Source organism: Hufsiella arboris (assembly GCF_009834875.1).
In the GTDB taxonomy this organism is placed as follows: Bacteria; Bacteroidota; Bacteroidia; order Sphingobacteriales; family Sphingobacteriaceae; genus Hufsiella_A; species Hufsiella_A arboris.
Window position 1 is genome coordinate 1 of record NZ_WVHT01000015.1, and the last position, 57,671, is coordinate 57,671.

At 45.0% G+C, this 57,671-nt stretch carries 42 protein-coding genes (1 of these 42 running past the window's edge); 26 read left to right on the plus strand and 16 right to left on the minus strand.

The features are described 5' to 3' along the window. Positions 1–133: 133 nt before the first annotated feature. A complete protein-coding gene (locus tag GS399_RS19695; protein ID WP_160846379.1) occupies positions 134–2,446 on the plus strand; it encodes a DUF5703 domain-containing protein in 2,313 nt (770 codons plus the stop codon). A 204-nt stretch (positions 2,447–2,650) separates the two neighbouring features. Here the strand turns inward: GS399_RS19695 and GS399_RS19700 are convergent, their stop codons facing one another. Beyond that, positions 2,651–3,286, minus strand: a complete 636-nt coding sequence (locus tag GS399_RS19700) for a hypothetical protein (RefSeq protein ID WP_160846380.1) — start codon at positions 3,284–3,286, stop codon at positions 2,651–2,653. Positions 3,287–3,296: 10 nt separating this feature from the next. Beyond that, entirely contained in the window at positions 3,297–3,803 is a 507-nt protein-coding gene (locus GS399_RS19705) for an RNA polymerase sigma factor (RefSeq protein ID WP_202409525.1), read from the minus strand. Positions 3,804–3,858: 55 nt separating this feature from the next. On the opposite strand from GS399_RS19705, the gene GS399_RS20735 reads away from it, so the two are divergent. From GS399_RS20735 to GS399_RS19720, 4 genes are all read left to right on the plus strand, one after another. Beyond that, positions 3,859–3,996: a hypothetical protein gene (locus GS399_RS20735; RefSeq protein WP_202409526.1), complete on the plus strand. Its 138-nt coding sequence runs from the start codon at positions 3,859–3,861 to the stop codon at positions 3,994–3,996. A gap of 782 nt (positions 3,997–4,778) precedes the next feature. After that, on the plus strand, positions 4,779–5,636 hold the full coding sequence (locus GS399_RS19710) for a chromate resistance protein ChrB domain-containing protein (RefSeq protein WP_160846381.1): 858 nt from the start codon (positions 4,779–4,781) through the stop codon (positions 5,634–5,636). Positions 5,637–5,837: 201 nt separating this feature from the next. Continuing rightward, the gene (locus tag GS399_RS19715) at positions 5,838–6,923 is read left to right on the plus strand and encodes a chromate transporter (protein WP_237488012.1); all 1,086 of its coding nucleotides are present in this window, start codon (positions 5,838–5,840) and stop codon (positions 6,921–6,923) included. 96 nt (positions 6,924–7,019) lie between these two features. Next, the gene (locus GS399_RS19720) at positions 7,020–7,535 is read left to right on the plus strand and encodes a hypothetical protein (RefSeq protein ID WP_202409527.1); all 516 of its coding nucleotides are present in this window, start codon (positions 7,020–7,022) and stop codon (positions 7,533–7,535) included. Positions 7,536–7,608: 73 nt separating this feature from the next. Here GS399_RS19720 and GS399_RS19725 read toward each other — a convergent pair whose 3' ends face one another. The 3 genes from GS399_RS19725 to GS399_RS19735 form a co-directional block, all read right to left on the minus strand. Beyond that, entirely contained in the window at positions 7,609–8,382 is a 774-nt protein-coding gene (locus GS399_RS19725) for a TIGR04086 family membrane protein (protein WP_160846382.1), read from the minus strand. 107 nt (positions 8,383–8,489) lie between these two features. Then, positions 8,490–8,690 (minus strand): hypothetical protein, encoded by a 201-nt coding sequence (locus tag GS399_RS19730; protein ID WP_160846383.1) that lies wholly within the window; start codon positions 8,688–8,690, stop codon positions 8,490–8,492. 482 nt (positions 8,691–9,172) lie between these two features. Next, positions 9,173–9,994, minus strand: coding sequence for a HEPN domain-containing protein (locus GS399_RS19735; protein ID WP_160846384.1), 822 nt, complete (start codon positions 9,992–9,994; stop codon positions 9,173–9,175). A gap of 322 nt (positions 9,995–10,316) precedes the next feature. On the opposite strand from GS399_RS19735, the gene GS399_RS19740 reads away from it, so the two are divergent. From GS399_RS19740 to GS399_RS19785, 10 genes are all read left to right on the plus strand, one after another. Then, positions 10,317–10,562 (plus strand): helix-turn-helix domain-containing protein, encoded by a 246-nt coding sequence (locus GS399_RS19740; protein ID WP_202409528.1) that lies wholly within the window; start codon positions 10,317–10,319, stop codon positions 10,560–10,562. A 12-nt stretch (positions 10,563–10,574) separates the two neighbouring features. Then, positions 10,575–10,754, plus strand: a complete 180-nt coding sequence (locus tag GS399_RS19745; RefSeq protein WP_160846385.1) for a helix-turn-helix domain-containing protein — start codon at positions 10,575–10,577, stop codon at positions 10,752–10,754. A gap of 384 nt (positions 10,755–11,138) precedes the next feature. Continuing rightward, positions 11,139–13,361, plus strand: a complete 2,223-nt coding sequence (locus GS399_RS19750) for a hypothetical protein (RefSeq protein WP_160846386.1) — start codon at positions 11,139–11,141, stop codon at positions 13,359–13,361. A gap of 866 nt (positions 13,362–14,227) precedes the next feature. Continuing rightward, a complete protein-coding gene (locus GS399_RS19755) occupies positions 14,228–15,709 on the plus strand; it encodes a DUF1254 domain-containing protein (protein ID WP_160846387.1) in 1,482 nt (493 codons plus the stop codon). 46 nt (positions 15,710–15,755) lie between these two features. After that, complete coding sequence (locus GS399_RS19760; protein ID WP_160846388.1) at positions 15,756–16,742, plus strand: SphA family protein; 987 nt, start codon at positions 15,756–15,758, stop codon at positions 16,740–16,742. Between the two features lie 74 nt (positions 16,743–16,816). After that, positions 16,817–18,220, plus strand: coding sequence for an arylsulfatase (locus tag GS399_RS19765; RefSeq protein ID WP_160846389.1), 1,404 nt, complete (start codon positions 16,817–16,819; stop codon positions 18,218–18,220). A gap of 38 nt (positions 18,221–18,258) precedes the next feature. After that, positions 18,259–19,782 carry a DUF1254 domain-containing protein gene (locus GS399_RS19770; protein ID WP_160846390.1) on the plus strand — a complete coding sequence of 508 codons (1,524 nt, stop codon included), beginning with the start codon at positions 18,259–18,261 and terminating at the stop codon, positions 19,780–19,782. A gap of 335 nt (positions 19,783–20,117) precedes the next feature. Continuing rightward, a complete protein-coding gene (locus GS399_RS19775; protein ID WP_160846391.1) occupies positions 20,118–20,690 on the plus strand; it encodes a transposase in 573 nt (190 codons plus the stop codon). A gap of 498 nt (positions 20,691–21,188) precedes the next feature. Next, entirely contained in the window at positions 21,189–22,643 is a 1,455-nt protein-coding gene (locus tag GS399_RS19780) for a DUF1254 domain-containing protein (RefSeq protein WP_202409529.1), read from the plus strand. 23 nt (positions 22,644–22,666) lie between these two features. Continuing rightward, complete coding sequence (locus GS399_RS19785; protein WP_160846392.1) at positions 22,667–24,175, plus strand: DUF1254 domain-containing protein; 1,509 nt, start codon at positions 22,667–22,669, stop codon at positions 24,173–24,175. Positions 24,176–24,355: 180 nt separating this feature from the next. Here GS399_RS19785 and GS399_RS19790 read toward each other — a convergent pair whose 3' ends face one another. From GS399_RS19790 to GS399_RS19800, 3 genes are all read right to left on the minus strand, one after another. Then, positions 24,356–24,838, minus strand: a complete 483-nt coding sequence (locus GS399_RS19790) for a hypothetical protein (RefSeq protein WP_160846393.1) — start codon at positions 24,836–24,838, stop codon at positions 24,356–24,358. Between the two features lie 3 nt (positions 24,839–24,841). After that, the gene (locus tag GS399_RS19795; RefSeq protein ID WP_160846394.1) at positions 24,842–25,996 is read right to left on the minus strand and encodes a zinc-dependent alcohol dehydrogenase; all 1,155 of its coding nucleotides are present in this window, start codon (positions 25,994–25,996) and stop codon (positions 24,842–24,844) included. A gap of 352 nt (positions 25,997–26,348) precedes the next feature. Beyond that, the gene (locus GS399_RS19800) at positions 26,349–26,732 is read right to left on the minus strand and encodes a DoxX family protein (RefSeq protein WP_160846395.1); all 384 of its coding nucleotides are present in this window, start codon (positions 26,730–26,732) and stop codon (positions 26,349–26,351) included. Positions 26,733–26,910: 178 nt separating this feature from the next. On the opposite strand from GS399_RS19800, the gene GS399_RS19805 reads away from it, so the two are divergent. Both GS399_RS19805 and GS399_RS19810 read left to right on the plus strand, forming a co-directional pair. After that, positions 26,911–27,855, plus strand: coding sequence for a manganese catalase family protein (locus GS399_RS19805; protein WP_160846396.1), 945 nt, complete (start codon positions 26,911–26,913; stop codon positions 27,853–27,855). 288 nt (positions 27,856–28,143) lie between these two features. Then, complete coding sequence (locus GS399_RS19810) at positions 28,144–28,698, plus strand: YciE/YciF ferroxidase family protein (RefSeq protein WP_160846397.1); 555 nt, start codon at positions 28,144–28,146, stop codon at positions 28,696–28,698. A gap of 160 nt (positions 28,699–28,858) precedes the next feature. Here GS399_RS19810 and GS399_RS19815 read toward each other — a convergent pair whose 3' ends face one another. Beyond that, entirely contained in the window at positions 28,859–29,353 is a 495-nt protein-coding gene (locus tag GS399_RS19815) for a hypothetical protein (RefSeq protein ID WP_160846398.1), read from the minus strand. 403 nt (positions 29,354–29,756) lie between these two features. Between GS399_RS19815 and GS399_RS19820 the strand changes: the two genes are divergently transcribed. Further along, positions 29,757–30,050: a hypothetical protein gene (locus GS399_RS19820; RefSeq protein ID WP_160846399.1), complete on the plus strand. Its 294-nt coding sequence runs from the start codon at positions 29,757–29,759 to the stop codon at positions 30,048–30,050. A gap of 170 nt (positions 30,051–30,220) precedes the next feature. Here GS399_RS19820 and GS399_RS19825 read toward each other — a convergent pair whose 3' ends face one another. Then, positions 30,221–31,414, minus strand: coding sequence for a neutral zinc metallopeptidase (locus tag GS399_RS19825; RefSeq protein ID WP_160846400.1), 1,194 nt, complete (start codon positions 31,412–31,414; stop codon positions 30,221–30,223). Positions 31,415–31,511: 97 nt separating this feature from the next. After that, a complete protein-coding gene (locus GS399_RS21155) occupies positions 31,512–31,706 on the minus strand; it encodes a phosphoenolpyruvate carboxykinase (ATP) (RefSeq protein WP_160846417.1) in 195 nt (64 codons plus the stop codon). A 977-nt stretch (positions 31,707–32,683) separates the two neighbouring features. Between GS399_RS21155 and GS399_RS19835 the strand changes: the two genes are divergently transcribed. From GS399_RS19835 to GS399_RS19845, 3 genes are all read left to right on the plus strand, one after another. Further along, positions 32,684–33,715 (plus strand): chemotaxis protein CheB, encoded by a 1,032-nt coding sequence (locus GS399_RS19835; protein ID WP_160846401.1) that lies wholly within the window; start codon positions 32,684–32,686, stop codon positions 33,713–33,715. 81 nt (positions 33,716–33,796) lie between these two features. Beyond that, on the plus strand, positions 33,797–39,577 hold the full coding sequence (locus GS399_RS19840) for a CheR family methyltransferase (protein WP_160846402.1): 5,781 nt from the start codon (positions 33,797–33,799) through the stop codon (positions 39,575–39,577). Between the two features lie 681 nt (positions 39,578–40,258). Further along, positions 40,259–40,708 carry a YybH family protein gene (locus GS399_RS19845; protein ID WP_202409530.1) on the plus strand — a complete coding sequence of 150 codons (450 nt, stop codon included), beginning with the start codon at positions 40,259–40,261 and terminating at the stop codon, positions 40,706–40,708. 8 nt (positions 40,709–40,716) lie between these two features. Here GS399_RS19845 and GS399_RS19850 read toward each other — a convergent pair whose 3' ends face one another. Next, positions 40,717–41,535, minus strand: coding sequence for a helix-turn-helix domain-containing protein (locus tag GS399_RS19850; protein ID WP_160846403.1), 819 nt, complete (start codon positions 41,533–41,535; stop codon positions 40,717–40,719). 268 nt (positions 41,536–41,803) lie between these two features. On the opposite strand from GS399_RS19850, the gene GS399_RS19855 reads away from it, so the two are divergent. The 4 genes from GS399_RS19855 (at position 41,804) to GS399_RS19870 (ending at position 46,711) form a co-directional block, all read left to right on the plus strand. After that, entirely contained in the window at positions 41,804–42,634 is an 831-nt protein-coding gene (locus GS399_RS19855) for a hypothetical protein (protein WP_160846404.1), read from the plus strand. Between the two features lie 724 nt (positions 42,635–43,358). After that, the gene (locus tag GS399_RS19860; protein WP_160846405.1) at positions 43,359–44,495 is read left to right on the plus strand and encodes a PAS domain-containing sensor histidine kinase; all 1,137 of its coding nucleotides are present in this window, start codon (positions 43,359–43,361) and stop codon (positions 44,493–44,495) included. Positions 44,496–44,662: 167 nt separating this feature from the next. Beyond that, positions 44,663–45,316, plus strand: coding sequence for a response regulator (locus GS399_RS19865; protein WP_160846406.1), 654 nt, complete (start codon positions 44,663–44,665; stop codon positions 45,314–45,316). Between the two features lie 168 nt (positions 45,317–45,484). Next, complete coding sequence (locus GS399_RS19870; protein WP_160846407.1) at positions 45,485–46,711, plus strand: BamA/TamA family outer membrane protein; 1,227 nt, start codon at positions 45,485–45,487, stop codon at positions 46,709–46,711. A 174-nt stretch (positions 46,712–46,885) separates the two neighbouring features. Here GS399_RS19870 and aqpZ read toward each other — a convergent pair whose 3' ends face one another. The 4 genes from aqpZ to GS399_RS19890 form a co-directional block, all read right to left on the minus strand. After that, positions 46,886–47,602 carry an aquaporin Z gene (aqpZ, locus tag GS399_RS19875; RefSeq protein WP_160846408.1) on the minus strand — a complete coding sequence of 239 codons (717 nt, stop codon included), beginning with the start codon at positions 47,600–47,602 and terminating at the stop codon, positions 46,886–46,888. A gap of 55 nt (positions 47,603–47,657) precedes the next feature. Beyond that, on the minus strand, positions 47,658–48,260 hold the full coding sequence (locus GS399_RS19880; RefSeq protein ID WP_160846409.1) for a hypothetical protein: 603 nt from the start codon (positions 48,258–48,260) through the stop codon (positions 47,658–47,660). Positions 48,261–48,511: 251 nt separating this feature from the next. Beyond that, the gene (locus GS399_RS19885; protein WP_160846410.1) at positions 48,512–49,768 is read right to left on the minus strand and encodes an OprO/OprP family phosphate-selective porin; all 1,257 of its coding nucleotides are present in this window, start codon (positions 49,766–49,768) and stop codon (positions 48,512–48,514) included. 169 nt (positions 49,769–49,937) lie between these two features. After that, on the minus strand, positions 49,938–50,888 hold the full coding sequence (locus tag GS399_RS19890; protein WP_160846411.1) for a hypothetical protein: 951 nt from the start codon (positions 50,886–50,888) through the stop codon (positions 49,938–49,940). A gap of 354 nt (positions 50,889–51,242) precedes the next feature. Between GS399_RS19890 and GS399_RS19895 the strand changes: the two genes are divergently transcribed. After that, a protein-coding gene (locus tag GS399_RS19895) for a T9SS type B sorting domain-containing protein (protein ID WP_160846412.1) crosses the window boundary here: on the plus strand, positions 51,243–57,671 show its 5' portion. 5,082 nt of this gene lie beyond the right edge of the window; only the first 6,429 of its 11,511 coding nucleotides appear in the window; its start codon is at positions 51,243–51,245; its stop codon lies off the right edge, out of view.

A 57,671-nucleotide genomic window follows, 5' to 3' on the forward strand; every position in this document is an offset into this window, starting at 1 on the left:
ATTTCTATGACTTCCTTACGCTAGCAATTTTAATTTTAGAAGCCGATACCTTGCTTCTAACTAATTTAACATACCTTATTAAACCAACCTATTATTAAATTTGAGTACAAATCAGTGTGCCTGACCAACATCTATGAAATCTATTTTAATTTTCCTGCTAGCTGCTTTCAGCGTCAGCCAATCATTTGCACAAAAAAATTATCTCAAACCCTATAATATCACGTGGACCAGTGAAAGTAAAAATTCCGGCGAGTCGATGCCTTGCGGTGGTGGCGATATCGGGTTGAATGTTTGGGTTGAAAAGGGCGATCTTTTATTCTACATCGCCCGAAGCGGAACATACGATGAAAACAACGCGCTTCTCAAAGCCGGAAGAGTAAGAGTTCGTCTGAGTCCAAATCCTTTTGCGAGTGGTGATTTTAAGCAAACGTTGAATCTTTACGATGGTAACGTGCTGATAGAAGCTCAGGGTACAAAAATCAACTTGTGGGTCGACGTGTTTAATCCGCAGGTTCATGTGGAAATAACATCGGCAAAGCCCTTAACTGCCGAAGCCGGCTATGAAACGTGGCGGTACAAAGATCTCCTGAAAGCAGGCAGAGAAAATAATGAAAACGCGTACAAATCCGCGGCCACCAGTCCGGTAAAAAGTTATAAAGACTCAGTAGCATTTCAGCAAAATGCGGTTTTGTTCTTTCATCAAAACAAACACCAGGAATCGGTTTTTGATCTGACCGTTAAACAACAGGGCCTGGAGAAAGTAAAATCTCAACTGGATGATCCGTTGAAAAACCGGGTGTTTGGCGGCTTACTTTCAGGACGAAATTTTCAATCTAATGGCCTGGACAGCGGTCGTTACCTGAATACATCTTTTAAGGCCTGGAAATTAAAAAGCATTCGGCCATCAACGTCGCAGAATTTCACATTAACGCTGTTTACGGAGCAAACTCCATCGCTTACAAGTTGGAAAAACGGATTGCAAAAGCAGGAGCAAAAAGCCGGATCCGACAAGCGGGCTTTGCAGAATACCCAAAACTGGTGGCACCAATTTTGGGAGCGGAGCTTCATATTAATTGACCAGGAAAAGGTCGAGGTGAGTTCAGCGGCCTGGCAATCGGGAAGAAATTATCAGCTATTCAGGTACATGCTTGCCTGCAATGTTTCGGGAAGTTATCCAACGAAGTTTAACGGTGGGTTATTTACATATGATCCTGTTTTAACCGATACGGGTTATAAATATACTCCTGATTTCCGTAACTGGGGAGGGAGCATTTTCACTGCACAAAATCAACGGCTGGTTTATTTCCCGATGCTTAAAAGCGGCGACTTTGACGTGCTGAAACCTCAGCTTGATTTTTACCTGCGTTTACTGAAAAATGCCGAAACAGCTACTCAAACTTACTGGCCGCATCGCGGAGCGCGATTTACAGAGCAGCTTGAAAACTTTGGTTTATCAGACCTGGCAGAGTACGGAAATAATCGTCCGAAGGATCTGGATGCGGGTGTCGACTACAATCCGTGGCTTGAATACCATTGGGAAACGGTACTTGAATTTTGCCTCATGATGCTTGAGACGGAAGATTACGGCGGAAAAGATATTCACGCGTACATTCCATTTATTGAAAGCTGCCTGCGTTTTTTTGATGAGCATTATCAGTACCTGGCCTTACAGCGCGGAAGTAAAGCGCTTGACGGTGACGGACGTTTGGTTCTTTATCCGGGCTCGGCAGCTGAAACGTTCAAGATGGCCTACAACTCTACATCCACCATTTCCGGGCTTAAAGTTGTTTTACAAAAAATACTTAGGTTGCCTACAGGTTACCTGGACGAATCGCAACGTACGTACTTTAACTCGATGTTAAAAAGAATACCTGAAATAAGCTTTCAATACATGAATGGCTATAAGACCATCGCTCCGGCGCGTTCGTGGGAGCGAATCAATAACGAGGAAAGTCCGCAGCTGTATCCTGTTTACCCGTGGGGGATTTTTGGTATCGAAAAACCAAACCTCGATCTGGCCTTAAACACCTGGAACCATGACTCGACAGTAATTAAGTTTCGCAATTACATTGGCTGGAAACAGGACAATATTTTTGCAGCACGTTTGGGGCTAACAAAGGAAGCCGCCGATTTAACGTTCGCGAAACTTAAAGATTCCGGCAGACGATTCCCGGCTTTCTGGGGACCGGGATTTGACTGGACGCCGGATCACAACTGGGGAGGATCGGGAATGATCGGCTTGCAGGAAATGTTACTGCAAGCCGCAGACGGAAAGATTTACCTGTTCCCCGCCTGGCCGAAAAACATCGATGTACATTTCAAGCTTCACACATCAAAACAAACAACCGTTGAATGCGTGCTGAAAAACGGGAAATTTGAATCGCTAAAAGTGATGCCTGAATCTCGCAGCAAAGACGTGATTAATTGCCTGGCTGATAAATTGTAACTAGTTTGAACCTATCAAACACGCTGATAAAAAATTTAAAAACCTTGCTTTATCGTGTCAGTATCAAAACTGTGTTTACGTTTACTTTAAATTCGCTGCTTGAACTGTTACCTCCGAATAGTTTGCCCGAAAGGATAGTTTTCCCGTTTTTCTCGCAAGCGATACATACCGGGCAACGCTATTTACCATGCTTGTTTAATAAAATCATTGTTCGCTATCCACCCTGTACTCATCCAGAATTTGCTGAAGCTGCCTAATTGGTATCCTGAAGCTTGTTTTGTTTTCGGAACGAATCGCCCACATGCACGAAATCAGTGTCAATACAAATGTGATCGCAGCCGCTACGGGGTGCTCTTTTACGCTACCCGGCACAAATATCGTAAAGCTGAGTATCACACCAATCGCCGCGCTAACTGGCACAAGGAATAGTTCATACAACTTTTTAAAGCGATAGAAGTTTCTGAGGAAAGTATATTGCTGAAAAACGTAATTGTAAATTGAAACAGATGGATCTTGTTCCGTTGAAAATTTTGTTGAGGCAATTTTTTTAAAGTTCCGCATCAGGAAAACCATGAAAGGCAGGTATAAAATAATTCCGGCGATGCTCAGGCTAAGAATGAACGGATTGCGCCAGTGAACAATGATCACATGACTGAGCAAGGCATAAACGATTATCTGGAAAACAAAGTATGCCCAGAAATAGCGCATGGAGGCAGCTAAATGCTTGCCGGTTCTGCGTCTGATAATTTTTTTTAATGATTCCGGATCCTGTGCCGGTGCACCTGTAAGCATGCCCTGCTTTTCGACCCATTCATTTTTCAAATCTTCTAATTGTGTCATAGCTGTAGTTTTAAATCTGTTGTTTAACATGCATTTCTAATTCTCTTTTGATCCTCACCAGTCTCACGCTAACATTCGAGCGTGTGAGTCCCGTTACTAAAGCAATTTCATCGTAGCTCATTTCTTCAAGATAAAGAAGTACAATTGCTTTATTCAATTCGGAAAGATGGGCAATGGCATTGCGTAGTAAAGCGATTAATTCTTCCTGGTTCCCGGGCGGATTATCCGCGATCTGGTAATGATTGGGCGATAGTGGTTCGCTTTTCCATGTCGCGCTTTTTCGTTTATAGGTGAGCGCGGTATTCAGGCAAACGCGGTACATCCATGTCGAAAAGCGGGCCCGTCCGTCGAATGTGGGAAAGGCCTTCCATAGCTGGTACATCATTTCCTGCAAGCCATCCGCACGTTCGTCAGCATCATGAAAATAAATCCCGGTTACTTTGTAAGCTATCCCGAGATTTTGATTGATCAGGCAAATGAACTTCTCGCTTAATTGTTCGACCATGATGGAGATCATTTTCTATAATTAGTAACAGCTCTTTCCCGAAAACTACAAAAAGCTAAACTAATTTTTGTTACATCGCATCCACTGGATCGGAATGGACGGCATCCGCTTTATCGACGAGTATGCTCAACCATCCTGTACGGCAGGGCGTGTATCTTTTATTACCGGGCAATATTTATACAATCGTGGCGTGACGGAAGGTTAAGTGAAAAGCAATCAGGCTGTCTGATCTTTTGGAATTATTGTCCGGCCTTGCTTGAAACTTACGCCTGGATTAAGAAAAGTATTAGTTGGATCTTATATATGATCATTTGGAAACCAGCGCTCATCATTCTTCGCATCTGCAGCCCCGCTTTTGTTGCAAGTTTTTTGCCAAAAGTTCGGAATAAATGAATGTTCCGGCAGCAAAAAAGCTTTTCACGGCAATTGGGTTTACGGCCGGTAGGTTTGCTTTTCATCGGACATGAACGGTTCGTCATGCCCGCCCTGACCCGGTATCTGAAGAGATGCTAAGGGCAGGCTTGCTACCCGGAACATTGTTGCACAGCCTCAACGATTTTAAACCCGACATTCGCGTAAATCCTTCAAAGGCGCAAACAGTTTCGGTTTGGGGAATCCATTCATTTTGAAGGATTGCAGCATTGGCGGGACTATCGGAGCCGATTAACACAGGAACCTGCTTTCCAAAAAAGCATTAGTAAGAGAATAGAAATTAGTGGTACGCGTGGACACTCACCATGGCGGGACTATCGGGCCCAATTAACACAGGAACCTGCTTCCCCAAAAAATACCATTACTATTTCAACGTCAATGGTAGCGAAGCCAAAAGGTTCCCTGCGTTCTTTGAAACTCTAACCGAAATCATTTAATTGATCGCTGCCCACACTTCCAATCTGTGTCTCCCAAACTGGAAGTGTAAGGTTGCACATAAACCCGCCATGCGCCGAATGGCGGCGTATACCGTAGTTTATATATTTAGCGAAAAATATGAAATGGATTACTCGTGAGCATCCCAAAATCGACAGGATCGCCTGCCCCTGGCTGATCAAAAGATTTATCGACGCGGATGCTGAAATCATCTATGTTCCGTATGAGCAGGTGCTGCATAAGGCCGAAGAGCTTGGAGCGGTTCCTTTCGATTTGCCCGGCGTTGAGTATTCGCACTATGAGGATCGCTGTACATTTGATTTTTTTATCAGGAAACACCAGTTAAAAGATCCTGCTTTGGACCGTATCGCCGCTATTGTTCGCGGGGCCGATACGGATCGCCATGAGTTCGCGCCGCAGTCAGCCGGGCTCGAAGCGATTTTTTCCGGTTTAGCCTTCAACAGTAAAGATGATTTCGCGCTGCTCGAACTGGGCATGGTTATATACGACGGCCTCTATTCCTGGGCACAGCACCTATATAAAAAAAAGCATACCCAGGGTAACCAGGCGGAGCAGCTGTTGTTGGAGGTTTATCACAAATACCTGCAGGATACTTCGAAAAAAGCACCTGCCTGGACACAGGAGCTTAGGGAAATGATCCAGGATCAGTTGGACACCAACATGACCCTCAGCTTACAGCAAGCATCTGACGAACTGGATATCAACCCCGCTTATTTGTCCCGTGAATTTTCCAGGTACTTTGATAATCTATCCTTTGGTGAGTATATCCGAAAGGCGCGGATTGGAAAGGCAATTCACCTCATCGAAACCACGAATTACACCTTAACCGAGATCGCTTATCTAACCGGATTCTCTGATCAGAGCCATTTCACCCGCATCTTTAAAAAACAGACAGGTCAAACCCCGACATTTTATAAAAAGAATGTGCTGAAAAGTAAAAAGGAAGCCAAAAGTTAAAATTATTCTATTTATAGCCTGCTGATGCCGGTAATATTGTTCCGGAAAACATCTCGTCAGGGAACAATTTCCTTTATGGACCTGCATGTTCTGCGCAAAACGCCCCAACGCAGTGTGTTTATTATAGAGCGTAGTTAAGCGTCTGCCTTTTTTAATAAACAGCCGAAGAGCCATAACGGAACAGCTGATTATTTTTTACTTATGAAACTAACTTCCAACCGAACACCGCCAAAATGTTCCCTGCGGGAGATCACCGTTTACTTTTTGAAGTTGGGCACCTGGGGATTCGGCGGCCCGGTTGCCCTGGTAGGTTACATGCAGCGCGACCTGGTAGAGCATAAGGGCTGGTTAACGGAAGAAGAATATAAAGAAGGCCTGGCTTTAGCCCAATTGGCGCCCGGGCCTTTGGCGGCACAAGTAGGAATTTATATTGGTTTTGTGCATTATGGACTGATCGGTGCGACGCTGACAGGACTGGCGTTTGTACTGCCCTCGTTTTTTATGGTGGTGCTTTTGGGTATGGCCTACCGATTGTATGGCGGGCTGCCATGGATGCAGGCGGTGTTTTACGGCGTTGGCGCAGCAGTAATCGGTATTATTGCCATCAGCGCGTACAAGCTGACAATCAAATCAATCGGTAAATTGGAGCCTGCTGTCATGAGATCTAAATGGCTCCTATGGCTTTTCTATATAACCGGGATCGCGGTTACCGTAATTACAGAGCGCGAAGAAGTTCTGTTGTTTGCTGGATGCGGCATTTTGTACATGCTCCTCAAAGCTCCGCCACGCTGGGCAAAACGCACGGACATCGCGCCGGTGTCTTTTCTTCTGGGAACCGGTTTCTGGCATTATGAAGGCAAAACCCTGCAGGAAATCGCCTGGTTTTTTGCCAAAGCCGGAACTTTTATATTCGGTAGCGGGCTGGCCATCGTTCCTTTTTTACATGGTGGTGTGGTTAAGGAGTTCGGCTGGCTCAATGAACACCAGTTCGTTGATGCAGTGGCTGTAGCTATGATCACCCCGGGGCCTGTAGTAATTACCGTTGGTTTTATCGGTTACATGGTTGCCGGCTTCCCTGGTGCATGTGTAGCGGCATTGGCTACTTTTCTGCCTTGTTATCTATTTACGGTCGCCCTGGCGCCATCTTTTAAAAAGATTGCCCAAAATACCAGTATTAAAGCTTTTGTGGACGGAATCACGGCAGCGGTCATGGCGCACTGGTTGGATCAGTTATCATCATCGGCTTGCGCTCGATCGTTGATGTTCCCACCGCGCTTATCGCTGTAGCCGCCTGCCTCGTGCTGATTTACGTCAAAAAGATCCGCGAACCTTATATCATCGCCGCCGCTGCTGTCATAGGTATTTTAATCAAATCTTTATAAAATGAATAAACCTTACACACTTGCTCTTCTTTTTACCATCCTACTTTACTTTTCTGGTTCCAAAAAAAGCTCCGCCCAAACAACTATTTATCCGAGAATCACCGGTTATTTCAGCATAGTTCACCCTATAGGAACCTGGAACAAGGATGGCTTTACCGGAAACTTTGGAGACGTCTACACGGTGGGCTTCCCGTTTGGCATGAACATACTTAAAAGCGATCGCTTTGGTGTCAGCTTTGAAATTGCGCCCACCATCAGAACGGAGCATGGTATCTCTAAAGTAAACTCGGTGCTTTTTCATCCCGGCGCTATGTTCCGCTTCAAACACGGATTTACTTTTATTGGACGCATGGCTTTTGAAACGAATGGAAGGTTTGGCGTGACACCGGTTTTTAACCAAGTGCTGGTTAAAGGGAAGAATGCAAGCTTTTTTACTTCCATACCTGTGCCTGTTCGGTTTGGCAATAACATGCCCGCGTCAATCGGCGCTGGCTTACAGTTTGGTGTAAGTTTTTAAAAAAGGGCATAAAAAAAGCGGTATTTATACCGCTTTATGTAACCTGATCGAACCATGGTATCTGTAAATCTTTTTACAATACATTTAAGTGTTTGTCGGGTTTATCCGAATCGTTTTTGCGACTGTTATAGTGTTGGTCATAATTGTCGGGTACTTTAGAATCGCGGCCTTTTTTTGCACCGAACCCGGCTGCTCCCGCGCCTAATAAAATACCGATAAAGGAAAAGAGCGCTGCATTACCCGTAGCCGCGGCGGCATCATCGGCAACCTTCAGCGCTTCGTCCTTGTTTTCTGCAACCACATTTTTAAGTTTAGCGTTATCAGCGGCTAACTGATCGTCACCCGTGGCGGTGCCTGGCTGATATCGTTCCTGGGCGGCTTGCTTAACAGACGGTGCTGCACTGCTTACTGCTCCGCCGATCATTTTACCGGCACCGCCAATAATACCTCCGATTGCACTTGAAATAAGATAGAATGTTAATACGAACAGTAAGCCCGCGACTAACAGTCCGTGAATAAAACTTTCGGAGGTGTGTTTGTCCTTAGCCAGTCTGCCTGCAACCCAGCCGCCGGCAAACAGCGAAATAAGCATTGTGACCACATACCAGATACCTGAACCGATTGCAAGGCCTTTGCCTGGCGTGTCGCCGCCAACGGCATCAACCGTGCTCATGCCGATAGCGACACCTAAAAGTGTTAAAGCAAGCTGTATAAATACGGCGATAATAAGTCCTGCGAAAACCGCAGCCCAGCTGATCCGTTGCTGCCAGGAATTTGCGAATGAACTCTGGGGATAATACTCGGGCGCGTTCCATGTTGCCCCCGCATTTGTGACATTTGTTTCCATGATTATTTATTTTAGTTTATTTTGTTAAAGAGAGTGACAGAGTGCGTTTTGTAACTAGTAGAGATGATTTAAGACTTTCCGACATTGGTATAGTCGAAATTAGCAGTTTAACGAAACTGGTCGATCTCCCGTTTTAATAAAGCGGCTGCCTTGTTAGCCTTTGCCAGGTTAACAGCGCTTGCCTTAAAGGCGGCGTTAATTTCAACAGGTTTAAATGTTCCCCTGGGTTTACGGGTATGGGTGCCATAAGAGCGGCTTTCAACAATTATGTCGCCTGTTGCAGTTCGTTCTGCTTTTTTTCTTGCCATTTATAAAATAATATTTACTTTAGATCATCCGACTAAAAATAACAATTTCCGGTTGTTTCTAAATTCAAAATCCGCATACTTATAACGATGTTACAGCGACCTCATAGTGTCCTTTCAGCGACCTTATAGCGATGGTTGTCCGTGCTAAAGTCGCCCTATATTCGTACTATACTCGGTGTTCATTGGGCTGGAAGGCTATTTTGCCGAACAAAGTAGCTTGCAGAACCGATGAAAAGGCCTTTGATGTAATGGGATTTTCCGGTGAGTGGGGACACGCACCGGGCTGAGAGATTTCCGTTGCGTGCGGATGCCATATTGGTGGTCAGCGGAATGGTTTATTGTCGCTGTCATAAAAATGCTTTCAAACCTGCGTTTCCTGCACTACCCGATTCCTCCCTCGAGGGAGGTTAGGTGGGTGACGTTACTGTCTTTCAACAAGATCAAAACGGGATGCCCGCCTCCGCTCAATTCTTAGTGCAAAGTTATTTTAGGACAAGACACCCGTTTGTTAGCACTTCGACCACTTCCGAAGCCAGCAAATGCAATGTATCTACTCGTTTGGTCAGCATTTCCAGGTCTTCATCACTGATACTATACACGGTTGCATAACGACCCTCCGTATAGGCATCGTCCAGTTTTTTCAGTAAGGCGATATCTTCCGGCTTATGAGTTGAAAACACCTGGGCAAATGCCGGCAGGTATTGAGCAGCACACTGCTGCAGGATGCGTACTTCGTGCGAGCGTCGCTCGCGCCCGCACAAAAAGATGATCACCGCCCGCAGGCACAGTTCGGCCGACTGATGCAGCATGAACAGGGCCAGCCCCAGTGTCTGCGGGTCCTGCAAAAAGAAAAAGCAGCCTTCGTAGCAATGCAAAGCGGCTTGGAATTGGGCTTCGAAGACCAGCCGGGCCCGCTCGAGCACCAGGGATTGTTCTCCGGGAGCAAAGGACTGAAAATCCTTGTGTTTGCCGGTATCGTACAGCAGGTTATCCTTCCGGCAGATCATGGAATAAAATACATGCCCCTGCTGCAGCTTCTGCACCAGGTAATTTGGCTTAACGATGAGACAATTACCGTAACCTATTCCCGCCAGTTCGAGGTAAGGCTGCATTTCGGTAAAAGCGCGGGTGCAGGAAGGTTGCAGTACCACCAGGAGCAAACAGCTGCTTTCCGCCTCGCCAATGAACTGCTGCTGCATGCAGTAGATCTTATCAGGCTTCAGTACCTCGATGAGTAAACGGCAAAAAGCGGGAAGCTCCGGTTTGGGAGCAATTTGAGGTTTAGGTGAAGCGCTGGTTTCCATAAGCATTTTCGGGTTTAATCAATAGCTGCAGGAAACACAAAAAAGAAGGCGTGAAACCTGCTATCGTTCCGGAGGTACTGGTATACCATGAACACGATGGGGCAGGCTCACGCCTATGACGTGAGCACTTCACTCATCGCCTTGCGTTCATTGAAAATTACCAGTTTTCCGGAACAAGACTTTAAGTGCGAATGCTTCAATATTCGAAGAAGTCGCTAATTTATATACTATTTTATTTTCTCAGCATACATTCAAAGATAAAAGGATATTTTAATTGCGGAAATATATTACCGCGATTTATTTGAATAAATCATTCACCTTGATGGCATCAAGAACATATCTAATGCCGTCGAAGGATACTGAAGAACTGCAAAAAAAATTTGGAGAGAATCTAAAAAAGATTAGAGAAGAAAAAGGGTTGAGTTTAAGAGAAGTGGCTTCCAGATGCAATCTGGACAACAGCAACATATCTAAAATAGAAAATGGTCAATTTAACATACAACTTTCAAAGATTTTTGAATTAGCTAAGGGTTTAGGTGTTGAGGCTAGGGACTTGCTGAATTTCTAAATTTATTTGTTCATGAGTGAACAGCAGAACATGTCTTCCATCGACCAGTATGTAATAGATTTTGTAAGAAAGCTGCGTATAGAAAAAGCTCTTAAACAAGAAGACATTGCTGTAATTATTGGCACACAACGAACTTTTATCGCTAATGTAGAAAGTTCAAAGAATCGTGCTAAACAATCTGATACATATTAATTTGCTTGCCGACCATTTCGGGATTTCTCCGAGAGAGTTTTTGCCGAAGAAGGCATTGTAGTTGGTGACGCGGGTCCGCTAAGCGAGACCCTGCTTGGACACAATTTAAATCAGAAAAGCCTTGGGAAGATAAACTGTCTTTAAGCCGAGTCCGCGACTCTTTTCCATTACTAAATCCGTAGCGCCCTGGGGAATTTCATGGACAGCCGGGTGATTAGGATGATTGTTGTAACAGCAAAAAAAGATCTCTGATAGGCTTTAATTAACCACGTAGCATAGTCTTTCGAAAAGCGTTTAGTTGAAACAAAACTTTCGTGAGGCAGGTTATCGGTAAACAATGAGAATAAGGAAGGTGCGGCGAAAATTCACTGAAAAACTTACATTATGAATGCAACTTCACCCTGGGCCGTTGCGGCTAAAGTATCAGTTGATGACCAACAACCGGATATCGTTTTTTCCAAAGAAATTGGCGGCTATGCCATTCAGGTTTACTATACGAATAATTCGCTCTGGATTTCAGTTGCCTGTCCGAAAGGAGCGCGCATCGTTTTGCGCCCGGCATATACTCCCGATAATCAGCTGAAGCCAGGAAAAGTTAGTTCTCTTCCCGACGGGGTGCGGATATCGCTGTCCGCCTGTATCGGCCATTTCCAGGTAGAACTTCGGTTCCCAGCGGAGGATGCAGCCTTGCTTCGCTACACCACAACCTTCAGGGCGGGCAACCCCCAGTTTTTTCCGTTTTGGCCGAGAGATATGGTCATCGTCGGGCCCCGTACGTTGGAAGAAGGGAACATTGAGGGAACAGTTCATATCAGCCAGGAAGGAACGCGTTCCGGATTGCAATATTTCAGTTTAGACGAACCGCAATCGGGAACAGTATTGTATTTTCAAAACCTAACCGCTATCAACGATTATGCACAGCTTACAGAGACTTCACTTGGCAACGTCGTAGGAGGTACGTGGCCGGAACTGGGCTTCGCACTTCCCCCTACCATTAAGAACAAACCTGTACCGGCACACAGAGATGTAGTAATTTCAGATGCTTTTTTGGCATTCGATCAAAATAATCCTAAAAGTGAAACTGAGCTTGCCAGGCAATTTTTAAACCTGCTGGCAAGTATTTACATCGATCTGCCAAAACCCCAAACGCAGTATTATGATTGGCCAGGAATGGTTGACCAGGGTTTACATGACCTCGAATTTAATCATGGCTGCTGGTCGCACGGTGCGGAGCAGGATTATTTGAACGCCTATGTGGCTGATTATAAAACTCCGCCCGAGTCGATGGTCCAACTTGCCGTGTTGCTGCCCCTGGTTGATTACCATGACTGGTGCAAAACAGATCTGCCGGCCATCATGAAGATTAAAAACGGGCTGGACGCTTTTTATAACGATGATTTGAAGACAATTGTACGGTTTTTACCAGCACAGGAGGCTGAGCTCGACGGATCGGAAGAACAGCTTAAACCCAATGTGATGGATTCCTGGTATCTGCACCATCCATTGCTAAACCTTGGTCGGCTTGCGCTTCGCGGCGATAAACAGGGAAAAAAACTCTTCCTGGGATCTTTAGATTTTACAATACGTGTAGCCCGCCATTTTAATTACGAATGGCCGGTTATGTATAACATAGAAACGCTGGAAGTTGTTAAAGCAGAAACTCAGCCGGGCGCAGGCGGTGAAAAGGATGTTGCCGGTTTGTACGCATTGGTAATGCTCCACGCATGGCAGCTCACAAAAGAAAATAAGTATTTACTTGAGGCTAAGAAAGCCGCAAAGACACTGAAGAATAAGGGCTTTCACCTGTTTTATCAGGCGAACAACACGGCTTTTTCAGCAAATGCTATGCTCTGGCTGCATATTGAAACGGGCGAAAAAGTATACCTCGATCTTGCCTATCTATGCCTCGCCAATCTTTTCAAGAACCTGCAGCTCTGGGAATGTGATTATGGGTTTGCGAAAAATCACCCGACATTCTTTGCAATATTTCCATTGAACGATGCGCCGTATACTGCCGCTTATGAGGAGCAGGAGGTATTTGCAGCCCTGCATAATTTTTTGCTTTACGCAGATCAGGCCGATATCTTACCATCCGTGGCGCTGCTTGTTCCGGAATTCCTGCGTTACCTTGTCAATAGGGCCCCCTACTACTATCCTCCAAACCTGCCCAAAGAAATGCTGGCGAAAGAAGTAAAGACAGGGCAGGTAGATCATAAACTTTGGATCGCGATTGAGGACATACACGATGGCTGGGAGCAATCGGGCAGTGTCGGGCAGGAGGTTTACGGCGCCGGAGTAGCCTTCGGTATTATACCGCGTCATTTTTACCGTGTTCCGGATGAAGATTTTATGATCTATATCGATTATCCTGCTGCCGATTTTAAATCACATAAAGGAAGTGTTTCATTTAAAGTGAGTGGCGACAGCCGCTTAACCTGCCGCATGTTAATTATAAAGAATGGTTCACTGCCGGTTTTTTCGGTAGCATGCAATGAAGAGCAATTAAAAGGCATGCGACGAAAAGACGACCATCTTGAATTTTTAGTACCTGGAGATCAATACATACGGGTGAAGTGGAATGCGCATTCGCCCGAAAAAAAGGCATGATCATTAAACCCGGTACCGGGAAGGAGCCTCGCTGGTTACAACGGTGGTAAGTCTAACCCCCTTTCAGCAAACTCTGTTCGACGCAGCAATGTCTGCAGTTTGCATATCCGCCGAAAGTTTTCTAACTCCTTGCTGATCGTTAAGCTTATTCAGGTACAAACAACTACCTATTTAAACAATAAAATTGTCGCATAAAATTTTGTCGCATTAAATCGCGCGACAAAAAATTGTGCGACAAAATTTACAATGAAAATATCGGCAAGTTTTCCGGGATACTGCAAACAGCGAGTTGCAAAATTCTCCAACCAAAGAACGTCCTACCGGGCATTACCTGGTATCTGACTATGCGAAAAAATGCCCGGTTATGACCGGCAAGACGATTTGGGACAGCAAAACGTCACTCCTCGGCCCGGTGCGTGTCACGTCAACGGTGTATCGAGACACGCACTATGTCGGCAGGTTTTGATTGTTTGCAATTGGCATAGCTTAATTTATTAATAATTTGAGTCGTTCAAGCTTCGCTGAACATTCTGCAGCTTCTCTGAACGAGTAGTAACTGTCAACTAAAATCCGGACAAGACCACCTGTAAACTTTTTTTAGGACGATACATTAGCAAAGAATAGAAATTATTCCCCCTTGAGGGCGCTAAATGGGTGATTGTTAGTTATTGAATTTTCTTCAATAAACGCACCTGCTTGTAGATCGGCCAGCCCTTGTACTAACAATCGTAACCTTACTCGTTCCATTTTGTAAAGTGAAACTGATTAGACTGTCTTTTAGAGACTGTATCTGCCAGCTTCCCCTTATTTTCATTTACCGAATTGTGATCCTCATATCACAGGCATTAAATCGAAATAAAAGTTCTATGAAAAAGATTAATTCTCGTTTGTTGTTCGCTCTTCTAATTGCTGGAATATGGCTATCTGCCTGCAATCAAAACAAAACAAACACCGGAAACAACGCTGATTCGACCGGTAACACAAACGATTCATCGGCTACTGCTTTTAAACCAGCCAGCATCAAAGAACAACTAATTTACCAGCGTGCCTTGCAGGCCGTTATCTGGGGCATGCCCGCGGTAAACTATGACCTGATGCTGCAGGAAATGCTTACAAAAACTTCCGCCAAACAAAACGAGATCGTGTACTGGTCGCGCCCTGCCGACTGGCATAATCAAACGCTTACGCCCAATCCTGATGCGATCTATTTCATGGTATTCTTTAATACGAAGGATGCCGGGCCAGTTGTCATTGAGGTTCCTCCGGCAGAAGGCGGTTCTTCTTTTGCTGCTAATATTGACAACATATTTCAGATGCCGCTGGAAGATGCAGGGCCTTATGGTGCCGATAAAGGCGCAGGCGGAAAATACCTGATTCTGCCTCCCGGTTACAAGCAAAAACCACCAGTGGGTTACATCGTACTGCCTGCCGATACCTACGAAGGTTATGGACTGCTTCGTTCCAACCTCCCCAGCCACAGTGATGCAGATATTGCCAAATCGGTGACCTACGGAAAAAGACTTAAAGTTTATCCATTGTCAAAAGCAGGAAACCCGGGCGAAACCAGGTTCACTGACGCAAAGGATGTGATCTACGATTCCACTATTCCATTTGATGCAAAATTTTTCCGTTCGCTTGACCGGATTGTACAAAGCCAGCCCTGGCTTACCCGCGACAAAGCGATGATCAATGTGCTTAAAACGATCGGAATAGAAAAAGGCAAATCATTCAATCCTGATGCAGGAACAACTGAAATTTTAAATGCAGCTGCCAAAGGGGCGCATGATTATATCGAAGCGTTGTACGATGCTGGCTTTCCGCGGCTTAATGCTGATGCGCATTGGGCGGTTCCCGCCATGCCGGAATTGGTAAAAGCAGGGTCTTCCGGTTATGCTGAAACCGATATCTACCCGGTTGATGCCCGCAGCCTCACTTATTCCATTGGTTACGTTGGGATCAAGCGTTTAGGCACGGCGCAGATATATCTGATTTCAGGCAAGGACAAAGATAACAACGACCTAAGCGGCGCTGAAACCTATCGGCTTCATGTGCCGGCGAATGTGCCAACAAAGCAGTACTGGTCTGCAACGGTGTACGACCGTGTAACACATGCCCTGATTAAAAATCTATCACGTGCAAGCTGTGCCTCAAACGATAAAGCGGTTCAACAAAATGGCGATGGATCGGTCGATGTATACTTTGGTCCAAAGTCGCCGGCAGGCAAAGAACCCAACTGGGTTCCAACCGATTCAAAGGGTCGATTCGAAGTGCTGTTTCGACTTTATGGTCCGGAGAAAGCATTGTTCGAGAGAACATGGAAACTTGGGGATATTGAGAAAGTAAAATAATACGGTAAATCTCCAGGAGGAAGAGATTACAAAATAATCATTGGTTATGAAAGATAAAAGAACAACTCGAATGCCTTATGCCCTTATTTGGTTGATTGCTTTCACCCTTCTCAATGTAACGGCAAAGGCGCAGTTAAAAGGCACGCACCTCTTAGGCGATATGGGCCTGCAATCCGGCAGTCAGCCGCCACCATCCTTTACACCGGCCGTGGCATTGTATAATTATCATACGTCCAAATTTGTGACGGCAAACAAAGATGAGATCAAAGCCCCGGATATCAACATGTTCCTGCTGGGTTTGGGAGGAAGTTGGGTGACCAACGCTAAGATACTCGGCGGCAATTACGGTGGTTCCATTTTAATAGGATTTGCCTCCAGTAAAATCGAGGGAAACCTCATCGCTACCAAATCGTCCTTAGCCTTTACCGACTTATACGTACAGCCCCTGCAATTAGGCTGGAAAACAAAACAGGCTGATTTTACATTTGGATACGCCTTATACCTGCCAACGGGCAAATATGAATTGGGTGGCGATGATAACGCCGGCTTAGGAATATTGACGAACGAGTTTTCCGCAGGTACCACCGTTTATTTCGATCCCAAAAAGGAATGGAATATTTCGACGCTGCTTTCTTATGGTATAAACAGCAAGAAAAAGAATACGCAGGACAATGAAATTACAGTCGGCAACCCGCTAACCATCGAGGGCGGCCTGGGTAAAACCTGGTATAAACCGGTAAAGAGAACGCCTCTGCCCATGATCATCAACGCGGGTGCGGTTTACTACATGCAGTTTAAAACCACGGCTGATGAAATGAGAATCCCGGTGATCAGCAACAGTACATTTGACCTGGCGAATAAAGATCATATCTACGCGCTCGGCGCAGAAGCCAATGTTTTTATTCCCAAAATTAAATCAAGTATCGGCCTTCGCTGGGTGGGTGAACTTGGGGCGGAGAACCGCACACAGGGAAATTCTTTTTTTATCACGATAGCGCCTTTCATCACATTTTTTGAACCAAAAAAGAAGTAGGTGAGGCAGGTGTCAGACACTTTAAAAATGTCAGACACCTAAAAGGCCAGGAACAAACACGTCTAAAAAGCATCATGAAAAAACTAGTGATCTTATTACTTATTATTCCCTTCGCTATTACCCTTTACGCTCAGCAAAAGCCGAACATTGTTTTTATCCTGATGGATAACCTGGGCTATGGTGAGGTTGGATGCTATGGCGGCGGTGAGATAAGAGGCGCCGCTACACCCCGCATCGACAAGTTTGCAACCGAGGGTACCCGCCTAACAAATTTCAATGTCGAGTCGCAATGCACGCCAAGCCGTTCCGCAATTTTGACGGGGCGCTTCGCCATTCGTTCGGGGACACATTCCGTACCGTTGCCAGGTTTACCGGATGGGCTTACCCAATGGGAAGTAACTATTGCCGAATTGCTTTCGGGGGTTGGTTATAAAACGGCAAGTTTTGGTAAATGGCATCTCGGCAGTGCGCAGAACAGGCTGCCTAATGAGCAGGGCTTTGATGAATGGTACGGTATTCCGCGAACCACAGATGAGTCCATGTTTCCTTCTCAACCGGGAGCAAAGGCCGCAGGTATTCCTTTTATGCATACGATGGAAGGCCGGAAAGGCGAAAAAAGCAAGGATGTAGCTCTGTATGACCTCGACCAGCGCCGGCTGATTGACGCAGAAGTTACCAGGCGTGCTATTGATTTTATGCAGCGAAGTGTACAGGCAAAAAAAACCTTTTATGCTTACGTTCCTTTTACGTTGGTTCATTTTCCTGCGCTGCCTAACCCGAAGTTCGCTGGCAAAACCGGCAATGGTGATTTCCCCGACGCGCTTGCCGAAATGGATAGCCATGTTGGCGAAATACTTGATGCAGTTGATAAACTGGGTATTCGTGACAATACGATCTTTGTGTTTACCAGCGATAACGGGCCCGATCCTACATTTCCTTCGCAGGGATCTTCCGGTCCGTGGCGCGGTTATTATTTCACCCACATGGAAGGTTCGCTGCGAACCCCTTTCATTATTCGATGGCCGGGTAAAATTCCTGCCGGACGCGTCAGTAACGAGATCGTACATGAAGTGGATACCTATACCACCTTCGCAAAAATTGCCGGCGCCAAAATACCCGGCGACAGGCCGGTTGACGGAGTAGATCAGTCTGATTTTTTCTTTGGTAAGGCCAAATCAAACCGTGAAGGTTTTCCTGTTTTTGTAGCGGATCGCCTGGAAGCCGTGAAATGGAAAAACTTTAAAATGGCCTTTTATGAAGCGGAGCGTGAATGGTGGAGCCCGCCAACTAAGCTTGGAGTACCCCAGATATTTGATCTTTATACCGATCCCAAAGAGGAGTATCCTGCTACTTTAACACCAAATGCATGGGTAGGTGGATTTATGATGAAGATCATAGGCGATTTTGAAAAAAGCCTGGTGAAATATCCCCTGATTAAACCGGGAACGCCGGATCCATATCTGCCGCCGAATAAATGATGAGCGTTCTGAAACCAGTGTCAACATAAAAATAAATCATGAAAAAAATCAACATCTCATCACTGACTCTCTCTATAGTTCCGATAACCATTGGGATCGTTCTGCTGTTGGCAGCCTGCAAGCAAAACCGAGATAAGTCGGCCGTCAAAACCGATTCAACCACAACGGTAACAGAAGTAACAGATACCAGTTCGGCGAAGCAAGCTGTTCCAGGACCTGATACAACCGTGAAGATCACCGAATCTTATGCCCGGCAGGTGGCCAAAGATGCTTTGTTCTGGGCCTGGCCAATGGAAAATATTTATAACCGACGCCTGGCCTTTAAGCAGGCGCCACATGCTGGTTTAATGAATGGCGTATTGCCTTTTGCGCCACTCAACACCTTATCCATGTTGCACGATTATATACAGCCGGAACAGCGCTGGGTGGCTTGCCCAAACCAAGATGTAGTGTACGGCGCAGCCATTGCGGCATTAGATGAAACGCCGGTAGTGGTACAGGTGCCTGATTTCGGCAACCGATTTTGGGTGTACCAGGTAGTTGATCTGAGAACGGATGCATTCGCTCAACTGGGTAAGATGTATGGAACCAAGCCTGGTTTTTATTTACTCGTAGGCCCCAATTGGAAAGGTGATGTACCAAAAGGCATTACCAAAGTATTCCGCAGTAAAACCGGTACTGCTTTCGTTGTGCCACGCGTGTTTCAGGATGATACTCCTGAAGATAAAGCAGCGATACAAAAAGTGATCAGCTCTATTAATGTGTATGCCCTGGACAAGTTTGATGGTAAAACGAAAACACAAGACTGGAGTAAGCTTCCAACCCTGGGTTCGCCTACAAAAGATAACAGTACAGCTGAAACCAAATGGGTTTTTCCTGACAAATTTTTTGATTTGTTACCCATCGTTCTGAAAGATGCACCGCCTCTGCCAGGCGAAGAAGCACGTTATGCCCAGGTAAACGCGTTGCTTGCTGCCGCCCGTAAAAATCCTGCCTTAAAAAAAGCAATGATCGATGAAGCCATTAAAGCCGAAAAAGAACTGGTAGATCCGCTGCTGCAGTTCCGCAATTGGGGAATACAACTCGCCAACCACTGGTCTACAGGTAATAACACCGCCGCGTTTGGAACGGATTATTTTACACGTACCGCGATGGCGAAATCAAACATATTGGTGAATGTCGGTGTCGAAACGAAATATTTTTACCAGGATCTCGATTCAGCTGGTGCTAGATTGAACGGCGGCAACCGGTATGCGGTTACTTTCGCAAAAGGGCAAACACCACCTGTAAATGGCTTTTGGTCGCTTACTTTATACGACGAGTTTCATTTTTTTGTCCCCAATACGATTAAACGCTATTCGCTCGGCACTAAAAACAAAACATTAATATATAATTCCGACGGCTCATTGACGATTTATGTTCAGGCAAGTGCGCCGGCAAATCGGGATAACTGGCTTCCGGCTCCTAAAGGGAACTTTTCATTGTATTTAAGAGCGTATTGGCCGAAAGATGTTGTGGTGAATGGCAGCTGGACGCCGCCAGCTGTGGTGAAGGTGAAATAGAACAAGTTGATGGGCCGGTAATACCCGTCTCATATCTTTAAATAGTGGTAAATTAGAATAAAACAGGGGCCAATTCGAAAACTTGCATACCCGTCAGACACACTGTTCCGAGTGATGTTGTCCGTCAGGAAAACCCGTTTTGGTTTCTTTCCGATTAGCCTGAATAGTACTTAGGGATACCTGTATTATTGGGTAATCCTGTATAAAACTATGAGAGATGGCTGTGCGGAAAATCTGTTTGACAAGCAATATTAACTTAATCGATTTTATCATGTTAAAGTATTCAGTCGGCCTGGATGTTTCCCTAAAGGAGATTGATTGCTTCTAACCCGGAAGTGGCAGAAAAAGTGCGAAAAATATGTACGATTAAGGGCGTCGGCTTGCTTACGGCGGCAACCATACTTGCCGAAACCAATGGGTTTGCCCTGTTCGGCAATGCCCGGCAGCTTGTTAGTTTTGCAGGACTGGATGTAGAAGAAAACCAATCTGGAAAGCACATAGGCAACACCCGTATCACCAAGAAAGGGAACAGCCATATCCGGAGAATACTGTACATGCCGGCATTTGTGACAGTGACTCACCAGGTAAAACCATTCATGGACTTATATCAGCGTACCCTGTCCAAACATGGCATCAAAATGAAAAGCTATGTGGCCGTGCAGAAAAAGCTATTGGTTGTTATCTATGCTTTATGGAAAAAGAACGAAGCCTTTGATTCAGGATGCCGGCTCCATGAGCATACCGAAGAACAGGAATCGGCGCTTCCTCTCGGGTCGGCGGCCATAGCCGCCGAAGAAATCTTTCCAGCTGAAAAACAAGTAGTGCCAGTAAAATTACCGGCACTACACAAGGTAAGCATGCCGAGTGAACGATCACCGTATGCTTCCTCTCGGGTAGTACAAAGTTAAAAATATAAAAAAGATAGTTGCAATTACAGATAGTACCTGACGGGAATCCGGTCAGACGCCCAAGCGTCAGACCGGTAAGGTCATGTGACGTAAAGGTAACTAATTCTGTCCGTAGTGTTCAGCGCAGCGGTCACTACGGATTGTGGAATCGACAGGAGTCTTTCGACTCCGTTTTTGATTTTAAATAAATGGAAATAAGTGAAATAGATTTTGTTTAACCGAGTCGGAGACTCTCTTCCATTTGTAAATCCGTAGAGCCCTGCGGAACTCTGCGGACAATTTCGAAGATAAAACTTTTTGTTTTAAAATTCTAAATGTCTCGTACCTGAAACTAGTGTTAACCGTCGATCAGCAACACTCATTCGTTCCATCTTGTAAAATGAAACTGATTAGAAGGTTAATTAGAAAGCGGTGTGCACGCTTCCTCTTAACTTCAATAATTATTAGGAGGAGCTGTGGAGCCTAACAGGTTTCAGTCACCCAAAACGTAACCTCGATATGAACAAAAAAATCCTTCTGGCAATTCTACCGGTGATCATGATCGCCTGCAAGCAAACCCCGACAAACAAAACTGGAACCTCCGGTAATGCAGATACTGCAAAAGCATCTGTTTTCAAACCAGCTAACATCAAAGAACAGATGATTTATAGCCGCGCCATCGAAGCCGCTAACTGGGGCATGTCGGCAGTAAATTTCGACCTGATGGTTCAGGCGACGAAGAAAGCCGGCGGAGATTATAATCAAATTGTTATCTGGCCCAAATTGCTCGACTGGATGAATCAAACGATCACACCTAACCCGGATGTGATCTATGTAATGCCTTTTGTAAACACCAAAGATGTTGGCCCGATGGTGCTGGAAATACCGCCTGCCGATAGCGGAACCGTTGTGGGCAGCGTAATGGACCGCTGGCAAATGGCTATGGACGACGTTGGCCCGGCAGGGCTGGATAAAGGTAAAGGCGGGAAATACCTGATTCTTCCTCCGGAATATAAGGGAGCAATACCAGCAGGATATTTACCCATGCACTCGGGCACTTACTTAGGTTATTCTTTACTCAGGGTGGTATTGAAGAGTCCTGGCGAAAAGGGAATTACAGATGCCGTTGCTTATGCACGGCGCATAAAATTATACCCGTTTTCGCAAGCCGGTAAATCGCCCAAAACAACCTGGTTGGATGCATCGGGTAAGGAGTTCAACTCATTAATTCCGTACGATTTTAACTTTTATGAATCACTTAACCGTGTAGTACAAGACGATATCTGGCTGACAAAAGACCAGGCCATGATCGACCCTTTGAAATATATCGGTATTGAAAAAGGAAAGCCTTTCAATCCCGATGCACGCACAAAGGAAATTCTGGCATCCGCTATCAGCGACGCAAAACAATGGTTTAAACTTCGATATGAAGATATGTTTAAAAAGCCTTTCTATGAAGGAACTACCTGGGCCTTTCCTGTCACTGAGGAATTTGGAACCGATGTTAAATCGAATTTTGCCGATCCGAACAGTTACCCAACCGACATGCGCGGACTGCTTTACACATTTATTTTTTTTAGCGCAAAACATGTAGGCGAAGGTCAGTGGTATTTAATGGCTATAACCGACAAGGATAACCAAATGTTAAAGGGAAGCGAGAATTATCGCCTTCATGTTCCTGCCAATGTCCCTGTCCGACAATATTGGTCGATAACCGTTTATGACGCGGCAACCCATGCTTTCATACGCAACTTCACCCGTTTTAACCGCTCTTCTCAAAGTCCGGGTATTCAGAAGAATGCTGACGGTTCGACTGATATTTATTTCGGGCCCAATGCACCGCAAGGGAAAGAAGCTAACTGGATTCCAACCAACCCGAATGGTACGTTTGAACTGATGGCCCGTTTTTACGGACCTGATAAAACATTCTTTACCAAAAACTGGAAATTGGGAACTGTGGAGAAGGTGAAATAATTACGATTACTTAAAAGACCTTTATGAAAAAAGACCTTTCTTTTTTGACTGTAGCAGCTGCTGTCGCTCTGCTCGCAGCCTGCAATCAAAATCAAAACAAATCGGTAAGTAAAACCGATTCAACAACCACCGTAACAGAAGTTACCGATACCGGCTCGGCAAAAAAAGACAGTATGCCACCCGGGCCGGTCCCCAACACCATCATGACCGAAGCTTATGTAAAAAACCTGGCTGCTTCTATTTACCTGTGGGCCTGGCCCATGGTCAATGTTCACAACAGGGTAACGCTATTAAGCGCCGTGAAAGAACCCGTGTATGTTGGTGGTGTAATACCTACGGCTCCAATCGGCCGCCTGTGTTTGCTCAACGATTATATTAAGCCGGACCAACGCACAATTGCCTGTCCCAACCAGGATGTAGTATATGGCGTCGGTCCGTTTGATACCCAAAAAGAACCTACAGTATTACAAGTGCCGGATTTTGGCAAACGCTTTTGGGTGTACCAGGTAAGCGACCAACGTACAGACGGTTTTGCAAAGGTGGGGCAGATGTATAACACAAAACCCGGATTTTACCTCGTAACGGGTAAAGACTGGAACGGCAAAATTCCCGATGGAATTACTGGTGTACTTAGATGTCCTACGAGATATGGACTGATCCTTCCCCGCGTTTTTCAGTCAGATGATCCGGCTGATAAAGAAGCCGTGCAGCCCCTGATCAATCAAATCAATCAGTATCCGCTGAGTGAGTTCAATGGCAAGATGAAAACAGTGGTTTGGAGGAATACCAAAAAGACGCCACCTGATAATTCCGGCGGAGGTGAAACGAAATGGGTGAAACCTGAAACTTTTTTTGACCAGCTACCGGATATTATAAAAGAAGTTCCCCCACAAAAGGGTGAAGAAGCATGGTATGCACAGGTTAATGGTTTGCTTGCTGCGATTGCTAAAAATCCAAAGCTGAAAGCAACTGCAAGGCAAGCGGTAATTGATGCCGACAAAACTCTTGTTGACCCTTTACTTCAATTTGTGAATGTGGGTTATCCTGTAAAAAACAACTGGACCACCCAAAGTAACGGAGCACAATTTGGAGTGGATTATCTCACCAGGACTGCCTGCGCTAAGGCAAATATTTTCGTGAATAAACCCTTTGAAACAAAATATTTCTACCAGGACCTTGATTCGTCCGCTGTAAGATTGAACGGAAATAATAAGTACACCGTAACCTTTGCCCAGGGTCAGTTACCCGCAGTAAAGGGGTTTTGGTCGCTCACCATGTACGATAAGGAACATTTTTTTGTACCAAATAACCTCAACCGGTATTCACTTGGCACAAAAAATAAAACGCTGAAAACAAACCCCGACGGCTCACTCACTTTATATGTACAAAGCACGCCGCCATCGGCAGATAAAATGAACAATTGGTTGCCAGCTCCTAAAGAAGTATTCTCCTTATATGTGAGATGTTACTGGCCGGACGAAACTGTTGTAAAAGATGAGTGGACGCCGCCAGCTGTGGTGAAGGTGAAGTAGTTTGTTGGATTTGTGAAAACCCGTCTGACGGGATAGTCCGGTCAGACGCCCAAGCGTCAGACCGGTAATGATATCCTGGTACGTGGAACTAAGGTATTCTTTAGCGGATTTGCTGAGCTGGGAAAAACCCTCCGGCGATGCCAGGTTGCCGTACGAAGTGATGTTTCCCGTCTTCCAGAATCACTTCTTCCTTTTACGCAGCAGCAATATTGCTGTTCCGGTGATCAGTGCGGTAACGGCAATTTTTTTTACAAACTTGGAGCGATTATATTGCCATTCCACTGCCCAGCCACGCTCTTTCACAATATTCGGCAGATGGCCGGATTTAATGTCGTCAATCAAACCTTCGAACATATTGATACGATCGGCAAATAGAAGGGGCAGCCAGTGTCGGTACCGGTCTTCACTATGCTTAAACGCATACCGGCGGATTACACCGCTTAAGCCGGATGGCGGCACAGATGTCCCGAATACGGTGGTCATCTTCGGCCTTTCGTTAGACATTAAGATCTCAACAGTTTCGGGCTGTGGCTCGGACCGCTCGTAATTAGTGCGGTTGTGGTCATCCCCGGTGTAATTCTTGATCGGGTAGGTAGGTTCATTCTCCGGGTCGGAATCCATACCCCAGCCCGGGATGTTTTTATAATCTTCGTTGCTTTCCATGATTTAAACTTTAGCAGATGGCGGAATTAATACGGCTTTAATACAATTGTCCAATTTGGATGAGAACAGGCGGTACGCGTCTGAAACCTCTTCAAGCGGAACACGGTGAGTGATCAGCTCGCGTGGCTTCAATCGGCCGGACTGTACATGGTCGATCAGTTTTGGCAGCAACCTTTTTACTGAAGCCTGGTTAGCGCGAATAGTAATTCCCTTATTTACCACGTTACCGATGGCTAAGAGGTTAAACGGCGGGCCGTATACCCCCACAATTGAAACAATGCCGCCTTTTTTTACCGAGTTAATGGCCCATTGTAATGCAGTTGCCGCTCCTGCCTGCAATAGCAATACCCGGCCGCTAAAGGTTTGTAAGGTATTGCCTTCAGCTTCACAGCCAACGCAGTCGATACAAACATCTGCACCATACCAATCAGTTGTTTTCTTCAGGAACAGTACCGGGTCTTCCAGTGACTTGAAGTTGTATGCCTCGCATTTTGCGTAGTTTTTTGCAAATTCTAAGCGATAATCGACATGGTCTATAATGATTACCCGCGATGGACCGAAAAACCAGGCACAGCGTGCTGCCATAATACCAATGGGGCCGGCTCCGAACACCACTACGGTGTCGCCTTCCTTGATGCCGCCCATCTCGGCGGCCTGGTAGCCTGTCGGCACAACGTCAGTTAATAACACGGCATCGTCCGGGTCCATATCCGGCGGAATAACGGTTGGGCCGACGTCAGCAAACGGTACCCGCACATATTCGGCCTGCCCGCCATCAAAACCACCGGCGGTATGCGAGTAGCCGAAGATAGCACCTACGGCAGTGGCCATCGGGTTGGATTCATGGCAGTTGCCATACAGCCCTTGCTTACAAAAATTGCATTTTCCGCAGGCAACGTTAAAAGGTATAAGCACGTGATCGCCCACTTTCAGGTTTTGCACCATTGGACCGACTTCTTCAACAATGCCTGTAAACTCATGGCCGAAAGTTGAACCAATACGTGTATCAGGTACCATGCCGTGGTACAGGTGCAGGTCTGACCCGCAGATACAGCTGCGCGTTACCCGTACGATCGCATCTTCAGGATGCAGCATCTCTGGCATTGGTTTTTCTACGGTGCGGATCCGGTAAGGCCCGCGATAATTCATAGCTAACATAGGTGAGATGTTTTAAACTTAACTGCGAACCAGCCGAAGGAGTTTCAGCAGATACAAAAACAGGTAGAATACACGTTAAGATGCGTGAAATACCGGCAGGTTAAGTTTGTATCAAAAAACGCCGGAAGCGGATAGCTGAGCATACTTTTGTGAATCCGACAGGATAGCCTGACGGGACCCTGCCGAAATCTTTTACGAAACCAACACTCCCTCCGGCGATAGAACAACGGAAGTTTCACCGGTACCAGGCCTATTGTCGTTCATAACAGTCGACAGCGCTGATTGTGTCGACGTTGTATGTTGAGAGGATGCTAATTAGTGCCTTCCGGCGACACTCCGCCAATCACCGTAACTAGTCGGTACTCTTAACTGCCCAATACACAAGAGCCGGTTGAAAAAGCAATCGCAGAAATCTTTTTTTATCAGAATCAAGACCAAAGGCATTCCTTTTATTGATAAACTGCGAGACGTTTCCTGGAAAAACAGCGACAAAAAAAGCAGCAGCAATTTTACCGATTTGCTTTTTATGTTTTTTATTAGCAAAAACAAGGGCACTTCCAAGTCCGATTTCAGCGATTCCCGAATAAATGACAGTATCATCTTTTTTTAAAGGAACCCAGTCCGGGACCTGGGCTTGAAATTCTTTGCGTTTAGATGTAAGATGGCTTATGCCTGCAAATATTAAGCCTGCACCTAACAAGATCCGGGCTGCGTTTTTTATATTTTCTTCTTTCATAACTTAAAACCTATGACCGACGATAGTACAAATACTATTCCGTAGGTCTGGGAGTTGTTGTCAACACAGGTAATGCCACATTCGTATCTAACTTATTGTTAAATAATTAAAACTTAAAGTTATGCTCAAGGTTGTATAAATACCCTTCCCTACAATTTACCTATTAAATCAGAAAAACATGTTCCACCACGTAAAAGACTTACAGTTTAACGCCCGTGTGTCTCGTCCCGATCCAGCATTTGCCAATTTATTATTAGAGCAATTTGGCGGAGAAAACGGAGAGCTGGCAGCTGCCATGCAGTATTTCACACAGGCTTTTGGCGCTAAAATGCCACATCCCGAAAAATACGATATGCTTATGGATATCGCAACAGAAGAATTCAGTCACCTTGAAATTGTCGGGGCAACTATTCAAATGCTCTTAAAAGGAGTAAACGGAGAATTAAAAGACGCCGCCGACCAGTCGGAAATTATGCAGGTTATGAACGGGAAGGCCGCTAAGGAAAACATCATTCATGATGCGCTGGCGTCCAACCCGCATTTTGTAACCCTGAGTGCAGGCGGCCCGAGGCTGAGTAACAGCCAGGGTATTCCATGGTGCGCTTCGTACATTCACTCGAATGGCGACCTTACGGTCGACTTAAGAAGCAACCTGGCGTCCGAATCGCGGGCGAAAATTGTGTATGAGCATTTAATGAAATTTACAGATGATCCTTATGTCAAAGAATCACTGTCATTCCTCATGACGCGTGAGGTTGCTCATTATAAAATGTTTGAAGCCGCATTGGATTCTATTCAACCAAACTTCCCGCCGGCCGTACTTCAGGCCGATCCAAGGTTTACGCAGCAATATTTTAACATGTCAAACGGCGAAAACATTCGCGGGCCATGGAATGAAGGCGAAATGCCGGGCATGGGAAAGAACTGGGAATACATTTCGGACCCAGTTGCACACGTTCAGGAAACAGAAGGCTTAACTGTCCGGGATAACGATATGGAAAGAAAGCTTGAAGAAACCGAAGAGTTAAACGGAAAGATGAGCGTTTTGAAAAGTGAAGAAGTTAAAAACTCCGAACCTGAAGGCATTGCTCAGTGGAGTAAATACCAATCAAAAGTTCTGTAACATCGACCGGGTTGACAAATGTTAGCCCGGTTTTATTTCCTTATCCCTGCAGCAACCTCCGGGTACCTTATCCGGAAAAAATGCCACGGTTATAATGCATCAGATTTTGCGCCGCAATTTAATTCGGTTAAGTAAGTGTGAATCATCCGGCAATCAGGCCGGTTGGTTTTTCTAAATGTCCTGTTTAACAGGCGTTTTTAATTAAGAACCGCAAATAGCTTCATTAGAAGTCTTTTTTATTTCTGGCATCATATTTTCTATTACTCATACAAATAAATTTAATCTACTATGGCGACGCCTAAAAAAACAACACCTGCAACTAAACCGAGCGGTTTAACAGGAAAGATGGACAATTCGGAATTTCATAAATTCTTTGTTGACGAATTAAAAGATATTTACTGGGCTGAAAAACACCTGGTGAAAGCACTTCCTAAAATGAAGAAAGCTGCAACCAGCGCCGAACTCGCTGCCGCATTTGACAAGCACACGCAGGAAACTCAAACACACATCGATACGCTTGAACAAGTGTTCGCTCTGTTGGAAGAAAAACCAGCTGCAAAAAAATGTGACGCAATGGCCGGCTTACTGGAAGAAGCAGAGGGAATCATCGAGGATACCGATTCTGATACAATGATTCGTGATGCAGGATTGATCCTGGCGGCTCAGAAAGTTGAGCATTATGAAATTGCAACCTACGGCACACTGCGCACCTTTGCTCAGAACATGGGTCATACAGACGTACAGGAGTTGCTTCAGCAAACATTGGATAACGAGAAAGAAACCGATGTGGCTTTAACACAGGTTGCTGAAAGCTTCGTTAACCAGGAAGCTGCAGCAGAATAAGGTTTAACCGACTATTTTGTTTAAAAGCCGCTGTCAAACAGCGGCTTTTATTATTACAGGTAGTTTTGCTTTAGACTTTTATCAATTACTAATTGGTCCAGGCTTAAACACAGTTATAAGAGTATGGCGCCACCCACACTCTTTGATTTATTGATACGGATTAATTATCGGTAGGAGAGGCAACCTGGGCCATAATAGCGGCTTTTTGCTTATCCAGGTTTGATAACCGCTCTTTTTTCTTTTCGATTTTTTTATTCAGATCAGTGATGTCTTTGCTATTCTCTTTTTGATCATCTGCTGCATCTTCAGCTTCATTAGCTTTATTATTTGCTTTCTTTGCTTGTCTCATCGCTTTTTTCGAATCACTTACGTTGCCATTCGTTGCTGTCGACGCCGTTTCCTTGCTTTCCTGTGCGGCAGACATGGCATCCCTGGCGCTGGAAGATTCCTTGGACTGATACCCGGATGTTTTGTTTTGAGCGGTGACTAATTTGGCGTTTAAGTCCTTTATGTCTGAAGTTAATTCGCTGTATTCTTTATTCAGTTTAACCGTATCAGCGGGAGTATCATAGTTTTGACCGGAGGCACAGCCGGCAAACGCAAGAGTTGTCACAGTAAAGGCGCATAGCGCAGCTTTAATTTTGTTTTTTAACATGATTTGATTATTAATAGATAGATACAGTATATAATCAATAATCAGTCCATCGCCTGAATCGCCGGAAAGCGTAACTTTTTGATTTTTAGCAAAATAAGTGTAGGTTATACCCGAAATAGTGTAGTTATTTCATTCATTTTAATTGGCCAGTTGTCGAGGTATATCTGATTATCACTTTATTGAAAAACCTTCACATACCTGAGTTGCTTTTACCGATCTCTTTTGTATTTACTACTTATCCCCGTAACAAGTTTTATACAGGACACAAGCCGGTGAAAGGAGGGTTGACTGATCTTCCATGAAAATCAAATGATGTTAACGATCGTGGAAAAAAGAAAATGCTTTCCCGGGGTCGCTTTATAAACATAATAGGGTTAGTTCTGTTGCCAGATAAAAGCTATTTATGATTTTAAACGAGAACGACTTACTTGCTCAAGGAGCCGAAAGTCAGGAGAATTCCAATTCCTATCAAACCACAAACACGGCATTCGGACATGAGGATGATTATTCGGTTGATCCTGATCCGGAAGAAGATGACCTGAACGAAGACGACGACCTGGAAGAGAGCGATGACTTAGATGATGATGATACTGATGATGCCGAAATAGTGAACTCGGACGATGATGATCTTACCGATGACGACGAAGATTTGGTGACAGAGGACGAAACAGAGGATGGCGAAGGCCCGCTTGAATAATATTATTACCAGGAACAACCAGTAAACAAATAAAGCTTTCTGAAACTGGTGAAAGGAGCTGTCGTTAGACAGCTCCTTTTTGTATTCTACCCTGTTGGAAACTTAGAATTGCAATGATTACCTGTAAATGCAGTTAAGAGCACTGTGGAAACCCTGCATAATAAGCCTACTTATAAACTTACCAGAACCGGTAATTGCGCTTCAAACAGTGTGGTAAATTCCTGCGCACTTAGAATATGACCTTGTTTCTGGGCGTTATTGGCTACGTTATAGCCCCACTCAGCCGCAGCCATCCGCTGGGCAGGCGTTCCGTGGTGGCCGGTACTGTTGAATGAACAATCGCCGATATTAAAAAACACTTGTAAAAATAGCTTAACTCTTTTCCATTGCATGGATGCGCCTCGGGCATGAGATAAGTAATATGCCGAGTAGGCATCAGCCATTAATTCTGTTCGGCGGGTCGCTTCAGGGCTGTTTACATCAGTAAATAAATTCAGCTGATATTGAATATGATGTCCGAATTCATGTGCCAGTATAGCCTGGGGAGCAACATCGCCATAGCCGATAGCATCGAACGCTTCCAGGATACCATCGCCCATAATAATTTTGTCCGGAATAACGCCGTAAGGTGGGAAGTTAAATCCCTTCACAGCAAAAGCGTTAAAGGTAAAAATCGGATGATCGCCGTTCCTGTACTGCGAAAATGCGTCAAGTAATGCCAAAACCAGGTCCGCGTAATATTCAGCGTCTTCCGTGCCTAAGCCATAGGCTGCTGTATAGGTTCTGATCAGTTTATTTCTGTCGGTAAGCATGTTTCCGTGCATCGCCGTCAACACGATTCCGTTGGTTTGGATGTTCCAGAAACGTTTTAAATCTTTAAACGTTTTGTTTATTCGTTGGGTGTATTCACCCTTTAATCCGAAATATTGATTTGCTGAACTGTTTTCAAACAACAGCGCATCATAGTTAGGTAAGTCCAGCATCGCGGTATTAATTGCATAGCTGATAACGGTTCCATTCCAATCAGCAAGCTGTTGGTCCAGCCACAGGTTTATCGGCGTGTTGGCGTCACACTGCGTTGGTTCAACAGCTAAGGCCTTGCGAATAATATCACGGTATATGGGTTCATTAAGCGCTGGAATACGCGCATTCGGCTTTAGTTCGAGCCTGCTGTCAGAGACCAGCTTGTTAAGCTTTTGCTGTAAATCCGGAGAAACCTGCTGTGGCTTTGGTGCCGTAGTTTTTTTTGACATCAGCAGGTCGTTTGACAAATCGCTGCTTTCAAAGTTTACATCTTTCTTACAGCCGGTTGAAAATAGAAGAAACGCGGCGATAGTTACTGCCAAAAGTTTTGAGTTTTTCATAATTAAAGGATTGGTAAAAAGTAGTTTAAGTTAGCAATAATTTATGTTCAGCAAGAAATGCTTTCAGATTAAATTGCTAACAATAAGGACTTAAATCTCATTGCCTGGGATCGAGCAAAAAGTTAAGCGCCGGAAATACAGCCTCATTTATTTCCCCTGTGTAACCCGTTCCGCCGATCAGAATAATTTTACTAAAAAAATTAATAATTGAAAAATTCGACTGCCGGGTTTTGTCGTCTTCGGCGTCGGCCTTAATCTGGCAAAGCGATAATAGTCTAAGCCCGAATTTCAGTTACATGTTCTTCCGGGCGGGCAAACAAATTACAGGAGGAAAGATCCTGGTAAGCGAATTCTGTAAATACGCGAAATGACAGTCTGCAGCTCATATCGGCCGAAGCAAACGCATCACGCACAAAAAAATGGCGTCTTTACCAGGTAGTCGGTCATTTTTGTGAAATCCTGTTGAAGTTTTCCTTTGGAACAACAGATTGTTTTCCTGGTGATATTGTCTTTAACAATCGGCGAACCGGTTTTATTCACAAAAATCCCTCCTATATTATCAAGAATGGCCGGTTTGGATCGCTAGAAAAGATCGGATTCACATTCTCCTGCATTCGTGTTGCACATTTGAATTTGCAACATAATTGTCGCCCGTTTTTATCTGATAACTTAAATTTTGTGCTTCAATTTGGGAATAAAAAGAAGCAAATGACTACATAAACCTGTTCACAAATAACTTGATCCCTTGGGTGGTTTCCGCTCATGGAAAGCTCTCGATCCCGTTACGAGTGAAAAAATAAGAAAAGGAAATTATTTACGACGCCGCAAGAACAAAAGTGCGTGCATGGGAAAAAGAAAATATTCCTAAGCAGACACAATGATTTATGCCGATTTATAACGGTATTGGGTGTGAGGTTTTGGCCCTGCAAATGATAATTTGCAGGGTTTTTGCTTTAATTAACCCGCAGGTTGATCGCGAAACGTGATTAAATAAGGCAACCTTTGGAAAATGCAGGATGAGATAGTTTTTAGCTCTTTACGACCGGCATTCTTTTGCCCTCGCTATTCATTCAATATTACTTTCTTATTGCACCCCAGCGTTAAAAAGTGTAAACATTTAATTCGTAAAATCCTTATTTCTAATGACGTTATCCAAGCGCTATAAAACATGGGGCTAGCTTAACAAGGGGGTTATTATCAAACCTTGATATTATAAGCCAACTGCATCTACACCTTTCTCATAACCAAGCACTATCTGATTTTACGTTTATGGAAAAGAGAAATATTATTGTGATAGGTGCCTCCACTGGTGGTTTTGAAGCGATTAAGAAAATAGTCCGGGACCTGCCTGCCGATATGGATGCGTCTGTTTTTATCGTTTGGCACATGAGTCCGGATATTGAGGGTTTGTTGCCCAACGTGTTGAACAAGCTGGGAACAATTGAGGCAGCGCATGCTTATGACAAAGAGCCTATTAAGCCGAATCATATTTATATTGCTCCGCCCGACCGCCATTTATTAATTGAAGAAGGACAGGTGAGTGTGACACGCGGACCTAAAGAAAACCGCTTTCGACCTGCTATTGATCCCTTGTTTCGTTCTGCAGCATATACTTACGGCAACCGGGTAATAGGAATAATCTTATCAGGGGCCCTCGATGATGGAACTGCAGGACTGTGGCGCATCAAGTTCAGCGGCGGCATTGCCATCGTGCAGGAACCGGCTGATGCAGATGTGCCTTCAATGCCTGAGAATGCCTTGCGTGAGGTAAACGTTGATTATTGCGTTCCTGTCGCCGGCATAGCAGGCTTGTTAGTTAAATTGTCATCAGAAGAGGTGTTAAGAAATACAGAGGTTATGAGAGATGAAAGAACACGAATAGAGATTGACATTGCGGCCGAAGAAAATGCCTTACTAAAAGGCGCTTTGAAACTAGGTGTATTGTCACCGTATACCTGCCCCGAATGTCACGGAGTGTTATCGGTAATAATGGATGGAAATCTTAGCCGTTTCCGCTGCCACACTGGTCATGCTTATTCTGCAGATACGCTGATGGTAGCACTTAGCGAAAAAATTGAAGATAGTTTATACAGCGCTATACGGGGGATGGATGAAAATATCTTACTGCTGAATCACATTGGCGATAATTATGCTGAGGCCAATCAACCGAAACTGGCTGCCGTTTATTTTAAAAATGCAAAAGAAGCTCTCGAACGTTCGAACCTGGTACGTAAAGCAGTACGAAGTCATGAACAGTTAAGCAAGGATAAATTATTAAAAGATGCTGAAAAGGAGTCGTAACAGTTTGTGTTCTTTAAACATTATTATAATGCATATCACATCATTTTTTAATAACCCGAATTATCTTTGTTACTTAATACCATGAAAAAGCAGGGTGCTAAATCCAAAGGCAAACTAACGCCAACCGAACAGTTACAGAAAAAGCCAAAAGACTTTCTTATCGTAGGTATCGGGGCATCCGCCGGAGGTATACAAGCCTTGCAGCAATTTTTTCAGCAGGTACCCGAAGACTCGTATATAGCCTATGTGGTCATCTTGCATCTTTCACCAGATCACGACAGCCAGTTAGCCCGCGTTCTGCAACATGAAACCAAAATACCTGTAGCGCAGGTTACAGAAAAAATTGTTATTGAGCCTGACCATATCTATGTTGTGCCGCCAGACCGCCACTTGGTGATCGAAGATGGTTACATCGCTGTACTGCCCAACCTGCAGATAGAAGAGCGCCGGGCGCCGGTAGACATTTTTTTTCGCACACTGGCGGATCAGCACGGTCCACGAGCTATCAATGTAATCTTATCGGGTACCGGTGCCAATGGCTCTATGGGTTTAAAACGTACAAAAGAGCGAGGCGGAGCAACCTTCGTACAAAATCCCCGTGAAGCGGAGTTTAACGAAATGCCGCGCAACGCCATTGCTACTGATTTAGTGGATGAAGTGCTGAACGTTGCAAGCATCCCTGCCCGCATCATTGCCTATCGCGACAGCATGGGTACCGTAGAAATCATTGAAGAAGCTCAAAAACGTCCTGAGACTCAGCAGCAGGCGCTTCGCGAAATATTCACCCAACTTAAAGCACGTACCGGCCATGATTTTTCAAATTACAAACGTTCGACAATTTTGCGTCGTATTGAGCGGCGGATAAACGTAAATAACCTACCCGACCTGCCTTCGTATGCGGCGTTTTTGCATGAACATCCTGGTGAAACTCATGCTCTGTTGAAAGACCTGCTAATTTCAGTAACGAATTTTTTCCGGGATAACAAGCCTTTTAACGGCATTGAGCACGATGTAATGCCGGCCATCTTTGCAGGGAAAACATCTGCAGAGCAGGTTCGGATCTGGGTAGCCGGTTGCGCCACCGGTGAAGAGGCCTATTCTATGGCCATGGTCTGTGCTGAGCAGGCAGCTGGTATCATTGATGCTCCAAAAGTGCAGATCTTTGCCACTGATATTGACGAGTCGGTCATTGCTACGGCCCGGGAAGGGTTTTACACGCTAAATGATGCCGCCGATGTATCTCCCGACAGGCTGCGGCGCTTTTTTAACCGTGACGGCGATGGCTACCGGGTGCAAAGGGAGATCAGGGAAATGATCCTTTTTGCACAGCATAATTTTTTAAAAGACCCGCCTTTTTCAAAGCTTGACCTGGTTAGCTGCCGCAACGTATTCATCTATCTGAACACCACGGCACAGGATCGAGTAATAGAAACTTTTCATTTTGCCTTAAGGCCAAAGGGTTTTCTTTTCCTGGGCACTTCAGAGTCCGTGGATGGCGCCAGCGACCTTTATTCCGTCTATAGCCGTGATAACCATATCTTCCAGTCCCGGGAGGTTACTCGCCGCAGTTACCCCGTGCCTGAATCGGTTCCCCAGTTTCATTACCCCAAAGCCGACCTTTTACAAAGACCGGAAGAAAGTGAGGGCCGTGGACAGCGCATTTCATTTGGAGAGCTTCACCAAAAAATGCTGGAGCAATACGCTCCGCCCTCGGTAGTGGTAAATGAAGAATACGAGATTGTGCACATGACAGAAAGGGCGGGGAAATATTTTGAATTTGCGGGAGGAGAGCCCACACAAAACCTCCTGAAACTTATCCGCCCGCAAATAAGATTGGAGCTGCGTTCTGCGCTCTACCAGGCGGTGCAAAATAATACAGCTGTGGAAGCCCGTAATATTAAACTGTTGGTGAATGGTGAGCACCAATCCCTGGACATCCAGGTTCGCCCCGTTCTGGAAGATGGCAAAACTCCAAAGGGATTTATCCTTGTTATTTTTAAACCTGCGCAGGAAGCCTCGCAAGAAGGCGCTACCATCAGGTTGGCATCCGATGAACCCGTGGCCAGGCAGCTGGAGGAAGAACTCATCGGCCTGAAAACCCAACTCCGCAATTCGACAGAGCAGTACGAATACCAGGCCGAAGAACTGAAAGCGTCAAACGAAGAGTTGCAGGCTATGAACGAAGAACTTCGTTCGGCAGCAGAAGAACTGGAAACGAGCAAGGAAGAATTGCAGTCTATCAACGAAGAACTGCGCACTGTGAACCAGGAACTGAAGGTGAAGATTGATGAAACAACTATTGCCAGCAACAACCTTCAAAATCTTGTTAACTCAGCCAACGTAGGTACCATTTTCCTTGACCGCGGTTTTGCAATACGCCTGTTTACGCCGACAGTTCTCGATATTTTTAATCTAAAAGCCAGTGACTACGGCCGGCCTGTTACCGATATTACCAATAAGCTGCAGTACGATGGGTTGTTACAAGATGCAGAAGCCGTGCTGGAGAAGCTCACCATCATAGAGCGCGAAGTAACAACCAGCGATAACCGTTTTTTTCTGATGCGGCTTCTGCCTTATCGTACATCTGAAGACCATATTAACGGCGTGGTAATCACTTTTTTTGACATTACTAAGCGAAGAGAATCGGAAGAAGCCTTGAGGCAATCGCAAGAAAAATATCGCATTCAACTAGAGCAAGACGTTGAGATACGTACTGCCGAGCTGAAAGAAAGTCGGGAACAATATTCAACCCTTGTAGAGAATACACCTGATATGATCACACGGTGGGACAGAGAGCTGAAACTGGTGTTTGCTAATACTGCGTTTGACCCCAAAACCGGCCTTACCAACATAAACCTCCTGGGCAAAACGAACATCGAAATGGGACAGCCGGATGAAATAGCCCTGCCCTTTATGAAGAGTTTACGTAAAGTTTTCGAAACCGGTGAAACAGTAGAGCATTTTAATTTTTTTCAAACGCAGGAAGGAGAAACCTGGTTCTATTCGCGCCTAACTCCTGAAAAAAATGCTGAAGGCGAAGTTGAAACGGTACTGTCTGTAGCAAGAGATATCTCAGAAATAAAAAAGGCTGAACAAAATATAGCTCAAAACAATTTGCGTCTTAAAGAGGCTCAAAGCATTGGCGCCATTGGCTCATTTGAATGGAATTTTGACGAGGAATATGTAAGCTGGAGCGACGAGATGTATCGCATTGTCGGCCTGGAACCGCAGAGCAGACTCATTACAATAAAATTTACCGACAGTCTGATTCCGTCTGAAGATCTGCCCGCTGTGCTGGCTATAAAAGAAGCATCGTTTGTTACGCCGGGACATTATGAGCTACAGCACCGTATCCGGCTCAATAATGGCGGTGAGAAATGGGTCGCTCACCGTTTTGAAAGCTTAGGCGATGACGCCGGCAATGTGGTCCGGGTGCATGGTACACTCCAGGATATCACCAAACAAAAAAAATCCGAGCATGAACTGCTTAGCATAAAAGATGAACTGGCTCAACGTGCAACTAAAAAATACCTTGAGCTTTTTCAATCGATAGACCAGGGTTTTTGTACCATAACAGTTAAATATGATGAAAATGACAAACCGATTGATTACCAATTTATCGAAGTCAGCCCTTCGTTTGAGTACCAGACAGGAATTAAAGACGCTGCAGGCAAATGGATTAAAGATATCGATCCGGAGCAGGATGCCTTTTGGTTTAATGCCTACGGCGGTGTAGCTAAAAACAGGAAGGCAGATCGGTTTGAATATCTTTCTAATTCCCGTAGTCGCTGGTGGAGCGTTTATGCATTCCCAATAGATGAGCCGAAACAGAGAAGGATAGGTGTTTTGTTTAATGACATTACGGAGCGCAAACGCCGCGAAGCGAACCTCGCTTTCCTGGCCGAAGTAAGCCAGGACCTCGTGCGCCTCACGGATATTGACGAAACGATGGACACACTCGGTGTTAAAATCGGTTATTATTTCAATCTTTCGCGATGTGTTTTTGCTGAAATTGTAGAAGCTGAAGACAAGGTAATTATTGTCCGTGACTGGTGCCGTTCACAGTTTTCGAACCTTGTTGGAGAAATGCCGATCTCGCAATTTATTAATGAAGAGTATCGCCAGAAAAGCCGCGCCGGAGAAACAATTGTTGTAAGTAATGTTCATCATAGTTCGCTTGTTCACGGTCGCCAGGTGGAAGACATTTTTAAGGTAGTTTCTTTTGTAAATGTCCCGATTATCAAAGACGGTCAATGGCGGTTTACCCTGGGGATTTATGATGCGGTGGCACGTGATTGGGCTGGCGATGAAATTGAATTGCTGCGCGAATTGACATCGCGTATATGGACGCGCATTGAACGTGCCTGGGCGGAAGAAGCATTGCGGAAATCCGAAGAAAAATACCGGAATCAACTGACGCGGGAAGTAGCCGAACGCACAAATGAATTGAAAGAAAACTATTCATTATTACAAACCATTTACGATACCACATTGATCGGTATTTCTGTGTTTGTACCGGTAAGAGATAAGAAAGGAACGATTACAGACTTCAGGATTGTGATGGTCAATAAAAAGATTGAACGTTCTTCCACCCACAGTGATCTTGTCGGAAAATTATATAGCCAACTGTATCCCGGTATCAGGCAGATTGGCCTTTTCGACCTGATGGTTAAAACCATAGAGACCGGCGAGCCGGGAAAAACGGAATATCATTATAATTTTGAAGGTATTGACCGTTGGTATTCCACTATGTTCGTTAAAGGCGAAGATATCCTTGTAAGCACGAATTTGGATATCACTGAACAAAAACGATCGGAAGAAGAGCGTTTTCGAAATTACGTATTGTTGCAACAATCTGAAGAACTTGCCGCTACCGGTAGTTGGGACTATGACCTTTTAACAGACAACTTTATCTGGTCTGACGGTATGTACCGCTTGTTCAACGTTCCGAAAGGAATAGAGGTCAGTCCCGATATCTATATACAATATGCAACGCCCGATTGCTATGACACGGCAGCTCGTATCATCAGCCATATTAAACATGGCGACGCTGAATTTGATGAAACCTTAAAAATTGAAGTTGAGGGTACAGTTAAGGTCGTAAAAATAAAAGCCGCGGTGCTGAAGAATGAAGAGGGCCATCCCGTGCGAGTGCTTGGTGTAGATATGGATGTCACCGCTACACGTGCCGCGGAAGAAAAATTGAGAAAAATGGAGTCGGAGCTGCAATTAGAAATTTTCCGCGAAACACTTAATGTACAGGAAGAGGAACGAAGACGTATTTCTGAGAGCCTGCATAACGGTATCGGGCAGATATTATATGGCGTTAAGATATCTCTGTCGGGACTCAGTCAAGACATGTCATGGCAAGAGTTTGGAAAGGCTAAAACGTACACGAACAAACTGCTTACTGATTCGATCGCGGAAACCCGCCGTGTATCACATGAATTGATGCCGACAACGCTGGAAGAATTCGGCCTTCAAAGTGCCATAGACGATATATGCCATCAATTATCAGGCAGCCTGCACTTAACCTGCACAATCAGGGGACTTAAAGGGCGCCTGGAAAAGTATCTTGAACTGGCGGTATACCGAACTGTGCAGGAACTGATTACCAATATGGTCAAACACGCTCATGCGACAGAAGCCGCGGTTGAAATCGTAATAGAACAGGAAAAGGTTTTTATACAGGTCTCAGATAACGGACAAGGTATGGAAAATAGCCGGAACCATAAGCCGGGTATCGGCCTGTCATCTATTCGCAGCAAGATTAAGCTGCTGAACGGAGAAGTAACGATCAGTTCAGCTACGGGCAAAGGAACCGATATCCGCGTATTTATACCTATGCCAAAGAGAGAATAAGATGGAATACAAATGGTTAAACCGTATAAATAGATCAATCGTTTATTAAGCTTTCGATAAGGCTTAATCAGCTATCGTCAATCTTCGGAGGTTAGCGCTCCAAAAAATAAAAACTTGAGCCAGCCTGTTGAAGTACGTAATTTCGTATCGTATACTGCTTCCCGTCGCCCCCGGTTTGTGTCTCCACAAAACGGAATAGTAACGCTTTTAATCCGACCGAAGGATGTTTTATAAGTTCGGTCTGTGATGACACAGGCCGAGGTGGTGGATACTGCTTTCCATTGCGCCGATTTAATCAGTTTCGATGGAAACAAACCGCTCGGCAATAAACCTGATGGACGTGAAAAGCTTTTTTGAGGCAGCAGCTTACGGCAAGTAATTGCATTCGCAAAAAACTTGTAACAAACAGCAGGACTTCAATTGAAAAGAGCTTCTGCCATTCGTTTTCAAATAATTAATGCAAATTAACAACCTTTGGCGGAGCCTTAAAAGAATCTCGCCCCGGTTTATATCCTCTCAAATGAAAGAGTAAAGCTTTTATCTGACTGCAGGATGTTTTGTAAATGTCGGTCTGTGACGACATAGACCAAGGTAATAGCCTGCCGGGCATAAAAATTTAATTATGCGGAATTTTACAATTTTACCGGCTCACGGATCATTCTTTTTGTAGAAAAGAAAACAATGAAAAGAATAATCATCTCAATGGTGCTGCTGACAATAGCTTGTATAGCACATGCACAATCAAACAACAACCAGTTTGCGGAAGTAAGAAAAGTAATTGAAGCCAGCAATGCCATTTACGCCGATCTCGCTAACAAAAACGATGGTTCCATTTTGACACGGTATACAGATGACGCCTGCTTATATCCACCGAATATGGCACCGATTTGCGGAGGAAAGAACATGCTTGCGTTTTTTAAAGGCGGCCCGAAAGTGCATGTCAAATTCACGATACAACATTTGTACGGTGATCCGAAAAGTTTTGTAACGGAAGAAAGTTTTTACGAGATGGCAGATATGAGCGGTAAAAAGATTGACGACGGAAAAGTAATCGTGATCTGGAAAAAAACCAGCGCCGGCTGGAAAATGTACCGCGACATGTTTAGCAGTAATAACAAGGCGAAAAGTTAAGCCGATTATTAAAAACCAATGTTAACAGCTTGCTGAAAATCCTGCCCGTTTTTTACCAGTGAAAGCCTTGCTTCTGATGGCGTGATGCCGGTGAATTTTTTAAAATCTTTTATAAAATGCGCCTGGTCATAATAGCCACATTCATAAGAAACAAAGGTAAGCGAAAGTTGCGAGCCAAGCACCAGATCAAGGCTTTTATTAAACCGGTTTACCGAGAAAAAACCTGCAGGATTCAGGCCGACATGATTCAAAAACAGGTTTTGGATCTTTCGTTCTGACATACCAAAATCATTAGAAAATGCAGGCATATCAAAGCTTTCATAGTCAGCACAAATACGGCTGCAGAGTTGTCGCATCAGCAATATTTTCTGCAGCTTTTTTTCGTTTGCTTTCAATTTCGATATGAAATAATTGTCCATCACATTGATTTGTTCATGAACGCCGGAGGTCATCAATAACTGCTCATTAAAATCACGAATCTCCTGGCCGAAAACATCGTGCAGATTTGTGGCGTAGTTTGTAAAATCAGCAACAGGATTGTTGAAAAATAAAGATGCTGCATACGGATAAATTCTTGCGATGAGAATCCTGGTGTTTTTCGCCGCCATCAATTTTGTAGGGACGGTAAGATGACCGAGCAATTCAATTTGTGGCGTATCTTTTCTCTCGCCGTTGATAATGGTAGCTGCCGAACCTCCCGCAATATTTACTACGAAATCAATGTAGCCGCTGGGGTAGAAAACTTCATTCTCAAGATCCTTTTCGATAGTGATAACCGTATAGCTTTTAATGTATGGCCGCAGAATGGAAACAGGAGAGAAAATCATCGTTTCGTTGGTTTTAATACAATCCAGGTAAGTGAAGTAAACCGGTCAGGCATTGCATAAGCGTTGATAGTTTAATTATCCTTTAGATAGCCAAAGCCTTCATAAATTACACGCGTGAATGAATTGAACAGCGCTTGTTCGCATGAGCGATCGGTCTTTTTTGGTTTCACTTTGTAAACTGGAACAGAGTTAGGCGTCAATACTTCTTTTCCGCTCACACGATCGGGTAATTTTATACAGATAATCAGTGTTTATTAATCCGTTCTGTATGCTTAAATTTTTACTAAGGCTTGTTTTTTTGTCGTTAATAGCCCGCCCTTATTATAGCTGTGCACAACAGGATACCACCGGCAGTGTGAATACAGAGAAACAAAGCGCTCAAGCTCTGGCTGATAAGTTATCTAACCCGGTAGCAAGCATGATCAGCGTACCTTTTCAAAACAATACCGACTGGGGGATAGGCGATTATAATGGTTCGAAAAATACGCTGAATTTTCAGCCCGTTATTCCTATTACCCTAAGTAAAAATCTGAACTTGATCACCCGGCTTGTGCTGCCATTCATTACCCAGCAGGATGTGCTGGGTCCCGGTACTCATGAAACGGGCCTTGCTGATGCAACGATCAGCGGATTCTTTTCTTCTTCACATCCTAAAAACGGCTTCATCTGGGGATTCGGGCCTGCACTGCTCATTCCTACAGCGACCAGTGAGTACCTGGGTACGAAAAAATTCGGCGTAGGGCCTACTGCGTTGGTTTTAAAACAGGGCAAGGGAAATACAGTCGGCTTCCTGGCCAATCAATTATGGAGTGTGGCCGGCGATAAAGACAGGCAGGATGTAAACCAGCTTTTTGTGCAACCTTTTTTTTCCCATAGCTTTAAAAGCGGGGCGGCCCTGGGCGGGAATATGGAATTAACGCAGAATTGGGAGGGCCATACCATTACTTTATTCCTGAACCCCGTTATTTCCGGTATCACCAAGATCGGCAAACAGCCTGTCCAGTTAGCTGTCGGTCCGCGCATCCCGCTGGCCGGGCCCGATGCTGTCCGCCCGGCTTTTGGTATCCGTTCGGTGCTGATATTTGTATTTGCGCAGTGAAAACGCTCCACTCCAACTGTGTTCAAACGTTAATATTTTTGTTCGTGCAGATAAGTTAATATAACTTAGCAATTAATCATTTCAAAGCTGGGAGAGGCTTCGCCTGACGCTCTTCCTGTCCGCCAGTGATTTTCCATCCGGAAGCCACGTAGTATTGAATGTAACCGTTACGTGCATTTATTATATCCCATTCGCTGTCATTGGCTCTAATTAGTTACTTCGCTGCAAAACAGGTAGTTGATACTGGAATAACGAGTATTAATACGTTGCCGAGTTTTTTCGCTTCTTATAATTTTGCTTGTATGGAAACAAACCATTTATAAAATTAGGTCCAACACAGGAAAAAGCTTAATCGATATTATTTTAGTAAATACACTTTCTGATTTGCGCTCTCCTATCTGAATGTGAACAAATATGACTGGGAATATAGATCGAAAAACTTCTTACAGCTTTAATATACCAAATCACCCGACGACAGTTTTATCTGAAAATGCCGGGGGATCGCTGAGCATCATGGTAACTAAATTGAAAGATTCTTTTTAACAGTATTTCGCGCCGGTTTGTATGAGGTTTCCGGAGCATGTTTATATCTTTTGAATTATAGGTTTTCATGGGCAGTTCAGCGAAATTTTTCCGCCATTGATTTGGTATCAGAATTCTTTCGAAGCTCGGATATGCGGGTGGTCAGCATTGATGAATAAAGTCAACTTTTTAAATTATTACTATGGCATCGAGCGATATAATGCAACAAAACTGCCCGGAATCACGCACTTTCCGAAAGGATGGTATTCCAGATTATTCTTCCTGTGAAATTCTTGTCGCGCTTGCCAAAAAGTGCGACATTATGATCTTTGGTTACGATATATCCTTGCAGTGTTTCACTTACCACAATCCCGCTTTTACGTCGACGGTCCGGGCAGAAAACAGCAAGTTAGATCTTAAAGCTATTCTTAGCAGAGTTTACCCGGATGACCGCGATAAATTTACAATGGCATACCGGCGACTTCTGAAAACTGGCCAGCATTCACTGGAGTTTCGGATGGACAAAAACGGGCAGGGTGATAGATGGTTACGCCTAAACCTGCACTTTATCGATGAGAAAAAGAATGTCATAGCAGGTTATGCAGAAGATATCACGCATATTAAAGCTTATGCTGCCGATCTTCAAGCAATTTCAGAGAGGAAGAACTCAGTTCTGAACATCCTGGCACACGATCTGACAGGGCCTCTAGGCTCTATCCAGAACTATGCTTCCTTAATGGCCAGGGAGATTGACTCGACCGGCAGCGAGTCCCTCAAAGAATTTGCAGGTGCGATCTGCCGTATCAGTAAAGATAGCGTCGGACTGGTCAGAGATCTTATTGAAGAAGAATTTATATCATCATCCGCAAACCTGTTAAAAAAGCGGGTCAATATTGTTGAAAGTATACGCCAGGTGACGGCACGTTATCAAAGCTCGCAAGTCAGATTAAAACAGCAAATGATATTTAACTGCTGCGAGGACCATATATTCGTAGATATCGACGAGACAAAACTTCTGCATGCAATCAACAATTTATTATCCAATGCGTTAAAATTTACTCCGAAAGATGGGACAGTGAAAGTGACAGTTTGTAAACAGGCAGATCATGTAATGATCCGTGTTTCAGATACCGGAATTGGGATACCTGAAAAATTTCACGGCAACCTATTCAGCAAATTCAGTGAAGCAGGCAGACCGGGTTTAAATGGCGAACAATCTATAGGGCTGGGAATGTCGATCATTAAAACGATCGTTGATTGGCACAAAGGCAGGATCCTGGTCCGCAGTAAAGAAAATAAGGGGACCACAATCAGTATTCTCCTGCCTTATTCCGATTGATTGCGGCGGTTCAGGGAGCATGTATATGACGGAAGCGTCGAAGCAATTCGATGAAAGATAGATAGGGCTGTTTTTTATCAACCCGGTTTATTACAAGCATGTAGCGCGCCCCTGTTTATATGCAAACTTTTTGCGAAGCTGCTTGTCGTAAAAAATATAAGTAGCTTATGATCAGGATAGTTTTAGTTGAAGACCACAGTGTGGTTCGCTCGGGCCTCAGTTTCCTGCTGAAAGGTGAAAAAGATTTTAGGGTAACTGGAGAAGCAAGTAATGGAATGGAAGCTCTCCGGCTTCTTGAAACATCCGTTGAAGCGGATGTTCTGCTTACTGATATAAATATGCCTTTTATGAACGGGCTTGAGTTGACAAGGAAGGTCAGGGAAAAATATCCGACGATTAAAACCCTGATACTGTCAATGCTTGAACACGAAAAGTACCTGATTGAAGCCTTCGATTCAGGAGCATGCGGTTACGCATTGAAAAATATCGATGCACAGGAGCTTGTTTGCGGACTAAGAATGGTGTCCCAGGATCGTAGATTCATTTGTGCCGAATTAGCATCAACTTTATTCGATAAGGTCACCCGCTTTTATGAGAAAGAATCAGAATCCATAAGAGCAGTATCAGCGGATTTAAGCCCCCGGGAAATGGAAGTTTTAGGGCTTATCGCCGACGGTTTTACGAACCAGGAAATCGCTGACAAGTTGTTTACAAGCAAACGAACGGTTGAAGGTCATCGCTTAAGCCTGATCGATAAAACCGAAACCAGGAATACTGCCTCGCTTATACAATACGCCTTCCGCGCAGGATTATTAAAATAGCTTGCTCTGCAAACACATGTTCTACTTTATTGCCGAAATGTCTTCTGCGTGCTATTTCGCGTATAAATTCAGAAACCCGGTTTCAAATTATAATGTGCAACCCTTGTATTAATTCGAAAGAAGCAGATGAAGCTTTAATAGGCTAATTTTAGGCATTATCCGAAACGCTTGAAAAATAAATACAGGATATTATTAATTGTAGCCTTACTTTGTGCGGCATCAGCTAAAGCCCAGGACCCGCCATCGTCGCAGGCAGCAAAAGATAGCCTTTCGCAGCAAATGGACGCGATCGATGTGCTGAAGAAGATATTTCCGCCCAAAAAAACTGACACGGTAAAAAAGGCTTCGGCACTAGCCATACTGCCCGCGATCGGTTATAATCCCAGTACTGGATTCCTGCTTGGTATTAATTTTCTCAAATCGTTTCATACCGATCCTTCCGCTAAGCTTTCCGTCGCCCAGCTCGATGGATCGTACACATCAAAAAACCTGATTATAGTACGGTTCCGGACGAATATTTTCACCAAGGACAACAAATGGAACTTTCAGGGTAACTGGCAGTATCTCAGAAATTATGTTAACGATTATGGTATAGGAGGCGATGCACGCCGCGATCCGCCCGTTAACTACCCCACCCGTTTTAATTATTTCCGTTTGATGGAAAAAGCTTACCGGAATCTGGGTAATAACTTTTATGCGGGTGGCGGCATTAGTTTCGACCTGCGTAATCATATCAACGCCGAACCAGCCGACAGCACACTCTATTCACCAAACAATGCATATAGTTTTGAAAAAGGATTTAATTCTGAGCGGTATTTTGTGAACGGGCTAATCCTGAATTTCCAATATAACACGCGCGAACATCCGAACCGCTCATTCGGCGGAATATATACAGACCTGGTATTTCGTTATAACACAAAGCTGTTAGGAAGTTCAAAGGAGTCAGGACAATTATATACGGAGCTGAGAAAATATATCAGCCTGTCGAAGACAAACCCCGAACATGTGCTTGCTTTCTGGTATTGGGGAAGTTATATTCTCTGGGGAGAAATGCCTTACCTTGAGCTGCCGTATACTGAATACGATACATACAACCGAAGCGGACGTGGTTATACACTGGGTCGTTTCCGGGGGCCGAGTTTCGCAGATGCCGAAGTGGAGTATCGCTTTCCGATCAGTAAGCGGACTAAATTTTTAAGCGGCGTTTTATTCAGCAATTTTCAAACGGTATCCGACGGGAATAATAACCAGTTCTTAAAGTATATTGAACCGGCCGCCGGCGCTGGATTACGGGTGCTGTTTAATAAGAAATCACGTACAAACATTTGCCTGGACTACGCACGGGGTAAATACGGTTCCTCAGGTTTTTTCTTTTCACTGAATGAAGCCTTTTAAATCTTAAGAACTACGATCAAATTATATACAGCATTTAGCTCCCGATGCTGGTTTGCTGATGTATCCGGAAATGTTTGTAGAAGATACATTCTCTCACTCGAAGGTTGTCCGGTTCCTGAATTTAGGCAAGCGGTTTAAATAACGATACAAACCAATTTAGATCGAAGATCTTACTTAACTCCGTTCGAGCAAATATCTCCAGACAACCGCGCTTAAAACTGAACCAATAACCGGAGCAACGATAAAGAGCCAAACCTGACCAAGAGCATCTCCTCCGACTAAAACGGCAGGCCCGATGCTACGTGCAGGGTTTACCGAAACACCCGTAACAGGTATACCTACAATGTGGATTAAAACTAAACTCAAGCCGATTGCAAGTCCGGCAAAGCCACCGTGAATATTTTTTGTTGAAGTTGAACCGAAAATAACCAGTAAAAAAATAAAAGTAAATACAACTTCTGCTACAAAGCCAGCCATCAGGCTGTACTTCCTGGGTGAGAACATATCATAACCGTTTTGCCCCAGGCCGTTTTCTACAACTGAATACCCGGGCCGGCCAGAAGCGATCAATAACAATACAGTAGCCCCTGCAATGGCGCCTAAGATTTGGGCGATAATGTAATAAGCCGCATCGCTGGCTTTCATACGCCCAGCTATAACCATTCCTATTGATATCGCAGGATTAATGTGGCATCCTGAAATGTAGCCGATAGCATAAGCCATCGCTATAACTGAAAGCCCGAATGCAAATGAGATTCCGAGCAGTCCTACGCCGTCAACATTTGCGTTTCCTGTCGTCGCGGAAATTACTGCGCTCCCGCAACCCATTAAAACTAAGACTGCCGTTCCGAGAAACTCTACGCAAAATTTGGATAATTTACTTGTTTCCATTCCATTTTAGATTATAGTTAAACTGAAAGATGTTGTTAGATTACTGAATTCGGCATTACTCTGCTTCACCCTTTGTTTTGCCAAACTTTTTGGCAATGCCGAGCCCAAGGCCCCAGGTATCGTATGCGTTCCATCTGAAGTCATAGCTTAAGGTTCCGAAAACTTCCCAGCCTTTTGGTAGTTCGCCGTCGTATTCAATACCTGCCCTGTTGAGTGTTAAGTTTTCTTCTTTGGCGAATTCCTCACCGATGCCCAGCAAAAAACTGAAGTGTTTTCCGGGTTTGAATATGCACATCAATGCGGGTGCTATCGGATAGCTTCTTTCTATCTCCTCTTTCTCGCCGTTCTCAGAAGTACTTTCTACTTTAAATTTTTCAATGGTGAGATCTGTGTGCAACCCGACTGCCCATCTGGGACTGAACCCAAATGTGTAATCGATCCCCCAGGATGGTAGTGTAAGCGATTTCTTTTTTCCATCCGCATCCCGGCCCTCAAAAACATGTGTGTGATTAATCGATACAGCAAGCTCATGATAAGAATGGAAACCTTTTTCAGTCTCATTTTCTTCCTGAGCGAAGCAATTGTTCCGAACTGACAAAAGCAAGATTCCAGCTCCCAGGATCAGCCATGTAAAAACTATGTTTATCGATTTGTGCAAGCTATATTGAGTTTGGTCAATATTCGGTTCGCTATCCTGCTAATTTCTACTCTGCATTCTATCTCGGTTACCAAGACTAAATTATTTAAAAAACGGGTAAGCAATTGTTCCGGTAGCCGTACATCAGGTTCCATTTTGCAATATGAAACCTATTTGAATTTACGGCCTCAAGGGTGAAATACTTGCACACTGCGCGAAGTCGAAACATCGGTGATGGTCTTTAATTCTGTCCAGGCTGGGAATATTTTGTTTTAATATATCCACTGCAGCCGCACAATCAAGCTATTAGTTATGCCTTTTATATTGTCCCGGTCGAGGTTGCTATAACCGTACCCGAAAGCCATTCTCCAATATTGCGTGGCCCACCAATTAAGGCCGCCGTAAAATTTTACAAGTTTCCCGCCTTTAATGTCTTTTGAATCAAGGTCTACGTTGGATATTCGTGCAACCACCTCCCAGGCACCATGCGTTGCTTCCGGCTTAACGCGGCGGGCATAGGCGGCTTTTTTGTCGTACGGCCGCTGCTCTCCGCTAAGCACCCAGCTTCCTGTAAAATAATATCCTTTGAATGTTTCACTCCCCTGTGGCGTGCTGGCCGTGCTGATTACATATTCGCCCAGCAAGGAGAAATTTTTGATATTCCACAATTCTTCAAAACCTATGCTCCAGGAATGATCCGCGGCAAAATTTTTCGTATCCACATAATTGGAAGTTACATTGGATTCATTTTTTCCCTTATACCTCAGGATATCATTCTGGCCCTCGGCATAGCGTGTGCTCACTGCCAGGTGAAGAAATGTTTTAGTTGCCTCATCATAATAGGGCAAGCCGGTAAGCCTGGCTGTGAATGAATTAGCGCCACCTTTCAACGTAGTATCTGTGGTAATGAAATTATTGAAATAGCCTGCCGCCATTGTCATCCGGTCGTTCAGTAAGGGTTTGTTCCAGCGTACACCTGTATTTCGCGACACAAAAAAGGGGTTCAGTATACGTTCTGCCTGCGGCAGGTTCGCTGCGTCCCCAACCATTTCATAGACGAAGGTTTCTTTTAGTTTTCCTACCGAGAAACTCCCGATTTTTCCTGCAGGGATGGTGAACATCAGGTCCGTGAAACCGAAAGCTTTCTGGTCGTCTGTACGATCAAGTCCCTTATACTCGATACCAATAAGGTACGACCAGCGATTTTTAAAAAAGATCTTCCCCCGCATCATAAACCGGGCACTGCGAAGATCAAACTGATCCTTTTGCTTACCCACCTGCCTGATACTGGCACTATCCTGGAAAAAAGCTGAATAATCAATGATTGGCGCCGCCCCCAACTGCATTGAAAAAAGCTTGGTGCTGAAATGTGTCCAGCTCATTTTTTTTCGTACATCCGGGATAAGATATTTTTTTCCGGTGTCCGCCAGTACCTGCGTTTGGGATGAGTCGACTAAATCCGTATTCTGCGCAAAGACAGATGTGAGCTGAAATGCAAATAGTATGAGCAGGAAGATTTTTATTTTCATAAAACCTGTTTTAACCAAATAACCAGGTATGGAACCTGCGAGTTAAATAAGCTATGCAGTACTAATTGCAAAATCCTGGGTTTAGTGAAAGAAGACGATATTAGATCCTAAATGAACAGAGTTCGAATCGTTGAAGATTGATAAACATATCGCTATACGCACTGATTTTCTACCATTTCTTTTTCCCAAAGGCATAAGATGCAGAAAGAGAAGGTCCGTTATACCCCCATTTTAAATAACCATGTAATTTTTCTTTATCTACGTCTACATTGAAGTTCAAGCCTGTGTACCCTAAAGCGACGTCAAAATTCTTTAGTACCTCGTACATTACAACAACGTTATAGCTAAAAATTTGCCCGTCTACATCATTCACTTTTAACGATAAATAGCTGATCTCGCCATTGAACGCCAGGCGGTTTGTAAACGCGTAGCCGCCCCAAATACCTACATCAGGTAGTGGGGCCGTAAAACCAAAATCGTCGCTATATCCAAGACTGGCTGTGGCGCCTGTTGCTGAAATACCCACGTCACTTTTTACGATATGCGCACCCAACATCAGTCCCAGTTCATATTTCGGATGGCTTAATAATGCATAGCCATATGAAAAGCGAAAAATATTTGTTTTAAAAAACGAATTCACGTCGGCATTTACGGGATAGGTGTGATCGCCGAACTCAACATCTTTTTTTAGCGTATAGTTTGAGTTGCGGTCTACGTGAAAGTAGCTCAGGTCAAATCTCGACCTGCGCGAGGCTCTCCATTGAAAATTTCCAAGAAACGTTGCGGTGGATTTGCTGAAGCCTAAATTGTCTTCAAAATTTATCGTGGTCCCGAAGGTATTTTGCTGGTTACCGACTTCGATTTCGGTATTATTTACCGGGATGAACAAACCAACCGACGCCCGGAAACGCTGTACCCACCATGGCGGGGTTGCGTTGGTTCGCGATTTATTTTCACTTGAATTTATTGAATAGGGTGGCAGATAACTGGAATTTCCAGATTGATCATTCGCTTGATAAGCATTCAATGATTCGAAAGACTGTTGTGCTTTTAACCCTTTAGAAAGAACCACCAGTACACTAGCTATTAGTATGCCGGGCAGAAGAATTTTTCTTTTCATATTAACCTGGTAAGATTTGACTAATAAGTTACCGTTCACTATTAAACTAATAATGAATAATACAAATGTCTGCCGTTATTCTTTATAGAATTAGTATGTAAGTGCCAGATGTGTTTCATTTTACAAGATGCAACATAGTTGAAGCCGAAATGCTCCCGGCTTTAAAAAAGACGCGGTAACTTTATTTTGATTGAGAAAGTCATTAAAGACACCGAATAACTGGATACCTGCCTAATCCTCTAATGCCGGGGATATTCCCTGATATAGCTGTAGAACGATTCAAACCATGAATGTTGTGTAATCTGGGATTACGCTTCAATAGCCACCTGTAATGGCCGCCTATAAATTGAGCATATGGTTAAAAAGCTACTTTTTTATTCGTTTTTTTTCTTAACATGCTTTTTTGCTAAAGCCCAGACAGCCCTGGATTTAAGCTTTTCCAAAACGGATATCAGTTGTAATGGAGCGGCTGATGGTACAGCAACAGCTAATCCTTCCGGTGGCGCGATACCTTACCAATACACTTGGTCGAACGGAGCAACTACGAAAACAATAAGTAATCTTGCCGCGGGAATATACTCCTGTAAAGTGACTGACCGCCTGGGGGCCTCGGTAAGCAAGAGCGTTGTTATTGTCCAGCCGGGGATATTGAATGCTTCCATTTCGCAAACAAATATTACCTGCAATGGTGCCGACGATGGAACCGCCGCACTAACAGTAAGCGGCGGTTCCAGTCCATATACTTATGATTGGTCTAATGGGGATAAAACAAACTCCGTACAGAATTTAGCTCCCGGAACTTATACCTGTACCATCACCGACGCAAACGGCTGTACAACATCGGCTGAGGTTAACATTGCTCAGCCATCGCCGTTATCTCAGACTGTAACTAAAACGGATGTTTTGTGTAATGGTGCTTCGACCGGTGCGGCTACTGTTGTGGTCACCGGTGGTACGAAGCCCTATACATTCAATTGGAGTAATGGCGCAACTACCGACCGCATAACATCTGTTCCGGCGGGAGATTATACCTGTACCATTACCGATGCAAAGGGTTGCGTAACTACTGCATCCATATCTATTTTGCAACCGGAAGCTATTGCGATAGTTACTTCGCAAACTAATGTACTTTGTAACGGCGACAACAGTGGTTCAGCTACCGTCACGGTAACTGGCGGAGTTAAACCCTACGGTTATCAGTGGAGCAACGGTGCAAGCACGCCTACTATAAATAACCTTGTTGCCGGTACTTACACATGCATAGTAAATAATGCCAATGGTTGCGAGCAAACTGCCACAGTAACTGTTACGGAGGTTTCAGCCTTTACTATATCCGATGTAAAATCCGATGTAAAATGTAACGGTGGCAACGACGGTTCAGCAACGTTGACGGTTAGCGGCAGTACGGCTCCTTATACCTATTCATGGTTCCCATCTGGTGGCTCTTCAGCTACTGCGAGTAATCTGAGTGCCGGAGTGTACACATGCACAGTTACCGATGCCAACGGCTGCGATACAGTTATAGCAGTGACAATCGGGCAACCGTCAAAACTTGCTTTCAGTAGTTCTACAACAGATATACTTTGTAATGGTGCCTCAACAGGCGCCGCGGCTTTGACGGTATCAGGCGGAACTGCTCCTTATTCATACAGCTGGAGCAATGGAGCAACTACATCTTCCATCAGTAATGTAAAAGCTGGAACATACACCTGTACGATCACCGATGCGAACGGGTGCAGTGTGGTAGCAACCATCAGCATTCAGGAACCACCCGCGATCCGGTTCACCACTACGCAGACCAATATCATCTGCAACGGCGACGCTACCGGAGCGGCCGGAGTCATCGCGACAGGCGGCGCAAAACCCTACTCATACCTGTGGAATAACGGTGCAACCACTGCTTCAATTAGTAATGTCAGAGCGGGAACCTATACCTGTACGATTACAGACGCAAACAACTGCCAGGCAACCGCCACCGTTACCATTACACAACCCGGCCCGATAACGTTTACAACTAATCAAATGAATGTGAGTTGTAATGGCGCCAATAGCGGGCAGGCGTCAGTAAATGTAAGCGGAGGCGGAACCGGACCTTACACTTACAGCTGGTCCCCTTCGGGTGGAACGGCGGCTGTTGCAACAGGGCTTGCGGCCGGAACCTACGTATGCACAATTACTGATGTAAATGGTTGTGATACCACAGCAACCGTTACGATAACCCAACCCACTGCACTCACTTCTACAGTTTCACAAACCAATATTCTCTGCAACGGCAAGGCCACAGGTTCGGCAAAAGTAACTGCAGCAGGCGGAGTAGGCCCTTATAAATATAACTGGTTGCCATACGGCGGAACGGCCGCTACTGCTTCGGGTTTAAGGGCGGGTACTTTCATTTGTACGATTACCGATGCTAACGGCTGCACGACAACATCCACTGTTACCATTACACAACTGGCAGCTTTTTCATTTACAGTTACACACACCGATGCGAAATGCAACGGCCAGGCAACAGGTTCTGCCACTGTGACTGTTACCGCCGGAGGAACAGCGCCTTATCGTTATAGCTGGTCGCCGAGAGGCGGAGCGGCTGCCACCGCCAATGGTCTTTCAGCCGGTCGGTATAGCTGTCTTATTACTGACGCGAATGGCTGTGATACAACAGCGAATGTTATAATTTCAGAACCAGCAAAACTTTCCGCTACCGCGACAAAGACAGTTATCACCTGCAAAGGGGCCAAGGATGGTACCGCTACGGCAGTTGTAAGCGGTGGTACAGCTCCCTACACCTATAAATGGTCGCCGGGAGGACAAACTACTGCCAAGATAATTAACCTCGGTCCGGGCACATATACCTGCACTGCCACAGATGCCAACGGATGTACAATCATTGGTACGGTATCACTGGTAGAACCGCCTGTATTTTCAGCAACCACCACACGTAAAAATATCAGTTGCAATGGCGGAGCCGATGGTAGTGCCACAGCTGTCCCTTCAGGCGGAGTCAGTCCTTACACTTATAGCTGGTCCAATGGTGCCACTACCGCTACTATTAACAACCTTGCTGCCGGAACTTATACCGGCACTGTCAAAGATGCCAACGGATGTATAACAAATATATCCGCTACAATTACAGATCCGGCGCCAATTTCTGCACAAACTTCAGCTACCAATATTACCTGTAACGGTTTGAATAACGGAACGGCTACTGTCAATCCTTCCGGCGGAACGCCGCCATATACTTATCAGTGGTCGAACGGTGGCACAACAAAAACAATAAGTAACCTTGCACCAGGCAGTTATACCGTTACAGTGAAAGACGTAAATGGGTGTACTTTTAACGTTGCCAGCCCGGCAGTAGTCAGCCAGCCACCGGCTCTTTCTGTAACAACAACTCAAATTAACGTGATCTGCAGCGGCAGCGCTACAGGGATTGCAAAGGTCGCCGTAACCGGGGGTACACCACCTTACAATTATCAATGGTCGCCTGCGGGTGGCACCGGCGCGACAGCCACCGGTCTTGTCGCAGGTACTTACACTTGCGCAATTACCGATGCAAAAGGGTGTAAGACATCCGCCACCGTAACAATTACCGACAAATCCCCACTTATAGTTACGCCAACGACAACCAATGTCAGTTGTAAAGGTGCGGCCGATGGTTCCATCTCGCTCGCGGTTTCAGGTGGTACGGCGCCATATACTTATCAATGGGTACCGGGAGGAGCAACCACCGCGTCAATCAACAACCTGGAACCGGGTTCTTATACATGTACAGTTACAGATGCCAATGGGTGTATTAAGATACAGACCATCGATATAACAGAACCTGAAAAGCTGAAGGCCACTATAACTAAGACATCTGACGTGACTTGCAATGGCGCTTCGGACGGATGTGCCACAGTGGAAGTTACAGGCGGCACTTTGCCTTATACATACAGTTGGTCACCTTCGGGTGGAACTAATGCAACCGTATGCGGTTTGGGTCCGGGATCCTATACCTGCACCGTAACCGATGCAAATGGTTGTAAAGTAACTACCGCACCCGCGACAATCAACGACCAGCAACCTATCAATGGCAATATTTCTCATACCAACGTTACTGAGGCCGGTGCAAATAATGGCTCAGCAAGTGTCAGCCCGTCTGGCGGAACTCCGCCTTATACTTATAGCTGGTCGCCAGGAGGACAAACCACCTCATCGATTAACAATCTGCCGCCCGGCACTTATACATGTACCATTACGGATGCTAACGGCTGTAAAGAGACCGAAAGCGTTGTGGTACAACAACCCACAGATCCAACACTCACGATATCAAAAACAAATGTAAGCTGTAACGGTGCAAACGATGGTTCAGCAACTGTATTGGTCGCCGGAGGCACTGCTCCGTATACTTATAGTTGGTCGCCCGGTGGACAAACCACTCAAACTATCAACAACCTGGCGCCTGGTACCTACACCTGCGTTGTGACTGATTCAAAGGGTTTGAAAGACGCCATCAGCGTCACGGTTTATCAGCCCGCTCCAATAACAGCGCAAGTAGCGACCAACGCCGTCGAATGTAATGGAAACTCAACAGGTTCAGCGACCTTGTATCCATCAGGAGGTAGCCGGCCATATAAATATTTATGGTCAAACGGAGCCACAACAGCTACTGCCAGCAACCTTGCTGCCGGAACATATAATTGCGTGATCACCGATGTAAATGGTTGTACGCAGACTATTTCCAATATAGTTATTACTCAGCCGCCGCCGCTTAGTGTCAATGTCGCCCAGATTAATATCAGCTGTTCAGGTATTAAAAACGGCGAAGCATCAGTTACGGTAAGTGGGGGTACAGCGCCTTATTCTTACAAGTGGTCGCCAAGTGGCGGTAATGGACGAATAGCAACCGGGTTAGCGGCCGGTACTTACACCTGCCTGATCACCGATGATAACGGATGTAATTCAACAGTTTCCGTTACAATTACATCTCCTGACCCGCTTGTCGCTTCAGCCACTAAAGCAAACATTTCCTGTAATGGTGCAAATGACGGAACAGTTACTGCTGTGATCAGCGGCGGAACGCCGCCTTATAGTTATAAATGGGAACCTAACGGCGAAACGACTGCTACTATTAGTAATCTGTCTCCAGGAACCTATACTTGTATTGTTATCGATGCCAACGGATGCAAAGTGGTCGGGACAGCTGATATAACGCAACCCGAGATTCTGAACGCGGTTGCAGCAGTCACAAATATCACTTGTAAAGGCGACGCGGACGGAAAAGCCACAGCCAATGTGACCGGTGGTACCGCGCCGTACAGTTACAGTTGGTCAACCGGTAGCACAGCCCAAGCAATCAGCAACCTGACGCCTGGTAGTTATACCTGTAACATAACCGATGCAAATGGTTGTAAAACAACAATGACGGCTGATGTAACAGAACCAGATTTTGTTTCGGGAGCAATCTCAAAAACAGATGTAAGCTGCAACGGCGGAACTGATGGAAGTATCACTATATCGGGAACCGGCGGAACAGCACCTTATACGTATAGCTGGGACAACGGCGCGACTACCGCAGCCATCAATAATCTTGTAGCAGGGAACTACGTTTGTACAATTACAGATTCTCATCAATGCACCGGGACTGTTACAGTAACTATTACTGAGCCTGCAGTTTTATCTGCGACAACAGAGCAAATCAATGTAATCTGCAACGGGGATGCCGACGGCATTGCCAATGTCACAGTTACAGGAGGTACGGCGCCATATACTTACAACTGGACACCCAAAGGGGGAACTGGTCCGACGGCAACCGGGCTCACTGCCGGAACTTACACTTGTGCGATTTTAGATGCGAAGGGTTGTACAACGACAGCTACCGTAACCATCACTCAGCCAGATCCGCTATTAGTTGATGTCGACCAGGTGAATGTAAGTTGTAAGGGCGCAGGCGACGCACGGGTTACCTTGACACCTTCGGGCGGTACAGCGCCTTATACGTATAGCTGGTCGAACGGGGCAGCAACAGCAGAACTAACTAATCTGGCCCCGGGTACCCAGACTTACACCGTGACCGATGCAAATGGTTGTGAGAATGTTGGAACAATCGAGATTACTGAACCTAAAACGCTTGCTGCCAGCTCAACGCATACCAACGTTTTATGTAAATCGGGCAGTGATGGGTCTGTCACTGCTACCGCGATTGAGGGTACCGCGCCATACAGATATTCCTGGGCTCCCGGAGGAGCAACTACTGCTACGGTTACCGGATTAAAAGCTGGAACTTACACTTGTACAATTACCGATGCAAATGGCTGTACAGTAACAACCAGTCAGACGATTACGGAACCAACAATATTGGCGGTAAGTGTCGCCCAGACTAATATCAGCTGTAATGGGGCTGCTGATGGAAATGCCACGGTAACCGCTTCCGGAGCTACGCCGGGCTATACCTATAATTGGTCGAACGGAGCAACGACTAATGCAGTTACAGGGTTGGCACCGGGCAGCTATACATGTACCATCGCCGACCAGAACGGTTGCGACACAACTATCTCTATGGTAATTACACAACCCGATGTCCTTGCCTATACAACTGGTCAAACCGATGTTCTCTGTAATGGCAACAGCACCGGATCGGCAACAGTAACCGTGAGCGGCGGAACCACACCTTATACCTATAACTGGAATAACGGCGCAACTACCGCAACCGCAAACAATCTTGCCGCAGGAACTTACACTTGCGTGATTACTGATGCCCACGGATGTACAACTACAGCAACCGTAACTATATCTGAGCCGGCT

Coding starts and splice junctions, on each gene's coding strand:
- GS399_RS19890 (WP_160846411.1), bottom strand. CDS start 50,888: ATGAAAAGAAAAATTCTTCTGCCCGGCATACTAATAGCTAGTGTACTG.
- GS399_RS19700 (WP_160846380.1), bottom strand. CDS start 3,286: ATGACACAATTAGAAGATTTGAAAAATGAATGGGTCGAAAAGCAGGGC.
- GS399_RS19730 (WP_160846383.1), bottom strand. CDS start 8,690: ATGGCAAGAAAAAAAGCAGAACGAACTGCAACAGGCGACATAATTGTT.
- GS399_RS19820 (WP_160846399.1), top strand. CDS start 29,757: ATGATTTTAAACGAGAACGACTTACTTGCTCAAGGAGCCGAAAGTCAG.
- GS399_RS19710 (WP_160846381.1), top strand. CDS start 4,779: ATGAAATGGATTACTCGTGAGCATCCCAAAATCGACAGGATCGCCTGC.
- GS399_RS19850 (WP_160846403.1), bottom strand. CDS start 41,535: ATGATTTTCTCTCCTGTTTCCATTCTGCGGCCATACATTAAAAGCTAT.
- GS399_RS19835 (WP_160846401.1), top strand. CDS start 32,684: ATGGAAAAGAGAAATATTATTGTGATAGGTGCCTCCACTGGTGGTTTT.
- GS399_RS19715 (WP_237488012.1), top strand. CDS start 5,838: ATGAAACTAACTTCCAACCGAACACCGCCAAAATGTTCCCTGCGGGAG.
- GS399_RS19855 (WP_160846404.1), top strand. CDS start 41,804: ATGCTTAAATTTTTACTAAGGCTTGTTTTTTTGTCGTTAATAGCCCGC.
- GS399_RS19800 (WP_160846395.1), bottom strand. CDS start 26,732: ATGAAAGAAGAAAATATAAAAAACGCAGCCCGGATCTTGTTAGGTGCA.
- GS399_RS19795 (WP_160846394.1), bottom strand. CDS start 25,996: ATGTTAGCTATGAATTATCGCGGGCCTTACCGGATCCGCACCGTAGAA.
- GS399_RS19810 (WP_160846397.1), top strand. CDS start 28,144: ATGGCGACGCCTAAAAAAACAACACCTGCAACTAAACCGAGCGGTTTA.
- GS399_RS19815 (WP_160846398.1), bottom strand. CDS start 29,353: ATGTTAAAAAACAAAATTAAAGCTGCGCTATGCGCCTTTACTGTGACA.
- GS399_RS19760 (WP_160846388.1), top strand. CDS start 15,756: ATGAAAGATAAAAGAACAACTCGAATGCCTTATGCCCTTATTTGGTTG.
- GS399_RS19785 (WP_160846392.1), top strand. CDS start 22,667: ATGAAAAAAGACCTTTCTTTTTTGACTGTAGCAGCTGCTGTCGCTCTG.
- GS399_RS19805 (WP_160846396.1), top strand. CDS start 26,911: ATGTTCCACCACGTAAAAGACTTACAGTTTAACGCCCGTGTGTCTCGT.
- GS399_RS19845 (WP_202409530.1), top strand. CDS start 40,259: ATGAAAAGAATAATCATCTCAATGGTGCTGCTGACAATAGCTTGTATA.
- GS399_RS19755 (WP_160846387.1), top strand. CDS start 14,228: ATGAAAAAGATTAATTCTCGTTTGTTGTTCGCTCTTCTAATTGCTGGA.
- aqpZ (WP_160846408.1), bottom strand. CDS start 47,602: ATGGAAACAAGTAAATTATCCAAATTTTGCGTAGAGTTTCTCGGAACG.
- GS399_RS19740 (WP_202409528.1), top strand. CDS start 10,317: ATGGCATCAAGAACATATCTAATGCCGTCGAAGGATACTGAAGAACTG.
- GS399_RS19780 (WP_202409529.1), top strand. CDS start 21,189: ATGAACAAAAAAATCCTTCTGGCAATTCTACCGGTGATCATGATCGCC.
- GS399_RS19860 (WP_160846405.1), top strand. CDS start 43,359: ATGGCATCGAGCGATATAATGCAACAAAACTGCCCGGAATCACGCACT.
- GS399_RS19720 (WP_202409527.1), top strand. CDS start 7,020: ATGAATAAACCTTACACACTTGCTCTTCTTTTTACCATCCTACTTTAC.
- GS399_RS19745 (WP_160846385.1), top strand. CDS start 10,575: ATGAGTGAACAGCAGAACATGTCTTCCATCGACCAGTATGTAATAGAT.
- GS399_RS19840 (WP_160846402.1), top strand. CDS start 33,797: ATGAAAAAGCAGGGTGCTAAATCCAAAGGCAAACTAACGCCAACCGAA.
- GS399_RS19705 (WP_202409525.1), bottom strand. CDS start 3,803: ATGATCTCCATCATGGTCGAACAATTAAGCGAGAAGTTCATTTGCCTG.
- GS399_RS19885 (WP_160846410.1), bottom strand. CDS start 49,768: ATGAAAATAAAAATCTTCCTGCTCATACTATTTGCATTTCAGCTCACA.
- GS399_RS19725 (WP_160846382.1), bottom strand. CDS start 8,382: ATGGAAACAAATGTCACAAATGCGGGGGCAACATGGAACGCGCCCGAG.
- GS399_RS19865 (WP_160846406.1), top strand. CDS start 44,663: ATGATCAGGATAGTTTTAGTTGAAGACCACAGTGTGGTTCGCTCGGGC.
- GS399_RS19695 (WP_160846379.1), top strand. CDS start 134: ATGAAATCTATTTTAATTTTCCTGCTAGCTGCTTTCAGCGTCAGCCAA.
- GS399_RS19770 (WP_160846390.1), top strand. CDS start 18,259: ATGAAAAAAATCAACATCTCATCACTGACTCTCTCTATAGTTCCGATA.
- GS399_RS19825 (WP_160846400.1), bottom strand. CDS start 31,414: ATGAAAAACTCAAAACTTTTGGCAGTAACTATCGCCGCGTTTCTTCTA.
- GS399_RS19790 (WP_160846393.1), bottom strand. CDS start 24,838: ATGGAAAGCAACGAAGATTATAAAAACATCCCGGGCTGGGGTATGGAT.
- GS399_RS19765 (WP_160846389.1), top strand. CDS start 16,817: ATGAAAAAACTAGTGATCTTATTACTTATTATTCCCTTCGCTATTACC.
- GS399_RS19735 (WP_160846384.1), bottom strand. CDS start 9,994: ATGGAAACCAGCGCTTCACCTAAACCTCAAATTGCTCCCAAACCGGAG.
- GS399_RS19750 (WP_160846386.1), top strand. CDS start 11,139: ATGAATGCAACTTCACCCTGGGCCGTTGCGGCTAAAGTATCAGTTGAT.